The 57671-nt window shown below is 70.9% G+C and carries 51 protein-coding genes and 3 tRNA genes (2 of these 54 only partly in view); 22 read left to right on the top strand and 32 right to left on the bottom strand.

Features of this window, described 5'->3' with window-relative positions; translation table 11 throughout:
- On the top strand, window positions 1-239 hold the 3' end of the coding sequence (locus HNR20_RS20640) for an NUDIX hydrolase (protein WP_184182283.1). 640 nt of this gene lie to the left of the window's left edge; only the last 239 of its 879 coding nucleotides appear in the window; its start codon lies beyond the left edge, outside the window; the stop codon is at window positions 237-239.
- A gap of 18 nt (window positions 240-257) precedes the next feature.
- Here HNR20_RS20640 and HNR20_RS20635 read toward each other — a convergent pair whose 3' ends face one another.
- From HNR20_RS20635 to leuC, 4 genes are all read right to left on the bottom strand, one after another.
- Entirely contained in the window at window positions 258-2357 is a 2100-nt protein-coding gene (locus tag HNR20_RS20635; RefSeq protein WP_184182281.1) for an endonuclease/exonuclease/phosphatase family protein, read from the bottom strand.
- Window positions 2358-2497: 140 nt separating this feature from the next.
- On the bottom strand, window positions 2498-3184 hold the full coding sequence (locus HNR20_RS20630; protein ID WP_184182279.1) for an HU family DNA-binding protein: 687 nt from the start codon (window positions 3182-3184) through the stop codon (window positions 2498-2500).
- 172 nt (window positions 3185-3356) lie between these two features.
- Window positions 3357-3944 (bottom strand): 3-isopropylmalate dehydratase small subunit, encoded by a 588-nt coding sequence (gene leuD / locus HNR20_RS20625; RefSeq protein ID WP_184182277.1) that lies wholly within the window; start codon window positions 3942-3944, stop codon window positions 3357-3359.
- A gap of 14 nt (window positions 3945-3958) precedes the next feature.
- Window positions 3959-5404, bottom strand: coding sequence for a 3-isopropylmalate dehydratase large subunit (gene leuC / locus HNR20_RS20620; RefSeq protein WP_184182275.1), 1446 nt, complete (start codon window positions 5402-5404; stop codon window positions 3959-3961).
- Window positions 5405-5453: 49 nt separating this feature from the next.
- Between leuC and HNR20_RS20615 the strand changes: the two genes are divergently transcribed.
- Window positions 5454-6140 carry an IclR family transcriptional regulator gene (locus HNR20_RS20615; protein ID WP_110562481.1) on the top strand — a complete coding sequence of 229 codons (687 nt, stop codon included), beginning with the start codon at window positions 5454-5456 and terminating at the stop codon, window positions 6138-6140.
- Window positions 6141-6275: 135 nt separating this feature from the next.
- Here the strand turns inward: HNR20_RS20615 and HNR20_RS20610 are convergent.
- From HNR20_RS20610 to HNR20_RS20595, 4 genes are all read right to left on the bottom strand, one after another.
- Window positions 6276-6348: transfer RNA gene (locus HNR20_RS20610), tRNA-Glu, on the bottom strand.
- 150 nt (window positions 6349-6498) lie between these two features.
- Window positions 6499-6571 (bottom strand) — tRNA-Glu (locus HNR20_RS20605).
- 132 nt (window positions 6572-6703) lie between these two features.
- Window positions 6704-6775 (bottom strand) — tRNA-Gln (locus HNR20_RS20600).
- 108 nt (window positions 6776-6883) lie between these two features.
- Entirely contained in the window at window positions 6884-7687 is an 804-nt protein-coding gene (locus HNR20_RS20595; protein ID WP_184182273.1) for a fumarylacetoacetate hydrolase family protein, read from the bottom strand.
- A gap of 174 nt (window positions 7688-7861) precedes the next feature.
- Here HNR20_RS20595 and HNR20_RS20590 point away from each other — a divergent pair, with 174 nt between their 5' ends.
- On the top strand, window positions 7862-9355 hold the full coding sequence (locus tag HNR20_RS20590; RefSeq protein ID WP_184182271.1) for a hypothetical protein: 1494 nt from the start codon (window positions 7862-7864) through the stop codon (window positions 9353-9355).
- A 34-nt stretch (window positions 9356-9389) separates the two neighbouring features.
- Window positions 9390-10256, top strand: coding sequence for a 3-methyladenine DNA glycosylase (locus HNR20_RS20585; RefSeq protein ID WP_184182269.1), 867 nt, complete (start codon window positions 9390-9392; stop codon window positions 10254-10256).
- Window positions 10257-10264: 8 nt separating this feature from the next.
- Here the strand turns inward: HNR20_RS20585 and arfB are convergent, their stop codons facing one another.
- The 7 genes from arfB to HNR20_RS20550 form a co-directional block, all read right to left on the bottom strand.
- Window positions 10265-10690 carry an alternative ribosome rescue aminoacyl-tRNA hydrolase ArfB gene (arfB, locus tag HNR20_RS20580; protein ID WP_184182267.1) on the bottom strand — a complete coding sequence of 142 codons (426 nt, stop codon included), beginning with the start codon at window positions 10688-10690 and terminating at the stop codon, window positions 10265-10267.
- A 34-nt stretch (window positions 10691-10724) separates the two neighbouring features.
- Entirely contained in the window at window positions 10725-11021 is a 297-nt protein-coding gene (locus HNR20_RS20575) for a hypothetical protein (protein WP_184182265.1), read from the bottom strand.
- A gap of 109 nt (window positions 11022-11130) precedes the next feature.
- The gene (locus tag HNR20_RS20570) at window positions 11131-11985 is read right to left on the bottom strand and encodes a S1C family serine protease (RefSeq protein ID WP_184182263.1); all 855 of its coding nucleotides are present in this window, start codon (window positions 11983-11985) and stop codon (window positions 11131-11133) included.
- A gap of 38 nt (window positions 11986-12023) precedes the next feature.
- Window positions 12024-12983 (bottom strand): VWA domain-containing protein, encoded by a 960-nt coding sequence (locus HNR20_RS20565; RefSeq protein WP_184182261.1) that lies wholly within the window; start codon window positions 12981-12983, stop codon window positions 12024-12026.
- Complete coding sequence (locus HNR20_RS20560; protein WP_184188750.1) at window positions 12980-13987, bottom strand: DUF58 domain-containing protein; 1008 nt, start codon at window positions 13985-13987, stop codon at window positions 12980-12982. Before HNR20_RS20560 ends, HNR20_RS20565 begins: the two co-directional genes overlap by 4 nt.
- A 26-nt stretch (window positions 13988-14013) precedes the next feature.
- The gene (locus HNR20_RS20555; RefSeq protein ID WP_184182259.1) at window positions 14014-15063 is read right to left on the bottom strand and encodes an AAA family ATPase; all 1050 of its coding nucleotides are present in this window, start codon (window positions 15061-15063) and stop codon (window positions 14014-14016) included.
- A 265-nt stretch (window positions 15064-15328) separates the two neighbouring features.
- Window positions 15329-15838 (bottom strand): hypothetical protein, encoded by a 510-nt coding sequence (locus HNR20_RS20550; protein ID WP_184182257.1) that lies wholly within the window; start codon window positions 15836-15838, stop codon window positions 15329-15331.
- Between the two features lie 405 nt (window positions 15839-16243).
- On the opposite strand from HNR20_RS20550, the gene HNR20_RS20545 reads away from it, so the two are divergent.
- Window positions 16244-17182, top strand: a complete 939-nt coding sequence (locus HNR20_RS20545; protein ID WP_229687473.1) for an endonuclease/exonuclease/phosphatase family protein — start codon at window positions 16244-16246, stop codon at window positions 17180-17182.
- 107 nt (window positions 17183-17289) lie between these two features.
- Here HNR20_RS20545 and cimA read toward each other — a convergent pair whose 3' ends face one another.
- Window positions 17290-18885, bottom strand: coding sequence for a citramalate synthase (cimA, locus tag HNR20_RS20540; protein ID WP_184182253.1), 1596 nt, complete (start codon window positions 18883-18885; stop codon window positions 17290-17292).
- A gap of 339 nt (window positions 18886-19224) precedes the next feature.
- Here cimA and HNR20_RS20535 point away from each other — a divergent pair, with 339 nt between their 5' ends.
- From HNR20_RS20535 to HNR20_RS20520, 4 genes are all read left to right on the top strand, one after another.
- On the top strand, window positions 19225-19785 hold the full coding sequence (locus HNR20_RS20535) for a peroxiredoxin (RefSeq protein WP_110565362.1): 561 nt from the start codon (window positions 19225-19227) through the stop codon (window positions 19783-19785).
- Between the two features lie 2 nt (window positions 19786-19787).
- Window positions 19788-20318: an alkylhydroperoxidase, AhpD family gene (ahpD, locus tag HNR20_RS20530; RefSeq protein ID WP_184182251.1), complete on the top strand. Its 531-nt coding sequence runs from the start codon at window positions 19788-19790 to the stop codon at window positions 20316-20318.
- Window positions 20319-20500: 182 nt separating this feature from the next.
- Window positions 20501-20959 carry a PRC-barrel domain-containing protein gene (locus HNR20_RS20525; protein ID WP_184182249.1) on the top strand — a complete coding sequence of 153 codons (459 nt, stop codon included), beginning with the start codon at window positions 20501-20503 and terminating at the stop codon, window positions 20957-20959.
- A gap of 55 nt (window positions 20960-21014) precedes the next feature.
- The gene (locus tag HNR20_RS20520) at window positions 21015-21770 is read left to right on the top strand and encodes a tyrosine-protein phosphatase (protein ID WP_229687457.1); all 756 of its coding nucleotides are present in this window, start codon (window positions 21015-21017) and stop codon (window positions 21768-21770) included.
- 65 nt (window positions 21771-21835) lie between these two features.
- Here HNR20_RS20520 and HNR20_RS20515 read toward each other — a convergent pair whose 3' ends face one another.
- Entirely contained in the window at window positions 21836-22933 is a 1098-nt protein-coding gene (locus tag HNR20_RS20515; RefSeq protein WP_184182245.1) for a branched-chain amino acid aminotransferase, read from the bottom strand.
- Window positions 22934-23074: 141 nt separating this feature from the next.
- Window positions 23075-24106 (bottom strand): 3-isopropylmalate dehydrogenase, encoded by a 1032-nt coding sequence (locus tag HNR20_RS20510; RefSeq protein WP_184182243.1) that lies wholly within the window; start codon window positions 24104-24106, stop codon window positions 23075-23077.
- Between the two features lie 227 nt (window positions 24107-24333).
- On the opposite strand from HNR20_RS20510, the gene HNR20_RS20505 reads away from it, so the two are divergent.
- Window positions 24334-25176: an FAD:protein FMN transferase gene (locus HNR20_RS20505; RefSeq protein ID WP_184182241.1), complete on the top strand. Its 843-nt coding sequence runs from the start codon at window positions 24334-24336 to the stop codon at window positions 25174-25176.
- A gap of 382 nt (window positions 25177-25558) precedes the next feature.
- On the top strand, window positions 25559-25915 hold the full coding sequence (locus HNR20_RS20500; protein ID WP_030337238.1) for a hypothetical protein: 357 nt from the start codon (window positions 25559-25561) through the stop codon (window positions 25913-25915).
- A gap of 115 nt (window positions 25916-26030) precedes the next feature.
- On the opposite strand, the gene serA is transcribed toward HNR20_RS20500, so the two are convergent.
- Window positions 26031-27629 (bottom strand): phosphoglycerate dehydrogenase, encoded by a 1599-nt coding sequence (gene serA / locus HNR20_RS20495; protein WP_184182239.1) that lies wholly within the window; start codon window positions 27627-27629, stop codon window positions 26031-26033.
- 263 nt (window positions 27630-27892) lie between these two features.
- Between serA and HNR20_RS20490 the strand changes: the two genes are divergently transcribed.
- Entirely contained in the window at window positions 27893-28882 is a 990-nt protein-coding gene (locus HNR20_RS20490) for a hypothetical protein (protein WP_184182237.1), read from the top strand.
- Between the two features lie 56 nt (window positions 28883-28938).
- Here the strand turns inward: HNR20_RS20490 and ilvC are convergent, their stop codons facing one another.
- The 4 genes from ilvC to HNR20_RS20470 all read right to left on the bottom strand — a co-directional run bounded on the left by ilvC (window position 28939) and on the right by HNR20_RS20470 (window position 34956).
- Complete coding sequence (ilvC, locus tag HNR20_RS20485) at window positions 28939-29952, bottom strand: ketol-acid reductoisomerase (RefSeq protein WP_184182235.1); 1014 nt, start codon at window positions 29950-29952, stop codon at window positions 28939-28941.
- 62 nt (window positions 29953-30014) lie between these two features.
- Complete coding sequence (gene ilvN, locus HNR20_RS20480; RefSeq protein ID WP_124815780.1) at window positions 30015-30530, bottom strand: acetolactate synthase small subunit; 516 nt, start codon at window positions 30528-30530, stop codon at window positions 30015-30017.
- The gene (locus tag HNR20_RS20475) at window positions 30530-32413 is read right to left on the bottom strand and encodes an acetolactate synthase large subunit (protein WP_184182233.1); all 1884 of its coding nucleotides are present in this window, start codon (window positions 32411-32413) and stop codon (window positions 30530-30532) included. The genes ilvN and HNR20_RS20475 overlap by 1 nt, the downstream gene beginning before the upstream one ends.
- A gap of 188 nt (window positions 32414-32601) precedes the next feature.
- Window positions 32602-34956, bottom strand: a complete 2355-nt coding sequence (locus HNR20_RS20470; RefSeq protein ID WP_221310814.1) for a putative bifunctional diguanylate cyclase/phosphodiesterase — start codon at window positions 34954-34956, stop codon at window positions 32602-32604.
- Window positions 34957-35085: 129 nt separating this feature from the next.
- Here HNR20_RS20470 and ilvD point away from each other — a divergent pair, with 129 nt between their 5' ends.
- Both ilvD and HNR20_RS20460 read left to right on the top strand, forming a co-directional pair.
- A complete protein-coding gene (ilvD, locus tag HNR20_RS20465) occupies window positions 35086-36933 on the top strand; it encodes a dihydroxy-acid dehydratase (protein ID WP_184182229.1) in 1848 nt (615 codons plus the stop codon).
- Between the two features lie 105 nt (window positions 36934-37038).
- Window positions 37039-38637, top strand: a complete 1599-nt coding sequence (locus tag HNR20_RS20460; protein WP_184182227.1) for a hypothetical protein — start codon at window positions 37039-37041, stop codon at window positions 38635-38637.
- A 75-nt stretch (window positions 38638-38712) separates the two neighbouring features.
- Here the strand turns inward: HNR20_RS20460 and HNR20_RS20455 are convergent, their stop codons facing one another.
- From HNR20_RS20455 to HNR20_RS20430, 6 genes are all read right to left on the bottom strand, one after another.
- Window positions 38713-39543 (bottom strand): DUF3152 domain-containing protein, encoded by an 831-nt coding sequence (locus HNR20_RS20455; protein ID WP_184182225.1) that lies wholly within the window; start codon window positions 39541-39543, stop codon window positions 38713-38715.
- Window positions 39544-39681: 138 nt separating this feature from the next.
- Entirely contained in the window at window positions 39682-40173 is a 492-nt protein-coding gene (locus HNR20_RS20450; RefSeq protein ID WP_184182223.1) for a hypothetical protein, read from the bottom strand.
- A gap of 185 nt (window positions 40174-40358) precedes the next feature.
- Window positions 40359-42482: a DEAD/DEAH box helicase gene (locus HNR20_RS20445; RefSeq protein WP_229687456.1), complete on the bottom strand. Its 2124-nt coding sequence runs from the start codon at window positions 42480-42482 to the stop codon at window positions 40359-40361.
- Window positions 42479-43780: a BREX system ATP-binding protein BrxD gene (gene brxD / locus HNR20_RS20440; RefSeq protein ID WP_184182221.1), complete on the bottom strand. Its 1302-nt coding sequence runs from the start codon at window positions 43778-43780 to the stop codon at window positions 42479-42481. Before brxD ends, HNR20_RS20445 begins: the two co-directional genes overlap by 4 nt.
- Window positions 43777-46524 (bottom strand): BREX-2 system phosphatase PglZ, encoded by a 2748-nt coding sequence (pglZ, locus tag HNR20_RS20435; RefSeq protein ID WP_184182219.1) that lies wholly within the window; start codon window positions 46522-46524, stop codon window positions 43777-43779. The genes brxD and pglZ overlap by 4 nt, the downstream gene beginning before the upstream one ends.
- Window positions 46521-50300 (bottom strand): DUF6079 family protein, encoded by a 3780-nt coding sequence (locus HNR20_RS20430; protein ID WP_184182217.1) that lies wholly within the window; start codon window positions 50298-50300, stop codon window positions 46521-46523. The genes pglZ and HNR20_RS20430 overlap by 4 nt, the downstream gene beginning before the upstream one ends.
- Before the next feature lie 419 nt (window positions 50301-50719).
- Between HNR20_RS20430 and HNR20_RS20425 the strand changes: the two genes are divergently transcribed.
- Window positions 50720-51409 (top strand): hypothetical protein, encoded by a 690-nt coding sequence (locus tag HNR20_RS20425; protein WP_184182215.1) that lies wholly within the window; start codon window positions 50720-50722, stop codon window positions 51407-51409.
- Window positions 51406-52704 (top strand): 7-cyano-7-deazaguanine synthase, encoded by a 1299-nt coding sequence (locus HNR20_RS20420; protein WP_184182213.1) that lies wholly within the window; start codon window positions 51406-51408, stop codon window positions 52702-52704. The genes HNR20_RS20425 and HNR20_RS20420 overlap by 4 nt, the downstream gene beginning before the upstream one ends.
- 52 nt (window positions 52705-52756) lie before the next feature.
- Here HNR20_RS20420 and HNR20_RS20415 read toward each other — a convergent pair whose 3' ends face one another.
- From HNR20_RS20415 to HNR20_RS20405, 3 genes are read right to left on the bottom strand one after another with little or no spacing between them, the layout of a single operon-like run.
- The gene (locus HNR20_RS20415) at window positions 52757-53086 is read right to left on the bottom strand and encodes a hypothetical protein (RefSeq protein WP_184182204.1); all 330 of its coding nucleotides are present in this window, start codon (window positions 53084-53086) and stop codon (window positions 52757-52759) included.
- 37 nt (window positions 53087-53123) lie between these two features.
- Window positions 53124-54728, bottom strand: a complete 1605-nt coding sequence (locus HNR20_RS20410; protein WP_184182202.1) for a hypothetical protein — start codon at window positions 54726-54728, stop codon at window positions 53124-53126.
- 42 nt (window positions 54729-54770) lie between these two features.
- Entirely contained in the window at window positions 54771-55022 is a 252-nt protein-coding gene (locus HNR20_RS20405) for a hypothetical protein (protein WP_184182200.1), read from the bottom strand.
- Window positions 55023-55296: 274 nt separating this feature from the next.
- On the opposite strand from HNR20_RS20405, the gene HNR20_RS33005 reads away from it, so the two are divergent.
- The 6 genes from HNR20_RS33005 to HNR20_RS20380 all read left to right on the top strand — a co-directional run.
- Complete coding sequence (locus HNR20_RS33005; protein WP_308425503.1) at window positions 55297-55689, top strand: helix-turn-helix domain-containing protein; 393 nt, start codon at window positions 55297-55299, stop codon at window positions 55687-55689.
- A gap of 27 nt (window positions 55690-55716) precedes the next feature.
- Window positions 55717-56181, top strand: coding sequence for a DUF5753 domain-containing protein (locus tag HNR20_RS33000; RefSeq protein ID WP_308425502.1), 465 nt, complete (start codon window positions 55717-55719; stop codon window positions 56179-56181).
- Window positions 56174-56368 (top strand): DUF397 domain-containing protein, encoded by a 195-nt coding sequence (locus HNR20_RS20395; RefSeq protein WP_184182198.1) that lies wholly within the window; start codon window positions 56174-56176, stop codon window positions 56366-56368. The genes HNR20_RS33000 and HNR20_RS20395 overlap by 8 nt, the downstream gene beginning before the upstream one ends.
- 88 nt (window positions 56369-56456) lie before the next feature.
- Window positions 56457-56717, top strand: coding sequence for a hypothetical protein (locus tag HNR20_RS20390; protein WP_184182196.1), 261 nt, complete (start codon window positions 56457-56459; stop codon window positions 56715-56717).
- Window positions 56714-57424 carry a hypothetical protein gene (locus tag HNR20_RS20385; protein ID WP_184182194.1) on the top strand — a complete coding sequence of 237 codons (711 nt, stop codon included), beginning with the start codon at window positions 56714-56716 and terminating at the stop codon, window positions 57422-57424. Before HNR20_RS20390 ends, HNR20_RS20385 begins: the two co-directional genes overlap by 4 nt.
- Window positions 57372-57671: the 5' portion of a hypothetical protein gene (locus tag HNR20_RS20380; RefSeq protein WP_229687454.1), read on the top strand. It continues 132 nt past the right edge of the window; only the first 300 of its 432 coding nucleotides appear in the window; it begins with the start codon at window positions 57372-57374; the stop codon falls past the right edge of the window. Before HNR20_RS20385 ends, HNR20_RS20380 begins: the two co-directional genes overlap by 53 nt.

Below are 57671 nucleotides of genomic sequence, written 5' to 3'. Positions count from 1 at the left end.
ACCTGGACGAGCCACAGCCCGGCCAGCAGGGCGACGAACAGATCCTGGCCACCGCAGCCAGCCTGCTGGCGCTGGCCGGCGCCGGTGGGCAGGTGGCGGTGTGCAGCCAGGGGAAGGTGCTGCCGGGCGCCCTGGAGCGGTTGACCGGCCGCGCCGACAAGGATTTCACCACCCCCAAGGGCGGCGCCTGGTTACTCGCCTTCACCGCCGACCGGCTGCTGGCCGCCGACCGCCTGTAGGGCCGGCCCTGCGGGGCGTCAGCGGGGCGGCAGAGTCAGGGTCACCGCGACCGGCAGGTGGTCACTGGCCGTGCTGCGCACCGCAACCGGGTCGCTGGGCGTCAGGCCGGGCGAGACGAAGACGTGGTCGATCTGCTCGCGCGGGTCGTCCGCCGGGCTGGTTGCCAGTGGCCGGGCGGCCGCCAACGCGTCGGCCAGGCCCGCGTTGGTGAACTGTCCGAACGCCTCGTCGCCCGGCTCGGTGTTCAGGTCGCCGGCCACCACCAGGGGCCGGCCGGCCGCGTACCCGATGGCGAAGTCGGCGACCGCGCGGGCCTGGACCACCGGGCCCTGCCCGGGCGGAGGTTGCAGGTGGGTGCTGACCACGGCGGTACGGACGCCGTCACCGAGGTCCAGCGTGACGGCGAGCGCCTGCGCTCCGGTGGGCGCCCCGACCGCCGGCAGCGGGAGGGACCGCGGATCGGTGACCGGCCAACGGCTCAGCACAGCGTCACCCCACACCGGGTCGGCCGCCGGCCCGAAGACGTACGGCATACCGAGCCGGTCGGCCAGCAGGTCGAGGGTGTCGTGCCCACCGTTGAGCAGCCAGGCCCGGTCCACCTCGCTGAGCAACACCACGTCGGGCCGCTGCTGCTGGACGGCCTCGGTGAGCCCGGCCAGGTCGAACCGACCGTCCAGCCCGAAACCCATCCGGATGTTGTACGCCACCACGGTCAACCGCTCTGGCGGGCCGTCCCGGTTGCTGGCCACCGGCACCTCGTCGGCGAGCACCGGCGCCAGGAGGGCCAGCGCGGTGACCGCGCCCGCCGCCCGTAGCGGCGGAAACGGCCCGGAGCGCCACGCGACGACGGGACGGGCGGCGAACGCCACGACGGCGACCAGCACGGCCACCACTACGGGCACCGCCGCGTTGGGGTAGCCGAGGTCGTAGGCCGAGTAGTACCCGACCGCTCCCAGCGCGAAGACGAGCATTCCGGCGGCGACCGCGTACCCCCGACGGGCCGCCGCCCGCCCACCGCCCGTCTCGTCGCCCGTCCTGTCGCTGGCGGCGTCAGCGGTGCCGTCCGTGTCAGTGGCGGCAGCGCTGCTCGCGCTCACGGTGCCGTCGTCCGGGCGGCTGGCATTGTCGGTGAGGGCGAGGCAGCCGCCGAGACCCACAGCGGCGAGCAGGATGGCCGGGAGGAGCAGGTCACCCCGGTCGAGGGCGAACAGCACCGCGCCGGCCAGCAGCGCCACCGGTCCGTACGCTCGGCCCCACCGCGACGGCGGCCGGGTCAACGCGGCGAACAGGAACCCCGCGACCGCCACCGGCACCGGCGCCATGCCGGACAACGGCGAAGAAGCCACCCCGTCGCCGACGAACAGGTACGACATTCCGGTCCGGGCCAGCGCCGGGGAGAGCGCCACCATCCCGGTCAGCAGCAGCGCGGGCCCGGCCAGCAGCCACGCTCGGGCGCCACCGCCACCGCCACCGCCACCGCCACCGCCACCGACCCGGGTGCCGGGCTGCTGCGCCGTGTCGGCCCGGGTACCGGACTGCGCCGTGTCGGCCCGGGTACCGGGCAGTGCCGTGTCGGCCCGGGTACCGGGCAGTGCCGTGTCGGCCCGGGTACCGGGCAGTGCCGTGCCGAGCAGGAACAGCGCCACCGCAACCGAGCTGAGCAGCCAGGCCACCCAGTCGCCTCGCCAGACCAGGTCGAACGTGTCCAGCACCGCGTGCAGGGCCGCGTTGACCGCGAACCCCAGCGCCAACCCGGGGACCGGCCGGTCGGTGTCCGCGGCGATGCCGACCAGCCAGACCAGCCCGGCGAGCAGTCCGGCGGTGGCCAACCAGAGCTGCGTACGCCCTCCGGGGGCGGCGGTGAGCATGAGCCGGGCGACGGCGAGCAGTACGGCGGCGACGACCGTGACCGGGCGGGCTCCGACGCGGCGGACGACCGCGGGTGCCCCCATCGCGAGCACGAACCAGCCGAGGGCGAACGCGCCCATCAGCTCGGCCGGGGTGGACGCCGCCTGACCGAAGATGGTGATGATGCCGGGCAGCCAGACCCGCAGTACGTCGATGAGGAGGATGACGCCCAGCGCGAGCGTCCCGGTGGTGAGCTGGCGGTAGCGCACCGGCGCCCCATTTCGGTGTCGGCGGGCCGGCGGAGGAGGCCGGCACGGCGATTCTGCGCGAGCGAACCGAGCGGGTCAACGGTCCGCGTACGCGAAAAGGACGTCCACCCACGGGTGGACGCCCTTTCGCAGAGGGTTGGTCAGCGCTTGCTGGCCGCCTTCTTGGCTGGAGCCTTCTTCGCCGGCGCCTTCTTGGCCGCCGTGCTCTTGCTCGCCGCCGCGGTGGTCTTCTTCGCCGCGGTCGACCTGGTCGCCGCGGTGGTCTTCTTCGCCGCGGTAGTTGTCTTCTTGCTGGCGGCCGTCTTGGTCGCCGTGGTGCTCTTGCTCGCCTTGGCCGGGGCGGTCTTCTTACTGGCGGCCGTCTTGGTCGCCGTGGCGGTCTTGCTCGCCTTGGCCGGGGCGGTCTTCTTGCTCGCTGCCTTGGCCGGGGCGGTCTTCTTGCTGGCCGCCTTGGCCGCGGTTGCCTTGGTGCCCGCCGCCTTGGTGCCGGCCGTCTTGGCCGTGGCGGTGGCGGTGGCGGTCTTCTTGGTCGCCACCGTGGCCTTCGGCACCTTGCCGCTGGCCACCATTTCCTTGAACCCGGCGCCGGGGCGGAAGGTCGGCACGGATGTCTTCTTGACCTTCACCGCCTCGCCGGTACGCGGGTTGCGCGCTGTTCGCGCGCCACGCACACGCTTTTCGAATGCTCCGAATCCGGTGATCGCCACCTTCTCGCCCTTGGTGACCGCCGCCTGGACCTCGGTGAGGACCGCCTCGAGGGCGTTCGTCGCCGTCTTCCGGTCCCCCAGGCGAACGGCGAGCGCCTCGATGAGCTCGGCCTTGTTCACGACTTCCTCCCGATTGTGCAACTGACTCGTCGCGAGCCATTCTGCGCGCACCGTATGCCCTGTGCTGCCGCTACACAAACATTCGGTGGAAAAAAGCCCTTGTGTCGTAACGGATTCGCCCCCACCGGTCAGGCCGGTGGGGGCGAATTCTGCTGCGCGGGCGGGTCTTGGGCTATGCCACGGAGGGCAGGAACGGCAATCGTCGGGCCTCGTAGGCGTCGATCTCGGTGCCGTGCCGGAGGGTGAGTCCAATGTCGTCCAAGCCCTCAAGCAGCCGCCAGCGGCTGAAGTCGTCCAGCGGGAATGACCAGCTGGCGTCCCCGGCCCGGAGCTGGCGGGCGGTCAGGTCGACAGTCACCGGGGTGGTCGGTTCCACCTCGACCAGATCCCACAGCTCCTCGATGGCCTTCAATTCCAACTCGACCGGCAACAGGCCTTCCTTGAGGGCGTTGCCGCGGAAGATGTCACCGAAGCGCGGAGCCACCACCGCGCGGAAGCCCCAGTCCCGTAGTGCCCAGACGGCGTGCTCCCGGGAGGAGCCGGTGCCGAACTCCGGGCCGGCGATGAGGATCGACGCACCGGAATAGGTTTCATCGTTGAGCACGAATGTGGGATCTTCCCGCCAGGCGCTGAACAAGCCGTCGGCGAAACCCGTCCGGGTCACCCGCTTGAGGTACACGGCCGGGATGATCTGATCCGTGTCCACGTTGGACCGGCGCAGCGGCACGGCGGTGCCGGTGTGGGTGGTGAACTTGTCCATCTCCTCGGTCCCTTCTACAGGTCGGCGGGGGCGGCCAGCCGGCCGACCACGGCGGTGGCGGCGGCGACCGGCGGGGAGACCAGGTGGGTCCGCCCACCCCGGCCCTGACGGCCCTCGAAGTTGCGGTTCGAGGTGGATGCGGAGCGCTCACCCGGCTTCAGCGTGTCGGGGTTCATCCCCAGGCACATGGAGCAGCCGGCGAACCGCCACTCGGCCCCGGCGTCCGCGAAGACCTTGTCCAACCCCTCGGCCTCGGCGGCCTCCCGTACGGAGGCGGAACCGGGCACCACGAGCATCCGGACGCCGTCGGCGACCCGGTGGCCACGCAGCACGTCGGCGGCGGCCCGCAGATCCTCCAGGCGGCCGTTGGTGCAGGAACCCACGAAGACCACGTCGATGGGGAGCTCGCGCAGCGGGGTGCCGGGGCGCAGGTCCATGTATTCCAGAGCGCGCCGGGCGGCGGTGCGCTCCGAGTCGGTGACGAAGTCCTCCGGGTCCGGCACCGGCGCGCTCAGCGGCGCACCCTGCCCCGGGTTGGTGCCCCAGGTGACGAACGGCGTGATCCGGCTGGCGTCCAGGGTCACCTCGGCGTCGAAGCGCGCGCCCTCGTCGGTGGGCAGCGTCCGCCACCACGCCAGCGCCGCGTCCCAGTCCGCGCCCTGCGGCGCGTTCGGTCGACCCTTGAGGTACGCGAAGGTGGTCTCGTCCGGCGCGATCATGCCGGCCTTTGCGCCCCACTCGATGGACATGTTGGCGATGGTCATCCGCCCCTCCATGGAGAGGGCCTGGATCGCCTCGCCGCGGTACTCGACGATGTGCCCGCGACCCCCGCCCGTGCCGACCTGGGTGATCAGCGCGAGCACCAGGTCCTTGGCGGTGACGCCGGGGGCCAGGCGCCCGGTGACGTTCACGGCCATCGTCTTCGGCCGGCTCTGCGGCAGCGTCTGGGTGGCCAGTACGTGTTCCACCTCGCTGGTGCCGATGCCGAAGGCGAGCGCACCGAACGCGCCGTGGGTGGCGGTGTGCGAGTCGCCGCAGACGATCGTCAGGCCCGGTTGGGTGAGGCCGAGCTGCGGGCCGATCACGTGCACGATGCCCTGGTTGTCGTCGCCGAGCGGGTGCAGCCGCACCCCGAACTCGGCGCAGTTGCGGCGCAGCGTCTCGATCTGCGTACGCGACGTCGGGTCCGCGATGGTGAGCAGGTCACCGCGACGGAGGCGGAACGCCGGGTCGGCGTACCCGGTCGGGGTGTTGTGGTCCTCGGTCGCGAGGGTCAGGTCGGTACGACGCACCCGGCGCCCGGCGAGCCGCAGCCCGTCGAACGCCTGCGGGCTGGTCACCTCGTGCAGCAGGTGCAGGTCGATGAAGAGCAGGTCCGGCTCACCAGCGGCGGACCGTACGACGTGCGCGTCCCAGACCTTTTCGGCCAGGGTCCTCGGCTCAGGAGTGACTCCCACCATCTGGACATCCTAAATTCTGGGAGGTAAGTTTCGGCTTGTGGGACACAGTATGAGCGGTGTCGGCGTTCTCGACAAGGCGGTGGTCATCCTGGCCGCCTGCGTCGACGGCGCCAGCCTGGCCGAACTCGTTGATCGCACCAAGCTGCCCCGAGCCACCGCACATCGGCTGGCCCAGGCACTGGAGATTCACCGGATGCTGGTGCGGGACACACAGGGCCGGTGGCGCCCCGGCCCCCGTCTGGGCGAGCTGGCCAACGCGGCACCGGACGTTCTGCTGACCGCCGCCGAGCCGTTGCTGGCCGCGCTGCGCGACGCCACCGGTGAGAGCGCACAGCTCTACCTACGCCGTGCCGACGAGCGGATCTGCGTGGCGGCGGCGGAGCGCGCCAGCGGCCTGCGGGACACCGTTCCGGTCGGCTCGGTGCTGCCGATGACCGCCGGCTCCGCAGCCCAGATCCTGCTCGCCTGGGAGCCGCCGGAGGCGGTGATGCCGCTGCTGCCGCGCAGCAAGTTCACCGGCCGCACCCTCGCCGAGGTGCGCCGTCGTGGCTGGGCGCAGAGCGTCGCCGAGCGGGAGGCCGGTGTGGCGAGCGTCTCCGCCCCGATCCGCGACCGCACCGGCCGCGTGATCGCCTCAGTCAGCATCTCCGGCCCGATCGAGCGCCTGGGCCGCCGCCCCGGCGAACGCCACGCCATGGCAGTAGTGAGAGCAGGCCAACGCCTCTCCGGCCTCTAACCCCACCCTCCCCCCGTTGATCATGAAGTTGTTGCCATCCCGCCCGGCGTGTCGGGGCAATAACTTCATGATCAACGGGGGGAGGGTGGGAAAGCAGAAGGCTCGCCTCGCGTTTGCGAGACGAGCCTTCGGTTGTAGCCCCGACCGGATTCGAACCGGCGCTACCGCCTTGAGAGGGCGGCGTCCTGGGCCACTAGACGACGGGGCCAGAACTTTGCTGTTCACCGCCCTCGCGGGCGGTGCGGTTGTAGTCTAGCGGCACCGCCCATTGGCGTGAGCACCGGGTCGAGCCCACGGCGGCACCGGCACAGACAACGAAACAGCCCGCCTCACCAGGTGAGACGGGCTGTGCACAATGTAGCCCCGACCGGATTCGAACCGGCGCTACCGCCTTGAGAGGGCGGCGTCCTGGGCCACTAGACGACGGGGCCAGAACTACTTCTGCTCCCCCACCCCTGCGGGCGGAGGAGCTGCACTCTACCGGATCACTCTCCGCCCCCGGAGGGGCGGAGTCGAACTCCGTCAGAATCCAGCGTCCGGAATTCTCGCGAATTCCGGTAGCGCTGGGGTACCAGGACTCGAACCTAGACTAACTGAACCAGAATCAGTCGGGCTGCCAATTACCCCATACCCCATTGGCCCCTTGCGGCGCCGGGAGTGAACTTTACCCTCCCGGTGCCGACAGGCCAAATCCGATCCCCCCGAACCACCTCTGAGCTGCGGAAACAGGGGCATCGGACGGATCAGGCGACGGGAACCACCGGGTTGGTGAGCTCACCGATGCCCTCGATCCGCACGGTGACCGTATCCCCCTCGACAAGAGGGCTAACCCCTGCCGGAGTGCCGGTGAGAACGACGTCGCCGGGCAGCAGAGTCATCACGTGCGAGATGTACGACACGAGGCCCGGTACGTCGAAGACCATGTCCTTCGTCCGGCCGAGCTGACGTACCTCCATCTCCTCCGGGTTGCGACCGACCTCACACCGGATCTCCAGGTCGGAGACGTCCAGACCGGTGGTGATCCACGGGCCGATCGGGCAGAACGAGTCGAAGCCCTTGGCCCGGGTCCACTGCCCGTCCGAACGCTGGAGGTCCCGAGCGGTGACGTCGTTGGCGCAGGTGTAGCCGAAGATGGCGCGTTCGGCAGCGGCCCGGTCGGCGCGGCGCGCACCCGGCGCCCCGATCACGACCGCCAGCTCCGCCTCGTGCTCGACCTGCTTCGAGAAGATCGGCAGTCGGATGGCATCCCGGGGGCCGATCACCGAGGTGGACGGCTTGAGGAAGAGCAGTGGCTCCTTGGGCACGTCGTTGCCGTGTTCGGCGGCGTGGTCGGCGTAGTTGCGACCGACGCAGACGACCTTGCTGGGCAGGATCGGTGAGAGCAACCGGACGTCGGAGAGGGCCCAACGGGCCCCACTGAAGGAGAGTTTGCCGAACGGGTGGCCCTCGATCTCGGCGATGGTCAGGCCCTGCGGCCCGGCCTCCGGTTCGCCTTCGACGGCACCGAACGACATTCCCTTGGCATGGGCGAAACGAGCGATACGCACCCGGCCAATCTAGCCCCGCCGACACCGCCACCGGCCAGGACCGGCCGTCCGGTGTGCTCAACCCGTCACCGCGCGGCACCCTACCGGAGCTGGAGGTGACCGGGGCGGGCTTCCCGACTTCGTACCCGCACGGACGCAGCTCGCCCCTAGCGTCGGCTCCGGAGGTTCGTTCGTATGCCTGCATCGACACGACACCACAGAGCCCTCGCAGTGTTCGTGCACTGCCTCGGCATCCTCGCCGCCATCCCGGCCCTGCCGGCGGTGGCCCCGGAGGCGGCGGCCGCACCACGGCCACCCGCCGCCGCACGACCACCGGCAGTCACGCCCTCAACGGGAGCGACACCAGCACCGGCCACCACACCACGACCGGGCGTCACGGCACGGCCGAGCGCCGCGACCCCCGGGGTACCGACGGGCGTGCCGGCCTGGGCCACACAGCCACCGGTCGCGGTGGTGGCGCGGGTGAGCGCCGAGCCCACCCCGCCCTCGGCGCCACCGGCGGTGGCTCCGCCCTCGCGGAAACCGGCGTCGGCACCCCCGCAACAGGTCACGGTGGCGGTCGCCCCGGAGAGCAGCCCCGCGCCGAGGTACCGGATCCAGGTGCGCAACGTGGGCAACGCGCCGGTGGACACCACCGTGCGTCAGGAGTTGCCGCCCGGCTCGTCGCCGACCGCGATCAGCGCCGGCGGCCGATCCACCCGGGCTGGCGGGTCCACCACGGAGGTGACCTGGCGGTTGAGGCTGCCGGCGCACAGCACCACCACGCTGGGCACCGCGCTCGCCGCGACCGCGCCCGGCCAGCCGCTGACCGCGCCGACGTGCGCGTTCACCAGTGACGGCACCCGACCGTACGACTGCGCCACGGCCACCTGGAAGGCGGCGGCGGCACCGGCGGCCGAGGTCACCGAGGCGCCGCCCTGGCGCCGGTACCCGGTGTTGCTCGCCGGTCTGGCGGTCCTGCTGCTGGTCAGCGCCGCCCTGGTGTGGGTGTGGCGACGTCGGCGTGGGCGTCGGGTGACGGCCGCCGCACTGGCCACCAGCGGCGGGCCCGACAGTGGTCGCGGAACGATCTATCCGCGCCCGGCGGCTCCGAGCCCGGCAAGGCGTCGGCGTACCCCGCCGGTCTGGTTGCTGGTGGGTGCGGCCGTGGCGGTGCTGGCCGCCGTCGTCGGCACCGCCGGATGGACGGCGACCCGGCAGGTCTCGGCGATCGACACGCAGAAGCAACCCACCAACGGCGCGTGGATGGGCACCGGGGTCACCGGGCCGGTGGGCGTGCCACTTCGGGAGTCGGCGTTCGAGTTCACCGTGTACCGGATGTCCTGCGGCGCGCCCGGCACGGCCGGGAGGACCGGCGGCGGCGGTGCCGCGCCGGCCAACGGTCGACGTTGCCAGGCCACCGTGGGGGTGCGCAACGTCACGGGCGACCACCAACCCTGGCACAGCCAGCTGCAACGGGCGTACCTGCCCGGCGGGCGCTGGGTGAGCACCGACGAGTCGGCCACGCGGGCGGCGAACCTGGGTCGGGACGTCTTCGCCGACCCGATGGCCGCGGGCACCCGGATGGTGCTTCCGTTGGTGTTCACCGTCGACGGGCGGGACCAGCCCCAGCAGTTGGAGCTGCGCAGCGGGGTGTTCTCCGCCGGCGTGCGGGTGCACATGCCCTGACCGGTCAGCGGGCGGCGGTCGTACCCTGGGGTGCGTGACCGCCGCCCTCGCCCCCGCCGTGCTCGACGTGGCCCAGTGGCAGGCCCGCAGGCGGGCCCACGAGGAGCGGGTGGACGTCTGGCTGACCCCGCACCTGGCCCGGCGGCGGCGTGGTGAGCGGCATCCGGTCGCCGACTTCCTCTTCACCTACTACTCGCACCGCCCGGCCCAGCTCCGTCGCTGGCACCCGGGCGCGGGGGTCGAGCTGCACGGCGCCGATCCGGCCGAGTTCGGCCGGGACTACCACGCCACCGCCGCCGGGGTCACCCTCGACACCGAGGGGGTACGCGAGCGGCGCGGCGAGTCGATCGCCTGGATCCGCTCCCTGCTGGCGGCCACCGCGGTGCGAGCGCCACACTTCGGCTGCTTCGGGATGCACGAGTGGGCGATGGTCTACCGACAGACCCGTGACGAGCTGCGGCACAACGCCTGGCCGCTGCGGCTGACCCCGGAGCGGACCGCCGCGGTCGTCGAGGAGCGGGGCGTGCGGTGCAGCCACTTCGACGCGTTCCGGTTCTTCACACCGCCGGCCCGGCCGTTGAACCTGCTCACCCCGACCCGGGAATCGCAGCACGCCCTCGAGCAGCCGGGCTGCCTGCACGCCAACATGGATCTGTACAAGTGGGCGTACAAGCTGTCCCCGCTGGTCGACTCGGAGCTGGTGGCCGACGCGTTCGACCTGGCCAGGGAGATCCGGACGCTGGACATGCGGGCCAGCCCCTACGACCTGGCGGCACTCGGCTACCCGCCGGTGCGGGTGGAGACGCCGGAGGGCCGCGCGGAGTACGCGGCGGCGCAGCGCGCGTTCGCCGACCGGGCCGCTGTGCTGCGCGACCGGCTGCTCACCGCCGTCCCGGCCTGAGCCGAGGGCTAGTCGCCGTCGGCGCGGCGGTCCCGCTTGCGCTGGGACTGGCGTTTCTTCTCGGCCAACCGACGTTCCTTGGCCCCACGGGACGGGCGGGTCGCCCGGCGGGGCGGCGGTGGGGGTGCGGCGGCCTCCCGCAGCAGCGCGGTCATCCGTTCACGGGCCGCCTCCCGATTGGCCAACTGGGCCCGGTGCTCGCTCGCGGCGATCGTCAGCACCCCGTCGACCAGCCGGTTGGCGAGCCGGGCCAGCGCCCGCGACCGCAGCCAGTCGGGCACGGACGGCGAGTTGGCCACGTCGTAGCTCAGCTCGACCCGGGAGTCCGCGGTGTTCACGCCCTGCCCACCCGGCCCCGACGAGCGGGAGAAGCGCTCCCGCAGCTCCCCGGCAGGGACGACCCACCGGTCGGTCACCCGCAGTCCGTCGTCCACGCCCCGAGGCTAACCCGCGACGACCCAGCAGGGGTCATCGGTGCGGGGGCTCACTCTGCGTCGGGGACGGGCTGGGTGCCGGCCCGGCGGTCTCGTCGTCGTCGCCGACCGCCGCGTACGCCGCTGCGCCGAAGAGCAGCAACGCGATCACCCCGGCCTTCACGGCGACCCCGCGGATCAGCGACCAGGCGCCTCGACGGGCGCCCGGCACCGATTTCTTGACGGTCTGGTAATCGTTCCACCCACGTCGTGCCCGGGCGTACGACGACCCCACTGCACATCCGATGACCAGGCCCACCAGCAGGAGGACCGCGAGAAGAGGACGCTCCACCTCCGCCAGTATCCAGATCGACCGTAATAATTCCATGGCCCGATGCCGTCACGCCGGATATCTGACAGTGGCAGCGTTCCCACCCGCGCGGCGCGGCTGTCCGAGCAGCTCAGCCACCCTTGCCGATGATCGTGTCGGCGGTCTGCTGCACCTGGTCGATCGGGATGGCGAACCCGATGCCGATCGAGCCATTCCCGTCGATGGTGGCGATGGCGGTGTTCACCCCGACCACCTCCCCGCGGGCGTTGACCAGTGGCCCACCCGAGTTGCCGGGATTGATGGACGCGTCGGTCTGCACCGCGCTGTGCCGGTTGTCGCCCAGGCGCACCTCGCGGTCCAACGCGCTGACGATGCCCGCGGTGACGGTTCCGGCGAGTCCGAGCGGCGAGCCCACCGCGAGCACCGGCTCACCGACCCGGGTCGCGCCCGGCTTGGCCAGGGGCAACGGCGTGAGACCGGCCGATGCCGGCACCTTCAGCACCGCCAGGTCGCTGCGCGGCTCCCGTCCGACCACCTCGGCGGCGAACCGGCGACCGTCGGGCAGCTCCACGGTCACCGGCCCACCACCCCCCTTGGCCAGGATGTGATCGTTGGTGATCAGATGCTGCTGGTCGTCCACGGCGAAGCCTGAGCCGGTCGCGGACCCGCCGGTCGCACCGCCGGCCAGCACCGACACCACCCCGGGTACGGTCCGCTCAGCCGCGGTGACCAGCTCGGCCGGCACCGGGGCGGCGGACGCCGCAGCCGGGCCCGGACCCCCGTCCCGAGCGGCCACCACACCACCGGCGACGGCACCCGAGAGAGCGGAGACCGCCACCACGGCCAGCGCGGCGAGCAGCCGTCGAGGCCGACGCCCGCCCGGGTCACGCTCGGGCGCGTCCCACCACCCGCGCCCGTCCGGGTCGAGTTCCGGTGAGATGAACCAGGGACCACGCGGTTCGCCCAGTCCGGTCTGCACTGCCATGCGTACTCCTCACGGTCGACGTCGGTTGTGCGCGGTGGTCAGGGCAGCCGGGAGAACCAGCGCATCGAGCCGACGGCGGCGCCCATCGCGAACACCAGTCCGAGGCCGATGAACCGAGCCGAGACGTCCTGCCGCTCGGTGCGGTAGCCGACCGAGCTGCCGATGTCGTCGTAGACGGCCCGCAGTTCGTCGGTGGTGCTGGCCTCGTGGAACATCCCGCCGGTCTCCTCGGCGACCGCCTTGAGGGTCTGCCCGTCGACCGGCACCTGGATGGGCCGTCCACCCCGGTCCACGAACCCGGACGGGGTGCCGAAGGAGATGGCGTGCACCGGCACCTCCGCCGTCACCGCCTCCGCCGCCGCCTCCATCGGGTCCATCCCGGAGGTGTTGGCACCGTCGGAGAGCAGGATGATCCGGGCCGGTGGCGTCTCCTTCGCGGCCGCGCTGTCGAGGCTCTTGACCGCGCCGAGAGACGTGTTGATCGCCTCACCGATCGCCGTGCCCTGCACGCCGGTGATCCCCTCGGCGAGTCGGTCGATCCCCTCGTCGAGGGCTTCCCGGTCGGTGCCCGGCGGCACCAGCACGGCCGCGCTGCCGGCGAACGCGACGAGACCCACGTTGAACTCGTCGGGCAGGCCCTCGACGAAGCGCCGGGCCGCCTCCTTCGCCGCGGCCAACCGGTCCGGCTCGACGTCGGTGGCGAGCATCGACGTGGACACGTCCACCGCCACCATCACGGTGGCGCGTTCCCGAGGCACCCGGACCTCGGCGCTGGGGCGGGCGAAGCCGACCACCAGCAGCGCCAGCATGGCCAGGAAGAGCCCGGCCGGTACGTGCCGACGCCAGGCGGGCCGCTCCGGCGCCACCCGGTCCAGCAGTCGCAGGTTGGTGAAGCGGACCGCGTACCGGCTGCGTCCGCGCTGCATCACCAGGTACGCGACGACCAGGGCGAGCACGCCGAGCAGCAGCCAGAGTCGCAGCGGCGACTGCCAGATCACGCGGCACCTCCCCGTGGCCGGCCGGCCGGAGCGGCCGCCAGCCGACGCTGAGCGTGTACGTGCCGGACGATGTCCGCGCTCCAGTCCCGATCGGTGCGCAGGGCCAGATGGGCGGCCCCACTGCGGCGCAACGACTGACGGACCTGCTCGCGCTGGGCGGAGGCGGCCTCGGCGTACCGCTCGCGCAGCCGGCGGTCCGATGTGCTCACCTCGCGGCGGCGACCGGTCTCCGGGTCGACGAGCGTGATCAGACCGACGTCCGGTAGTTCCAGCTCACGCGGGTCGGTCACCTCGATCGCCAGCACCTGGTGCCGGGCAGCGAGCCGACGCAGGGTCCGCTCCCAGGGCGCCGACTGGCCGGGGTCGTCGGGCAGGCCGTCGAGGAAGTCGGAGACCACCACGACCAACCCACGTCGGTTGGCGATCCGGTGCAACGCGTCGAGCCCGTCCGTCAGATCGGGCGGCTCGGCCCACGCCCCGGCCGCGGGCCCTAACCCCGGTCCGCCGTCGGTCGCGCCGGGGCGCGGGGCGGCGAGCAGCGCGCGGAGCAGAGCAAGCAGATGGGTACGCCCACTGCGGGCCGGAAAGCGACGTACCCCGTCGGCACGCAGCACCTGGGCACCGAGACGGTTGCCGACACCCGCGGTCAGGAAGCCCACCGCCGCGACCGCGGCCACCGCCAGTTCCCGCTTGTCCAGTTCGGCGGTGCCGAACTCCATGCTGGCGCTGCCGTCGACAAGCAGCCAGGTGGTCAGCTCCCGGTCGGCGTCGACCTGACGGACGTGCGGCACGGCGGTACGGGCCGTCACCGCCCAGTCCATCCGCCGGACCTCGTCCTCGCCCGGCCGGTATTCGCGGCTGCCGGCGGGTTCACTGCCCGGGCCGGGCAGCAGGCCCCGGTACTGGCCGTGCAGCAGGCCGTTGAGCCGGCGCGTGACGGTCAGCTCCAGGCGGCGCAACCGCTGATCGGGGGCCAGCTCGGCCAGGCCGGGATCAGCCGGCACAGCGGCCGGCGCGACTGTCGCCCGTCTCATGCCGCCGCCAGATCCGGCGCCTGCTGTGGGTGCCCGGTGGCCAGCCGGGGCGGTGGCACCGCCTCGACAAGCCGCCGCACCACGCTCTCGGCCGACACCCCGTCGGCCACCGCGTCGAAGGAGAGCACCAGCCGGTGGGCGAGGACGTCGACGGCCAGCTCACGGACGTCCTCGGGCAGCACGTACTCCCGCCCACGCAGCAGAGCCTGCGCCCGGGCGGCCGCGACGAGGCCGAGGGTGGCCCGGGGGCTGGCACCGTACGCCAGCAGCGGGGCGAGCTCCGGCAGCCCGAACCGGCCCGGGTCACGGGTGGCGAGGATCAGCCGCACCACGTACTCGGCCAACGCATGGTGGACGAAGACCCTCTCGGCCTGGGCCTGGAGGTCCCGCAGCCGTTGCGCGTCGAGCACCTGGCGCGGGCTCGGCCGGTCGGTGCTCATCCGGTAGAGGATGGCCAGTTCGTCGGCGTCGCTGGGATAGTCGACCACCACCTTCATCAGGAACCGGTCGCGCTGTGCCTCCGGAAGCTGGTAGACGCCCTCGGACTCGATCGGGTTCTGGGTGGCCAGCACCAGGAACGGCTCCGGGACCGGCCAACTGCGCCCGCCGATGGAGACCTGCCGTTCGGCCATCGCCTCCAGGAGCGCCGACTGCACCTTGGCCGGGGCGCGGTTGATCTCGTCAGCCAGCACCAGGTTGGCCATGATCGGGCCCAGTTCGATGTCGAACGTCTCCTTGGAGGCCCGATAGATCCGGGTGCCGACGATGTCGCTGGGGACCAGGTCCGGGGTGAACTGGATCCGGGTGAAGGTGCCGCCGACCACGGTGGCGAGGGTCTGCGCGGCCAGGGTCTTGGCCACCCCGGGCACGCCCTCCAGGAGGCAGTGCCCGTTGGCGATCAGTGCGGTGAGCAGGCGTTGGACGAGCCGATCCTGCCCGACGATCACGCGTTTGACCTCGAAGAGGGTCTGTTCCAGCTCGACGCCGGTCGGCTCGGGTTCGACCGAGCTGGGCATGCTGGCCAGGGTGTCCGAGATGTCCGTCACGGTGCTTGCTTCCCGAGCCGAGGGCCTGGCAAACGTCGGATTGTGGGGCCCGGACAGGCCCGGAGTGGTCCGAATGGGGATGAGCCGCGCGGAAGGGTGACGATCGGCACGAGCCGGTCCAGGAAGAGCCGGACGGCTCCGGACCGGCCACGAAGAGGACGAGCAGCGCGAGCGGAGTCGATCGACGGCGACGACCGCGCTTACCGTCCGGGCGGACAGGGATCCGGCCCCCGCGCACGAGGCGCGGGGGCCGGACGTCGATCGGTCAGGAGGTGTGGACGACCAGGTGGAAGCCCAGGTCGGTCGGGCTGCCGGACGAGTTGCGGGTCTGCACGAAGACCCCGTTCGGCGTGAGGAGCCGGGGCGCGACCGAGATCTCGCCGGCCGGCGGAATGCAGCAGTTGTCGGCCCGGCCCACGGTCGCCACGATGACAGCGTTCGTGACGTTGTACCCGTACTGGACCTCGTACTGGCCGGTGCCGTACTTGATCACAGTGCCGGCGCCGCGCGCCTTGGTGCCGTTGGAGTTGACGACAGTGATGCTGACGGAGGCAGCCATCGTGCTGACCCCACCCGCCTTCAACGCGGCCTTCGACAGGCGCGCCGACTCGGCCGAGACCGGCGGCTGACTGTTCGTGCCACGGGCCGTCGGCTTGACGGCCTCCTGCGGCGCCTTCGCCGACGGCTGGGCGACGGCGATCCCCCCACCAGCCAGGGTGAGCGCCAGGACAGCGAACGTGACCGCTGCCGCCTTGCGTCGGAAGGATGTTTCCATGACAGGTCCCCCTTGTGTGACCGTGCGAATTCGGCCGACCCGCAGAGCGGGACGGATGACTGCCAGCAAATAGGAAAACGACGGCAGCAGGGCGAGGGAAAGCTCACTTAGCTACACCCGGTGAGGTTGATTCCTCAACAATTTCATCCCCTCTGAGCTGGCAATACTACTCAGAGTTGCGTCGTTTGAGCCAGATGGAACGTAGCACCGTAAAAAGCCGGACGTCAATAGTTGATCTCGGTTTATCGAGCTGTCAATCAGCCGTCAGATAATCGTGAAATGTGAACGCATTGCCATTCATGAAATGCGTTCGGCCCACCCACTAGGATCACCATCATGATCGTCGACGCTCCGCCCACGCCCACGCCCGCTCCAGGGCGGCACCGCGGTGCCCGGCTGGGCACGGTGCTCTGCTGGCTGACGGTCGTACCGACAGCCCTCTGGGCCGCCGTCCGCCTGGTCGGTCTGGACCGGGGGCCGCTGGTGCAGGCGCTCGCCTTCACGCCGTACGTCGCCGGCTTCAGCGTGCTGGCCCTGGCTCTCGCGCTCGCCCTGCGGCGCTGGTGGCCGGCGGCGGTCGCGGCCCTGGCGGCGGTGGCACTGGTCGGCGTCGTCGCCCCCCGGGCACTGGCCGCACCGCAGCCCGCGGCGGCCGGGCCGACGGTGCGGCTGCTCACCGCCAACCTGCTCGCCGGGGCCGGCGACGAGGGGACGCTGGTCGAGCTGGTCCGGCGGCACCAGGTGGACGTGCTCACCGTGCAGGAGTTCACGCCGGAGGCGCAGGCCGCTCTGGACCAGCTCGGCCTCGACCAACTACTGCCCCACCGGCAGCTCAACCCGGAGATCGGCACACCCGGCTCCGGGCTCTACTCGCGGTGGCCGGTCACCGACGTCGGCCTTCGGCGCAACCTCAACGGCTGGGGCTTCACCCAGGCGTACGGGACAGTCACCGTCCCCGGCGCGCCCCCGGTTCGCGTCGAGTCGGCCCACCCCTCGGCCCCGTACGCGCTGGACCAGGTCGGCCCATGGCGTGCCGACCTGACCGCCCAACCACCGGCCACCCCGGACGGTGGCCTGCAGATCCTCGCCGGGGACTTCAACGCCACCCTCGACCACAGCCCACTGCGGGCCCTGCTGCGCAGCGGTTACGTCGACGCCGCCGACGCCGCCGGGGAGGGCTTGACCGGCACCTGGGGTCCCTACGACGGTGATCTCATCCCACCGGTGACCATCGACCACGTGCTGGTCGACAAGCGCATCGCGGTCCGCTCGGTGCGGGTGTTCGCCCTACCCGGCAGCGACCACCGCCCCGTCCTAGCAACCCTGACCCTCCCAACCCCCTAACCCCGCCCCACCCCCGCGATCTTGCACTTGCTGTCGTGTCATAAGGCTCAAAAGCCGTATATCGACGACACAAAGTGCAAGATCGCGAGGGTGGGGGTGGGGTGGGGTCAGGGACGGGGTTGGACGGGGGCGGGGGCCAGGCCGTAGGTGAGGGCGTCGATCAGGGCGTGCCAGCTGGCCTCGACCACGTTGGGGTGCACACCTACCGTGGTCCAGTCTCGGCCGGTGCCGTCGGCCGTTTCCAGCAGCACCCGGGTCACCGCGCCGGTGCCGTGGCTGCCCTCGAGGATGCGCACCTTGTAGTCGGCCAGCTCGAACGTTCGCAGCTGTGGGTAGTGCCGGGCCAGCCCCACCCGCAGCGCCTCGTCGAGGGCGTTGACCGGGCCGTTGCCCTCGGCGGTGGCGATCACCCGCTCACCGCGTACCCGGATCTTGACGGTTGCCTCGGAGACCACCGCGCCGTCCTCACGGTGCTCGACCAACACCCGGTACGACTCCAGAGTGAACGGTCGGGCCGGGCCACCCTCCGGCAGTTCGGAGCGGACCAGCAGCTCGAAGGAGGCGTCCGCGGCCTCGAAGGACCAGCCCCCCGCCTCCAACTCCTTGACCCGCTTGGTGACCCGGGTCAGCGCCTCCGGACGGCCGGCCAGGTCCAGACCGAGCTCGCGACTCTTGAGCTCGACGCTGGCCCGGCCGGCCATCTCGGTCACCAGGATCCGCATGTCGTTGCCCACCACCGACGGGTCCACGTGGTTGTAGAGCAACGGGTCGACCTTGATCGCGCTCGCGTGCAGCCCCGCCTTGTGAGCGAAGGCGGCAGCCCCGGCGTACGCCTGGTGGGTGTCGGGGGCGATGTTGGCGATCTCGGCGATGGCGTGCGAGACCCGCACCATCTGCGCCAGGCAGCCCTCCGGTAGGACCGGCATGCCCAGCTTGAGTTGGAGGTTGGCGACGACCGCGAAGATGTCGGCGTTACCCGGACGTTCGCCGTACCCGTTGGCGGTGCCCTGGACGTGGCGGACTCCCGCCTCCACGGCGGCGATCGTGTTGGCCACCGCGCAGGAGGTGTCGTTCTGCGCGTGCATGCCGAGCAGCCCGGCGTCGATTCCCAGCCTGTCGGTCAGATCGACGATGGCAGCGGTCACCTGGGACGGCAGCATGCCGCCGTTGGTGTCGCAGAGCACCATCCGCTCGGCGCCGGCAGCCAGTGCGGTCTGCACCACGGCCGCGCCGTACGCGGGGTCGTGCCGGTAGCCGTCGAAGAAGTGTTCGCCGTCGACGAAGACCCGTCGGCCCTCACGGACGAGATGGCTGACGGTGTCGTGGATCATCGACAGGTTCTCCGCGCCGGTGGTGCGCAGCGCGCGCTCGACGTGCCGGGTGTCGGCCTTGGCGACCAGTGCCACCGCCGGGGTCTGCGCGTCCAGCAGGGCGCGCACCTGCGGGTCGTCGGCGACCGCGACACCGGCCTTGCGGGTGGCGCCGAACGCGACCAGTACGGCGTGCCGCAGGTCCAGTTCGGTGCGCGCCCGGCGGAAGAACTCGGTGTCCTTGGGCACCGCGCCTGGCCAGCCGCCCTCGATGAAGCCGACGCCGAACTCGTCGAGCAGCCGGGCCACCGCCAGTTTGTCGACCACCGAGTAGGTGAGCCCCTCGCGCTGGGCGCCGTCGCGCAACGTCGTGTCGTAGACCTGGAACGTCATCAGGATCCTTTCTCGGAGCAACAAAAAGACCTCCCGCGGATGCGGGAGGTCTGCGCGCTCGGCGGAGGGGAGGGCCGGCGCGCTAGGTCGCAATAATCAGGACGGTGCTGGTCACCTTCGCCACTCTGCCACTCCTCCCTCGAATTTGGGAAGAACAATCCACATCGCGGGACAGTAACGGAGAGTGCTCTTAGCCAGCGGTCGTCGGGCCTCGGTCAGAACCCGCCGTCGGTGATCGGCTTCACATGCACTAACGCCGCCGACCGGCGAAAACAGCGATGCGGAAGCATCTTGAACGGATCCAGTTAACGGCCACCGTGCCGCTCACAAGGAGGACCTGTGCTCACTGTCGGTGACCGCTTCCCTGAGTACGAACTCACCGCCTGCGTATCGCTGGACGCCAACAAGGCGTTCGAGACGATCAACCACAAGTCCCACGAGGGCAAGTGGCGGGTGGTCTTCTTCTGGCCGAAGGACTTCACGTTCATCTGCCCGACGGAGATCGCCGAGTTCGGTCGACTCAATGGCGAGTTCGCCGACCGGGATGCACAGGTCCTCGGGGCGTCCGTGGACAACGAGTTCGTCCACTACGCGTGGCGCAAGGATCACCCGGACCTTCGGGAGCTGCCGTTCCCGATGCTCAGCGACATCAAGCGCGAGCTCTCCGCCGCCTGCGGCGTGCTCGGCGAGGACGGCGTGGCCCAGCGGGCCACCTTCATCGTCGACCCGAACAACGAGATCCAGTTCGCCATGGTCACCGCCGGCTCGGTCGGCCGTAACGTCTCCGAGGTGCTGCGGGTGCTCGACGCCCTGCAGACCGACGAGCTGTGCCCCTGCAACTGGAACAAGGGCGGCGAGACCCTCGACGCCAACGCGCTCCTCGCCAGCGCCGGGGTCTGACCATGGGTCTGGACGCGATCAAGGCGGCCCTGCCGGAGTACGCCAAGGACATCAAGCTCAACCTGGGCTCCACGGTCGGCACCTCGACGCTGACCCCGGTGCAGACCTGGGGCACCGCGCTGGCCTGTGCGGTGGCCGCCCGCAACCCGCTGGTGCTGCGGGAGATCGCGGCCGAGGCCCTCGGGCACCTCGGGCCGGAGGGTGTCGAGGCGGCCAAGGGCGCCGCGGCGATCATGGCGATGAACAACATCTACTACCGTTCCAAGCACCTCATCGGCGACGAGCAGTACGCCTCGATGCCGGCCCGGCTGCGGATGCAGATCATCGCGCGGCCCGGTGTGGACAAGGGCGACTTCGAGCTCTGGTGCCTCGCCGTGTCGGCCATCACCGGCTGTGGGGTGTGCCTGGAGTCGCACGAGAAGACGCTGCGCGGCAGCGGCTTCACCCGCGAGCAGGTACACGAGGCCCTGCGGATCTCCGCCGTGGTGCACGCCGCGGCGGTCACCCTGGACGCCGAGGCCGCACTGGCCTGAGCACGTACGCCCCGACGGGCCGATGCCGCCACCTCGCGGCATCGGCCCGTCGCCGTATCGCGGCCTCTCGCCGCACCGCGGCTCCAGCCTCTCGCCGTTTCCGGCCCCCGACGGCCGGGTAGCTCCTGCGGGGACGCACCCACCTACGCCGAGACGATCGGCGACAGTCAGGAGTGAACGGCATGGACAGGATCGATCCGCACGCCACCCACGCCGGGCCGGACCCGCTGCGTGGCGGTGACCAGGGCGCCGTGCCCGGCGGCGCGCCGGCCGGCACGTTCGACCCCTGGCGCTACCGGGACCAGGCTGGGGTCGCCGATGCTGACCTGGTCGGCTACAAGGTCGAGGCGACCGACGGTGGAATTGGCAAGATCGACAGCGCCAGCCACGAGGTGGACGGGAGCTACCTGGTGGTGGACACCGGCACCTGGATCTTCGGCAAGAAGGTGCTGCTGCCGGCCGGCACCGTCAACCAGGTCGACCACGACCAACGCGTTGTCTCCATCGACCGCACCCGGGACCAGATCAAGGCCGCCCCGGAGTACGACGAGAGCAGCCACAGCGATCCGAGCTACCGGGATCAGTTGGGCGGCTACTACGACGAGACGTACGGCGCGCTCCCGCCGGGGACGGCACGGTAGCTGTTCGACCCGACGGCCGGTGGGGTGCGGCCCCACCGGCCGTTACGGTGTGAGCGTGGACGCCATCGACGACAACCGCCAGATCTCGCTACCCGCCACCTTCAACTTCCGCGACGTCGGTGGCTACCTCGGCCACGACGACCGACCCGTACGCCGGGGCCGGCTCTACCGTTCCGACTCGCTGCACCGCCTCACCGAACAGGACGGGGACGCGTTCGCCGCGATCGGGATCCGCACCGTCATCGACCTGCGTCGCCCCAGCGAGGTGGAGCGGGACGGCCGGGTGCCGGCGTACCAGGGGCTGACCTACCGGCACATCCACCCGGAGCACGCCGACTGGATGGGTACGCCGCACGAGGAGGGCGCCAGCCTGGCCCGCTACCTCGCGGACCGTTACGCCGACCTGGCACAGACCGGCACCGCCGGGCTGGCCGAGGCGGTCGGGCTGATCGCCGACTCCGCCAACGCCCCGGTGGTGGTGCACTGCGTCGCCGGGAAGGACCGCACCGGCATCGTCTGCGCGCTGACCCTCGCCGTGCTCGGCGTCGACGACGCGGACGTGGCCGCGGACTACGCGCTCACCACCGAGGCGTCGGCTCGGTACAGTGCCTGGCTGGCCGCCACCACCCCGAACGGCGTGGACGTGCCGGCGCCGTTCCTGGCCTCACCCGCCGAGGCGATGCAGATCTTCCTCGACGAGCTGCGCGAGGGGTACGGGTCCGTCGAGGCGTACCTGCGGCACGCCGGGGTGACCGACGAGCAGCTCGCCGCCCTCCGCGACCACCTACTCGACGAGCCCGCCGAGGCGTAGACCGTCGAGGTCCGGGCCGACTGCGCCGGCTCGTCCGTCTGGACGGGCCGGCGCAGTGGTGGAGGTCAGAGGACCCGCTGCACCCAGCCGTGCGGGTCGGCCGCCTGGCCGCGCTGGATGTCCACCAACTGCTGACGCAGTGCCATGGTGACCCGGCCGGGCTCACCGCCGCCGATCAGGAACTCGCCGTCCGGGAAGCGGACGCCACCGATCGGGGTGACCACCGCGGCGGTGCCGCACGCGAACACCTCCCGGAGGCGACCGCTGGCAGCGTCGGCCTGCCAGTCGGCGAAGCTGACCGGCCGTTCCTCGACCTGATGCCCGGCCGACTCGGCCAGCGTGAGGACGGCGTCGCGGGTGATGCCCGGCAGGATCGTGCCGGTCAGCGGCGGGGTGACCACCGTGTCGTCGTCGTAGACGAAGAAGACGTTCATGCCGCCCAACTCGTCGACGAACCGGCGCTCCACCGCGTCCAGGAAGACGACCTGGTCGCAGCCGGCCTCGATGGCCTCCGCCTGGGCCGCCAGCGACGCGGCGTAGTTACCGCCGCACTTGGCCGCGCCGGTGCCGCCGGGTGCGGCACGGGTGTAGTCCGGAGAGACCCAGACGGTGACCGGCTTGACCCCACCGGTGAAGTACGCCCCGACGGGCGAGGCGATCACCATGTAGAGGTATTCGTTGGCCGGGCGGACGCCGAGGAAGACCTCACTGGCGAACATGAACGGCCGCAGGTAGAGGCTGCCGTCCGCTCCGGTGGGGATCCACTCCTGGTCGATCTCGATGAGCTTGTGCAGTGAGTCGACGAACACCTCGGGCGGCAGCACCGGCATCGCCATCCGCTGCGCCGAGGTGACGAAGCGGGCGGCGTTGGCGTCCGGCCGGAACATCGTCACGCCGCCGTCGGCCGTGCGGTACGCCTTCAGGCCCTCGAAGATCTCCTGCGCGTAGTGCAGCACCGCGCTGGCCGGGTCCATCGGGATCGGCCCGCGTGCCTCCACCCGGGCGTCGTACCAACCCTTGCCCTCGGCGTAGCGGACCGTGACCATGTGGTCGGTGAAGACTCGGCCGAATCCGGGGTTGGCCAGCAGGGCGGCCCGATCGGCGGCGGATACCGGCGCGGAATTCGGACGGATCTCGAAGTCGAGCTTGTCACCACCGCTCATCGCGCTGACCTCCCTGCGGGACAACGGCATGCGGGACCGCACACCGATTTGGCTGTGCCAGAAACTTACCCCGAACGGTCGTTCAGCGGGTAGCGCCGGTCGGGCGAGACGGTTCGCCCGGCCAGGTCTACGCCGGGGCGATCACGCTACGGCGTGGGCAGCGAGCCGGTCCCCGACCTCTTCGGTACGCAGCGTCACGCCCGGAACCCGGCTGGCCAGCTCGGCGGCGACCGCCGCGTTGACCCGGGCCGCGGCCTCCGGGTGCCCGAGCTGCTCCAGCAGCAGAGCGGCGGAGAGCACCGCGGCGACCGGGTCGGCGATGCCCTGCCCGGCGATGTCGGGCGCCGAGCCGTGCACCGGCTCGAACATCGAGGGGTACGCCCCCTCGGGGTTGATGCAGCCACTGGCGGCCAGCCCGATCCCACCGGTGACGGCGGCGGCGATGTCGGTAAGGATGTCGCCGAAGAGGTTGTCGGTGACCACCACGTCGTAGCGCTGCGGCTGGGTGACCAGGAACATGGCGGCCGCGTCGACGTGCTGGTATTCCGTGGCGATGTCCGGATGCTCGGCGGCGACCGCGTCGAAGGTGCGCGCCCAGAGCGACCCGGCGTGGGTGAGCACGTTGGTCTTGTGCACCAGGGTGACCTTGCGCCGTTCCCGGCGGTCGGCGCGGGCGAACGCGTCGCGGATCACGCGTTCCACGCCGTGCCGGGTGTTCAGGCTCTCCTCCGTGGCGACCTCGGCGGGAGTGTCCCGGTGCAGCGAACCACCGGCCCCGGCGTAGAGGCCCTCGGTGCCCTCGCGGACCACCACGAGGTCGACCTCCCCGGGCTTCACGTTGCCCAACGGGCCGACGACCCCGGGCCAGAGCCGGGACGGGCGCAGGTTGACGTACTGGTCGAAGGCGAACCGGAGCTTGAGCAGCAACCCCCGCTCGAGCACACCCGGCGGAACCGTGGGGTCACCGACCGCGCCGAGCAGGATCGCGTCGTGCCCGGCCAGCTCGGCCAGCACCGAGTCGGGCAGAACCTCTCCGGTACGGTGCCAGCGGGCCGCACCGAGGTCATACTCGGTGGCCTGCACGTCGGGTAGCACCGCGTCGAGGACCTTGCGGGCCTGCGCGACCACCTCGGGCCCGATGCCGTCCCCGGCCAACACCGCGATCCGCGCCACGACCGCACTCCTCTGCTCAACGTTTTCGGTCCGGGCAACGGTACGTCGCCGTCCCGCCTCCCGGTACGTGGCGTCCACGATTTGGGACGCCCGGATGCACAGCACCCTCTCAGCTGAGACTCATGAGGCGGTCATCTCCGCTGCCTACCGTGGTAGTCGGCGGGTCACGGCGGCCTGCTGACGACCGGTCGCGACGACGCGGCGCCAAGTGCGAGGGGGCAGATGCCATGCGCATCGACGAGCAGCCGCGGACCCGCTGGCCGGACCCGTCGGCGTTCCGCAACCGCCGGCCGGACCTTCGACTCGGCAGCCGCCGGAACCGCATCGACCCGACCGGCGCCACCGAAGGCCGGATCGCGGTGCAGCACACCGTACGCACCGCGACCGCCGAGTACACACTTCTCCTCAACGCCCCCGAGTGGCTCGGCCGCCGGGGCGTGGGCGAGGCTCTGCGGGACAGCGTCGCGGAACTGCGCGCCATCGACCTCACCTACGGCCCCAATCGGCCGGAGAGCCTGGTCTCCCGGCTGCGTCGAGGCGAGATCGGCCCTGACTCGTACCCTCCGCTCGCCGACCTGGTGGACCGCTGCACGGCGATGCGCGCGGCCACCGACGGGTGGTTCGACGCCTGGGCGGTACCCGGCGGTTTCGACCCGGGCGGCCTGCTCGGCGGCTGGGCGGTGGAACGCGTCGCCGAGAGGCTTCGTGCCGCCGGCATCCACGACTACGCCGTACTCACCGGCGCTGACCTCGTTGTCCGCGGCCGCGCGCCGCACGGTGGCCCCTGGCGGGTCGCGGTGCACCACCCGACCGCGCCCGAGCGCGCGCCGCTGGTGCTGGAGATGACCGCTGGCGCGGTCGGCACCTCCGGGGTGAGCGGGCGGCAGGGGCACGTGGTGGACCCGCACACCGGCGAGCCGGCCGACCAACTCGTCGCCGCGACCGTCGTGGGCCCCGACCTGGCGATCGCCGACGCCTACGCCACCGCGCTCTACGCCGCCGGCCCCACCGGCCTGGCGTGGTTCAAGGGAAACTCGGACTATCGCGCGCTCTTCGCACACCGGCGCTGAGCGGGACGTCGCCGCTTCGAGGCCGCCGCACCGCTGTGTTCCGGACGGCTTCGCCCTCGGCAGCCCCTCGGTCAGCTGATCGGCATGCGATCGGCCCCCACGCTCTCGGCAACGACCGTGGGGGCCGGTCAGCGACGAGTGCGCGTGGCTCGCACAATCGAGGGGTGCGGACCGGTCGGGCCGGACGTCGACCGCGCCACCCGAAGACGGGCCGGCGCCTCGAACTCGGCCAGTGACCGCAGTGCGTACGCTAGCGAATCGACGCAACTCTACGCAAGAGTCTCTACAGCGGACCGTCGCGAGCGGAGGCCGCGGAAATCGACGGTTGACCGGCGGCGAGGCAGTTTCGACATGGTGAACGGCGGATGGCACGCTATCCGCCGTGAGTTTCGATCTGAGCGTGTGGGCCCTGGAGGACGGGGCGACGCCCGAGGACGTACGGACAGCGGTCGACGGTTGCCGGCAGGGGCGACACGTGGACCGTTACCCGGACCCGCGGGTGGTCAGCTTCTACCGGGCGATCACCGCCTCCTATCCGGACCGTCACCCCGGGCCGGACAGCCCGTGGGCGGTGGCACCACTGCACGCCGCCCACGACCATGTCGAGCTGAACCTGCACCCGACCTGCGCGGACCAGGTGCTACTCGACATCGAGCGGCTGGCCGGCGAGCACGGGCTGATGCTGTTCGACCCCCAGGACGGCTCGGTCTACCCGCCCCCAGCTCGACTGCCCGGCTGACCCAGCCCAGCGGCCCCGGCCCGGCTGACCCGGCCCGGCGCGGGTTCGACCCCACCCCCGGGGGTACGACAAGGGGCCCAGCGGATCGCCGGGCCCCCATGATGCTTGCCGTTGACTACTCGTCGCGCAGGTCGGCGGCGCTGGCCGCCGTGGCGCCGATCGAATCGGCGGCCGAGGTGAGCAGGTCGGCGCCGAGCGCCTGGTCGACGGTGAGCGTCATCAGCGTCTCGCCGCCCGCCTCACGCCGGGCCACCTGCATCGCGGCGATGTTGATGCCCGACTCGCCGAGCAGCGTGCCGACCGTGCCGACGACACCGGGCCGGTCGGCGTAGCGCAGGAAGAGCAGGATGCCCTCCGCGCCGATCTCCACGTCGAAGCCGTCCACCTCGGTGAGCTTGAGGACGTCCTTCGCACCGGAGTGGGTGACCGTGCCGGAGACGCTGACCGTCCGGCCGTCCGGCAGCGCGCCACGCACCGTGACCAGGCTGGGCTGCTCGGCCGTCTCGGCCAGCGACGCCAGGGTGACCTCGACGCCACGCTCGGCGGCCAGGTGCGGGGCGTTGACGTAGGTGACCTGCTCCTCGACCACGGAGCTGAACAGCCCCTTGGTGGCGGCGAGCTTGAGCACCGACACGTCATGGCTGACGATCTCGCCGCGTACCTCGACCGAGACGCTGGCGGCGATCCCACCGGCGACCGCGGTGAATGCCCGGCCGAGCTTCTCCGCCAGGGGCAGCAGCGGCCGGACGTCCTCGGCGACCACGCCGCCGGCCTGCACGTTGACCGCATCCGGAACGAACTCGCCCTGCAACGCGAGCTTGACGCTCTTGGCCACGGCGAGACCGGCCTTGTCCTGCGCCTCGTGGGTGGAGGCGCCGAGGTGCGGGGTGGCCACCACGTTGTCGAAGGCGAACAGCGGCGAGGAGGTGCACGGCTCCTTGCTGTACACGTCGACACCGGCGCCGGCGACCCGACCCTCGGCGATCGCGTTCGCGAGCGCCTGCTCGTCGACAAGACCACCACGGGCGGCGTTGACGATGCGAACGCCAGGCTTGACGATCGCCAGCTCCTTCTCACCGATCAGGCCGACCGTCTCCGGCGTCTTGGGCAGGTGGATGGAGATGAAGTCGCTCTCCCGCAGCAACTCCTCAAGCCCCACCAGGCGTACGCCGAGCTGCGCCGCACGAGCCGGCTGGATGTACGGGTCGTACGCGATCAGCCGGGTGCCGAACGCGGCGATGCGCTGCGCGAAGAGCACCCCGATGCGACCGAGCCCGACCACGCCGACGGTCTTGCCCTGCACCTCTACGCCGGTGTACTTCGACCGCTTCCACTCCCCCGCCTTCAGCGCGGAACTGGCGCTGGCGGTGTTACGGGCGACGGCGAGCAACAGCGCGACGGCCTGCTCGGCGGCGGAGACGATGTTGGAGGTGGGGGCGTTGACGACCATCACGCCCCGGGCGGTGGCGGCCGGCACCTCGACGTTGTCCAGCCCGACGCCCGCCCGGGCGACCACCTTGAGTCGCGGCGCGGCGGCGATGGCCTCGGCGTCGATCTGGGTCGCGCTGCGCACGATGACTGCGTCGGCCTCGGAGAGCGCCGAGAGCAGGGCCGGACGGTCGGTGCCGTCGACGTGACGGACGTCGAAGTCGTGGGCGAGCACCTCGATGGCGGCGGGGGCGAGTTCTTCGGCGATCAGTACGACAGGATTCATCGGTCCTCGTAGAGGTCGTGTTTGCGATCGGCTCGGGCGGCGGGGCGCCGCACTGCGCCCTGCGCTGATCCGTGCCGTGGCCGTCAGGTGCCGGCTGCACACCTACCCGCGATCGTAGGGGCCTCGCTGCCCGGCATGTTCCGGTCTTCGGGGTGAGGGCCCTCACACGCGGGTCGAGCGACGGACATCAGCCGTTCACCGGGCCGACATGGTTGCCCTGGCCGGCTACAAACGGAGGCACAGCCCCCGCAGGAGGAGCCATCGTGCCGCTCGCCGTGCGCATCACGCTGCTTCGACAGCTGACCCGCGTCGATCTCGCGCGGTTCGGTCCGATGCTGGCCGAGGCGTTGATCACCCGGTCCCACCAGGTGAAAATCCGGCGCAGCTTCGTGCTCCGGCGCACCGCCGCCGCGGACGAGGCGGCCACGCTCTACCGCCGGCTCGTCCGGGACCGCCCGGGCCGGCACGAGGTGGGGCTCGCGCGGGCGCTCGTCGCGCAGGGTTCGGTCCCCGACGACCGCACCATGACCTCGGCGCTCGAACAGGGCTGGGAGGCGGTCGGGTACGTCGAGGACACGACCGACCGGGAGGGTCTCGTCGTCCTGGCCGCAGCGCACCTGATGATGGCCAACCTGCTCGCACCGACCGCCGCGCAGGACGCGCTGCCGCTCGCTGAGCGGGCACGGGCGACCTGGCTGCGCTGCGCGCCGTTCGGCCTCCGAGAGCGTACGGGGTTGGCCCGGTCGCTCACCGTGCTCGGCGACTGCCGGGCGGAGCTGGACGCGCCGGCCGAGGCACTGGCCGCTCGTGAGGAGGCGGTGGAGATCTTCCGGCGGCTACCCGGCTGGGCGCGGTTGCGGTACATGCCCGCCCGACTCCTCGCGGTGACCGGGCTGGTCGAGTCCCTCAGCGCCGACAGACGGTGGGCGCAGGCGCTGACTCTGGCAGCGACCGCCCGCGAGGATCTGACCCTCTGGGCCCGGTGGGAGCCGCTACGGGCCCGGCCGACGCTCGGCCGACTGCTGCTCGTGATCGCCGTGTGCCACGCGGAGCTCGGCGAACCGGAGGCGGCCGTGACGACGGCCGAGGAGGCGGTGGCGCAGGCCCGTTGGCTGGCAGAGCACGATCCCGTCCGGTACCGCGACTGGTTGGTCGCCGCGCTGCGCACGTTGGCCGGCGTTCTCCACACCGCCGGCCGGTACGAGGAGGCTGTCTGGACGGCCGATGAGGCCAGGGCGGTCCAGGGCGACTGACGAGGCGCGGGGACCGCCCGGCCGTTTCTGGACGGCCGGGCGGTCGCGCCGCGATGTCAGGCGGTTTCGGTGATCGGGCGGTCGACCCAGCTCATCATGCCGCGCAGCTTCTTGCCGGTCTCCTCGATCGGGTGCGCCGCACCCTCGGCCTGCCACTTGGTGAAGTTGGGCCGGCCGGCCTCGTCCTCGGCGACCCACTCGCGGGCGAACTCGCCGGACTGGATCTCGCCCAGGATCTTGCGCATCTCGTCCTTGACCCGGGAGTCGATGATGCGGTGGCCGCGGGAGAGGTCGCCGTACTCGGCGGTGTCGGAGATGCTGTAGCGCATCTTCGCGATGCCGCCCTCGTACATGAGGTCGACGATCAGCTTCAGCTCGTGCAGGCACTCGAAGTAGGCGATCTCCGGGGCGTAGCCCGCCTCGGTGAGCACCTCGAAACCGGTCTGCACCAGCGCCGAGGCTCCGCCGCAGAGCACCGCCTGCTCGCCGAAGAGGTCGGTCTCGGTCTCCTCGGTGAAGGTGGTCCTGATCGCGCCGGCGCGGGTGCCGCCGATGCCCTTGGCGTACGCGAGGGCGAGCGCGAGCGCGTTGCCGCTGGCGTCCTGCTCGACGGCGACGAGACAGGGCACGCCCTTGCCGTCCGCGTACTGGCGGCGGACCAGGTGGCCGGGGCCCTTCGGCGCGACCATCGCCACGTCCACCTCGGCCGGCGGCTTGATCAGGCCGTAGCGGATGTTGAAGCCGTGACCGAAGAAAATCGCCTTGCCGGGGGCGAGGTGCGGCGCGATCGACTCGGTGTAGAGGGACCGCTGGGCGGTGTCCGGTGCGAGCACCATGATCACGTCGGCCTCGGCGGCGGCCTGCGCCGGCGTGACCACCCGAAGGCCCTGCTCCTCGGCCTTGGGACGGCTCTTCGAGCCCTCCGGCAGACCGATCACCACGTCGACGCCGGAGTCACGCAGCGACAGCGCGTGGGCGTGGCCCTGGCTGCCGTAGCCGATCACCGCGACCTTCTTGGCCTGGATCAGGCCGAGGTCGGCATCGTCGTCGTAGTACACCTCAACGCTCATGAGAACTTCCCTTTCGGTACGACGGCCCGTTGGCCCGTCGTGGTTGGTGCGGATGGGTCGGTTCAGGCGGCCCGGAGAGCGGGACCGGCGGTGATCGAACGCGAGCCGCGCCCGATCGCCACCAACCCGGACTGGACCATTTCCTTGATGCCGAAGGACTCGAGGTCGCGTAGCAGCGCGTCGAGCTTGTCAGGGGTGCCGGTGGCCTCGATGGTCAGCGTGTCGGGTGCGACGTCGACCACCCGGGCGCGGAACAGGTTGACGGTCTCCAGCACCTGGGACCGCGCGGACCGGTCGGCGCGGACCTTCACCAGCAGCAGCTCCCGGGCAACCGAAACCTGCGGGTCCAGCTCAACGATCTTGAGCACGTTGACCAGCTTGTTCAGCTGCTTGGTGACCTGCTCCAGCGGGGACGACTCCGCGTTGACCACGATGGTGATCCGGGAGACGTCCGGGTTCTCGGTCTCGCCCACGGCGAGGCTGTCGATGTTGAACCCGCGCCGGGAGAACAGGCCGGAGACCCGGGCCAGGACACCCGGCTTATTCTCCACGAGCACGGACAGGGTGTGCATCGTCATCAGATGTCATCCTCGTCGAAGGCCGGGCGGACGCCGCGGGCGAACATGATCTCGTCGTTGCTGGTGCCGGCAGCGACCATCGGCCAGACCATCGCGTCCTTGCCGACCACGAAGTCGATCACCACCGGGGCGTCGTTGATCTCCATGGCGGCGGCGATGGTCTTGTCCACGTCGGCCGCGTTCTCGCAGCGCAACCCGATGCAGCCCAGCGCCTCGGCAAGCTTGACGAAGTCAGGAATGCGGTGCTTGTGGGTGCCGAGCTCGGTGTTGGAGTAGCGCTCGTTGTAGAACAGGGTCTGCCACTGCCGGACCATGCCGAGATTGCCGTTGTTGATGACGGCGATCTTGACCGGGATGCCCTCCAACGCGCAGGTGGCCAGCTCCTGGTTGGTCATCTGGAAGCAGCCGTCACCGTCCACGGCCCAGACCACCGTGTCCGGCTTGCCGACCTTGGCGCCCATCGCCGCCGGCACCGCGTAGCCCATCGTGCCGAGGCCGCCGGAGTTCAACCAGGTGTACGGCTTCTCGTAGGAGATGAACTGGGACGCCCACATCTGGTGCTGGCCCACCCCGGCAACGAAGATCGCGTCGGGGCCGACGATCTCGCCCAGGCGCTTGATCACGTACTGCGGGGAGAGCGTGCCGTCGGCCGGCTCGTCGTAGCCCAGCGGGTAGCGGTTGCGCAGGTCGTCCAGCTGAGTCCACCAGTCGCCCAGGTCGGTGGTGTGCCCCGCCGACCGTTCGACCGTCACCGCGGCGATCAGCTCGTCGATGACGTGCTTGGCGTCCCCGACGATCGGCACGTCCACGTGCCGGTTCTTGCCGATCTCCGCCGGGTCGATGTCCGCGTGCACCACTGTCGCGTCCGGGGCGAACGAGTCCAGCTTGCCGGTGACCCGGTCGTCGAACCGTGCGCCCAGAGCGACGATCAGATCGGCCTTCTGCAGGCCGTAGACCGCAGCGACCGTGCCGTGCATGCCGGGCATGCCCAGGTGCTGCTGATGCGAGTCGGGGAACGCGCCGAGCGCCATCAGCGTGGTGACGACCGGGATGCCGGTCAGCTCGGCCAGCCGGCGCAGCCCGTCGGTCGCGCCGGCCTTGAGCACCCCGCCGCCCACGTACAGCACCGGCCGGCGGGCGGCGGCCATCAGCCGCGCCGCCTCCCGGATCTGCTTGCCGTGCGGGTGCAGGGTGGGCCGGTAGCCGGGCAGGTCCAGGGTGGGCGGCCAGGCGAAGGTGGTCGGCGCCTGCAGCACGTCCTTGGGGATGTCGACCAGCACCGGGCCGGGTCGCCCACTGCTGGCCAGGTGGAACGCCTCGGCCAACACCCGCGGGATCTCCTCGGCGCTCTGGACGAGGAAGTTGTGCTTGGTGATCGGCAGGGTGATGCCCTGGATGTCCGCCTCCTGGAAGGCGTCGGTGCCGATCGACGGGCGAGCCACCTGCCCGGTGATCGCCACCATCGCCACCGAGTCCATGTACGCGTCGGCGATCGGGGTGACCAGGTTCGTCGCCCCCGGGCCGGAGGTGGCCATGCAGACACCGACCTTGCCGGTGGCCTGCGCGTACCCGGTCGCCGCGTGCCCCGCGCCCTGCTCGTGCCGCACCAGGATGTGCCGGACGGTGGAGTCGTAGAGCGGGTCGTAGGCCGGCAGGATCGCGCCGCCCGGGATGCCGAAGACGACGTCGACGCCGAGCGCCTCAAGGGACCGCACAAGCGAGCCGGCCCCGGAGACCTGGGCCGGAGCGGAGGGCCGTACCGCCGGGACGGTCGGGGTGGCCGCGCTTCGCGCGGCGGCCGGGTCGACGTCGACGCTCGGGTCGGCGGCCGCGCGGGCCCGGCGGGCGGTGTGGGCGAGGGTCTCGGGCGTGGGTCTCGTCATGGCGGTTCTGGCCTTCGGCTGGAGTGGCTGGTGGCTAGTCAAGCGTTGCGACACGGGCGGGGCCCGCCTCGCCAGGTTCCGATGGCAATAAAAACGGCCCTCGTGCAGATGCACGGGGCCAGCGCACTCTCGATGAGGGAGAGTGCGCTCAGGTAAGTACTCGCAGCGACCGGTACGACGACATGCGGCTAAGCCTGACGCATCTCACGCGATGAGTCAACTGATCCCATATGTTGGTCAACGGCGGTCGGCGCGTCGGCCGGCGACGCGCCAGCGGCGGTTGGGGTGACCTGCCCGGACCCGTGCGCAACACGACGTGGCGCGGGCATTGGCGCGGGCCGCGCGCCCGGCGAGGTGGCCGCCTCCAGCATCGCCTCCAGGTGCTCGGCCGGCACCCCCCAGCCGAAGAGCGCGCCCTGGCCGAACCGGCAGCCGGCGGCCACCACCGCGGCCAGCTCGGTCGGTGTGGTCACCCCCTCGGCGATCACCTCCAGCCCCAACTGGTGGCCCAGTCGCATGACGATGTCGACCATCGGCGCGAACGCCGGACCGTCCTGACCGATCGGGCGGACCGGCTCGTGCTCGGCCACCAGGCTGTGGTCGATCTTCAGAATGTCGATCGGCAGCCGGCGCAACTGCCCCAGCGAGGAGTAGCCGGCCCCGAAGTCGTCCAGCGCGATCCGGACACCGGTCAGCCGTAGCGCGGTCAGCCGCCGGATCAGCTCGTCCAGGTCGGTGGCGACCGCGTGCTCGGTGACTTCCAGCACCAGCCGCTGCGGCGGCACGTGGTGGGCGCGCAGCGCCTCGGCGACCTGGACCACGTACTCCGGGGCGTGCAGCTCGCGCGGGGAGACGTTGACCGACACCCAGACGTCGTGCCCGTCCGCCAGCCACCGGGAGAGCTGGTAGCAGGCCTGGTGCAGCACCCAGGCGCCCAGCGGGGCGATCATCCCGCACTCCTCGGCGAGCGGGATGAACTCGTCCGGACCGACGTTGCCCAGCTCCGGGTGGTGCCAGCGCAGCAGCGCCTCGGCGCCGACCGGCCGCACCGACGGCAGCGACGCCACCGGCTGGAAGGCCAACCGCAGCTCGTCGCGGTCGATGGCGCCGCGCAGTTCGTGCTCCACCGTCGTTCGTCGGCGCAGCAGCTGGTCGTACGCGGCGTCGTAGCGCTCGATCCGGTTCTTGCCACGCTGCTTGGCGTAGCGCAGGGCCAGGTCGGCGTGGCGCAGCAGCAGCTCCACATCCGGCTCGTCGGCCCACCCGGCCACCCCGATGCTCACCGACAGGAAGACCGGCCCCTCCGGCTCGTCGTACGGCCGGTTGAGCACCCCGAGCAACCGCTCGGCGACGCGGTCCGCCTCGGCTTGCCGGCCCTGCATGAGTACGGCGAACTCGTCGCCGCCCAGCCGGGCGGCCACGTCGCCGGGGCGCAGGTTGCCGCGCAGCCGCCGGCCCACCTCGGCCAGCACCGCGTCGCCCACGTCGTGGCCACGCATGTCGTTGACGTTCTTGAAGCCGTCCAGGTCGAGACCGAGCAGCACGCACGGGGTGCCCGCCGCGGCGCTGTTGTGCAGTGCGCGGAGCAGCCCACGACGGTTGGCCAACGACGTCAGCGGGTCGGTGTGCGCCAGCTCGCGGAAGTGCGCCTCCCGCTCGGCCAGGCGGTCCGCGTACCCCCGGACGTCGCGGAGGGTGAGGTACTGCCGTGCCACCAGGGCGAAGCCCTCGACGCTGCCGGCCACGATGCCCGCCGCGGTGAACCGGCCGTCCTGGCCGAGGTGGTACATCGCCGAGGCGGCCATCGCGAGCATCGGGGCGATCGCGTATTCGCCGTCGCGACCGACGAGGTCCAACTCGACCTGCCCTGGCCGGTCGGCCCGGTGCACGGCGAGCGCGACGGTCAGCAGGCCGGTGGCGAGCACCGCCGCGCCGGTCAGCGCCATGGTCGGCCCGCCCTGGCAGAGCCCGGCGCTGAGACCCAGCCCACCGCAGCTCACCGCGCTGATGCCGAAGCCGAGCGCGGCGAGCCGTCCGCGGGGGGCAGCGGCCCGGAAGATGACGATCACGGCGAGCCCGGCGCCGAGCGCGGCGCTCACCGTGGCCAGCAGGATCGCCGGGCAGGCCGTCGGGGTGGCGGCGCCGAGCAACCGGGTGGGCTCGGAGAAGAGCACCCAGCCGACGAACCACAGCGCGGCTGCCATGACCAAGCCGTCCAGGGCGAGCCGCGAGGTTCCCGCCGCGGTGGCGGCCACCCCGGGCAGCCGGAGCAGACCGGCCGCGAAGGCCAGCCCGCTCACCGCCGCGCCGATCGCCACCGCGGTCGCCCAGCCCGTCCGCTGCCCCTGCTCGTGGGCCCAGTGGTCGTTTGCGCTGAGCGCGGCGACAACCCCGACCAGCAGGCTGAGCAGGGCACCCCCGGCGGCCGCCGCGAGCAGCACGTGTGCCGGCCGACGCGCCCCCGTACGCCGCCGGGCGACCACGGTCAGCAGCACGGCAGCCGCAGCGGCGACGAGCCCGCTGAGCGCCGCGACAGCGACCATGCCCGGGGGGAGTTGCACGCTCCCAAGAGTGCCGGATGGGCGCACGCCGTGGGGGGCTGGGTGTGCATCTGTTGGGACACGGCGCATACGGGGGAGGGTCGGTGCGGCAGCGGTGTCATGCTGGTACGCATGCCTGAGCTGCGGTCGAGGACCTCCACACACGGTCGGACGATGGCCGGCGCCCGGGCCCTCTGGCGGGCCACCGGGATGACCGACGACGATTTCGGCAAGCCGATCGTCGCCATCGCCAACAGTTTCACCCAGTTCGTGCCTGGTCACGTACATCTCAAGGACATGGGTGGCCTGGTCGCCGACGCGGTCGCCGAGGCCGGCGGGGTGGGCCGGGAGTTCAACACCATCGCGGTAGACGACGGCATCGCGATGGGCCACGGCGGCATGCTCTACTCGCTGCCCAGCCGCGAGTTGATCGCCGACGCGGTGGAATACATGGTCAACGCGCACTGCGCGGACGCCCTGGTCTGCATCTCCAACTGCGACAAGATCACGCCCGGGATGCTGCTGGCCGCGCTGCGCCTCAACATCCCGACCGTCTTCGTCTCCGGTGGTCCCATGGAGGCCGGCAAGACGATGGCCATCGAGGGCGTCGTGCACAGCAAGATCGACCTGATCGACGCGATGATCGCCTCCTCGAACGAGGCGGTCACCGACGAGCAGCTCGGCGAGATCGAACGGTCCGCCTGCCCGACCTGCGGGTCGTGCTCCGGCATGTTCACCGCCAACTCGATGAACTGCCTCACCGAGGCGATCGGGCTGGCGCTGCCCGGCAACGGTTCGACGCTGGCCACCCACGCCGCGCGCCGGTCCCTCTTCGTCGAGGCGGGCCGCACCATCGTGGAGATCTCCAAGCGGTGGTACGACGGCGACGACGACTCGGTGCTGCCCCGCACGGTCGCCTCCAAGGCCGCCTTCGAGAACGCGGTCGCCCTGGACGTGGCGATGGGCGGCTCCACCAACACGGTGCTGCACCTGCTCGCCGCCGCCCGCGAGGCGGAGATGGACTTCGGCGTCACCGACATCGACGCCATCTCCCGGCGGGTGCCGTGCCTGGCCAAGGTCGCACCGAACTCGCCGAACTACCACATGGAGGACGTGCACCGGGCCGGCGGCATCCCGGCGATCCTCGGCGAACTGGACCGGGCCGGGCAGCTCAACCGGGACGTGCACGCCGTGCACTCCCCCTCGCTGGCCCAGTGGCTGACCGACTGGGACGTGCGCGGCGGTTCCCCGACGCCGACGGCGGTCGAGCTGTTCCACGCCGCCCCGGGCGGGGTGCGGACCACCGAGCCGTTCTCCACCACCAACCGGTGGTCCACGTTGGACACCGACGCGGCCGGCGGCTGCATCCGGGATCGCGAGCACGCCTACTCCGCCGACGGTGGGCTGGCCATCCTGCACGGCAACCTGGCCCCGGAAGGCTCCGTCGTGAAGACCGCCGGCGTGCCGGACGACTGCCTGACCTTCCGCGGCCCCGCGAAGGTCTACGAGTCGCAGGACGACGCGGTGACCGCGATCCTCGCCAAGCAGGTCGTCGCCGGGGACGTCGTGGTGATCCGGTACGAGGGCCCGAAGGGCGGCCCCGGCATGCAGGAGATGCTCTACCCCACCTCGTTCCTCAAGGGACGAGGGCTGGGTCGCTCCTGTGCGCTGCTGACCGACGGCCGATTCTCCGGCGGAACCTCCGGGCTCTCCATCGGGCACGTCTCCCCCGAGGCCGCCTCCGGTGGGCTGATCGCCCTGGTCCGCGACGGCGACGAGATCGTCATCGACATCCCCGGTCGGTCCATCGAGCTGAACGTGCCGGCCGACGAGCTGGAGGCGCGTCGGGTGGCCGAGGAGAAGCGCGACAAGCCGTACACCCCGACCGACCGGCAGCGCCCGGTGTCGGCGGCGTTGCGCGCGTACGCCTCGATGGCCACCTCGGCCAGCGACGGCGCCTACCGGCGCGTCCCGGAGTAGGCCGGGGACGCCTCATATTCGTATCCCCGGGCTGGCGTCTGTCCAATATGCTGCGGCGCAGGCCGGGCCATTGCGGTCCGGCCGATCGTCCAACGGGGAGGACACATGGCTGCAGCGCGCCTTCGCACCATCTCACGCATCCTGACCACCGCCACCGTGACCACGGCGCTGCTCACGGCGGTGGCCGCGCCGGCCGTCGCGGCCGCCAAGCCGAAGATCGGTTTTTCGGGCATCGCCTTCGAAACCGATCAGGTCGACACCACCACCGGCGGCACGACCGTCAATCTCAACTGGACGGTGACCGACACGTCGACCACCGCCAGTGACCTCAGCGGCAGCATCTACGTGCAGCGGTACACCGGCACCACCGCGATCGGGCCGGTCGAGCAGATCCGGTTCGGCCTCCGTGCCGGCTACCCCGTCACCGGGCCGTATCAGGGCGGGATCGCCAGTTCGTCCTACCGGTACGAATTCCTCGTCACCGAGTACGGCCCGGCCGCGCCGGTGACGTACCGCGTCACGAAGATCACCGCGACCGACGACCAGGGCACCACGCGGACCCTCTCCGGTCAGAAGATCAGCCCTGCCGCCGTGCTGGCCGCCACCCAGACGCCCGACACCACGCCGCCGACGACCGAGTACGTCTGGCTCGTCCCGCCGACCAGGAGTCCGGTGTACGACGACGGCTCCGGCGTGACCCTGCACTACGGCCTGTACGCCTTCGACGAGCCGGGCGCCGGCTTCTGGAAGGGTCGCCTCGTGCTGGACGGTCCCGGCACCGCCGAGATCACCGCGCCGATCACTCTGACCAACAGCGACCAGGGCGGCCTGCTCTGCGGCGACGCACAGAACTGGGATCCCTGGCACGTCGAGTGCAGCGTGCCGGTGACCCTGCCCGCGGGCAGCCCCACCGGCGAGTGGAAGGTGAAGGCGGTCAGCCTCACCGACCGAGCCGGCAACACCAAGCGCTACACCGGCCTCGAGGCGGCGACGGTACGGGTCACCCGCAACGAGGCGATCGGCGCGTCCGGGTTCGCACTGAACCCGACGCAGGTGAACAACTGGCGTGGGCCGGCGACGACGAATCTGACGTTCACCGCAAGTGGCGTACAGGGCGAGCTGACCGCCACGGTCGAGACCCGGGGCTGCTCGACCTGGAACCAGGTCCTGACCGAGGGACCGGCCGGCACGTACTCGCTCCCGGTGGTGCTGAACGAGCTGAACAGCACCTGCACCATCGAAGGCATCCTGCTCACCGACTCGGCCGGTTCTGTCTCGGTGTACGGCGCCCACTACGGCCGGCCCGCGCTCGACCTGCAGGCCACCCGGGTGCCCGACACGTCCCGGCCGGTGGCCACCGCAGCGGCGTTGAGCCGTACCGAAGGCGCTCCGGGCGACGTGTCCAACGGCATCGCAGTCAACGTCACCATCGACGACGTCACGCTCGCTCCGGTGGTCGGATTCTCGACCACCATCTACAACTCCCTCGGCCACTCCGTGGGTGGCGCGAACGGCGGCATCCAGGTCGAGCCCGACGGGCACGTCTCGCTGTCGGTGTACTTCCGGGACCTGCCGCCGGGGACGTACACGGTGGGCTTCACGCTCACCACCGCGGCGGGCAACAGCGCGTCGTGGGGCTACCCCAACGGCGGTACGCCAGGTCCGTCCGGTCCGCTGGTCTTCACCAGCCTGCCAGCGGCCTGACCTGGCACGTAGCGCAGGAGGTGCGGCCCTCTCCCCGTCCGGGGCGGGGGCCGCACCTCTTGGGATCGGGCCGGGTCAGGACGGCGCCCACGGTCCGCTGATGAACTGGCCGTTCCTGGCGAACGGACTGACGTTGGGCACGCACCCGTGCAGGCCCATTGTCTGGGTCATCATGACCGGGCCGGGTCTGCCGCGACCGCCACACCTCATGTGGGCGAAGCCGAGGAAGTGGCCGAACTCGTGATTGATCACACCGGCGTGGTAGTCCTCCATGCTTACCGGGTAGCCGGGTGCGCCCTGGAGCCAACGCCGAAGATTGATCATGATCGTCTTGCCGTACTTGCAGGAGTAGACCCCCTGGGTGTCGACCCCACTCGCACCGCAGAGTCTGTCCACCGTTCTCGGCGTCGCGAGCCGGACGTCGACGTCGATCTTCGAGCTGTCGACCCGCTGGAACGACCATGACGCCCGGGTCAGGTTCACCGCGGCGTTGGTGACCGGGTGCTGCGCGGAACTGGCCCACCCGTTCGGCGCCGCCAACACCTGCTCGATGCTCTCGGCGAACTCGTTCGGCTCCCAGGCGGGGATGTCACCCCAGACGATCCCCCTCTCCACCGAGACCCGGTAGCGCACCCGCTTCTTGCCGGTGCCGATGACACGACCACGGCCCGTGGCGGTGGCGAAGGTGCCGGCGGCCCTGGTAGGGATCTCCGCGTCGGTCGGGACCTCCGGACTCGGGGTGTCGTCGGGGGCCGAACCAGCGGCCGAGGCGTTGCTCCCGGCATCCGGCGTCATCGTCACCACGACACCGGCCTGACCGGAAACCGGCGCGGCCGTCCCGCATGCGGTCGACGCCATGACCAACGCCAACGAGATCGGCACGAGCAGCCGTCCGTTGATCGGCACGTGGAGACCTCCAAATCGAACGCGGGTTCGGGTACGGAGGAAACGTAGGTGCCTGCGCGTAGGGGACCCATAAAGAGATCAACTGGCGTGCGTGGTGCGTTACGTCCTCTGCTCGGTGATTCTTTGCGCGGCCAGCCCTTACCCGGTGACGAGGTTGATGGCCACGCCGATCGGGATGGACGCCGCCAGCCCCGCGACCAGCCACCACAGTTGCTCGCGTCGGGACTGTCGCTGCGCCGAATCGGCCAGTCTCTCGATCCGCGAAATGCTGTGCCCCATGCCGGCCCGGCGAATCCGGCTGGTGCTCGACACCATCAGCCGATGCCTGGGGACCGATCGCGAGGCGAACACCAGCGCGTCAGGGTCGTCGTAGTCGGCAAGGGCACCGGGGCCGCCGCCGTCGCCCTTGGCAGCCGCGCCACCGGGTTCGCAGCTGCGGTGCAGATGGTGCCAACGCCGGTCACGGCGGACGGCCAGCCACCACAGCCCACCGGCGCCAGCCAGGAGGACGAGGTTGGCCGCGATCGAGGCGACTGCCCACGGCTCGGCGACGAAGATGCCGACGCCACCGATGGGGATCGCCGCCAGGATGAGTGCCTTCGCCGCGGCCTTGCCACCGAATCTCCGCATGCCTGCCGTTGAACGGTCATTTCGCAACCGCGCAGCCCCAGCTATCCGAAAGGCGACAGCAACGAGCCCGCCGACCGGCAGAGAAGGCCCGCCGCACACTGACCGAGCGGCCTGCCCACCGCCCACGGGGCCGGCTTGGACTCCCACATAGGCGTCCTGTGGGCGTAGTGGAGTCGGCCGACTGATCAGGGGGAGAGGACAACGAACCGGACGGGCTCGTCCAGTAGGGCCGCAGCTCCGGGGAGGTCCGCGAGACGTGCGGCGAGGGTGGCCCGCGCCAATCGCTCCGGCAGGGCGGTGCTGAACTTCAAACCAGCGACGGCTCGGTCGTTCACCTCCGGCAGGCAGATCCGGTGGCCGGCGTCGGCAACCAGGGACCGCCAATCCTCCGATGTCAGGTTGTCGCGGAGCCGGATGGCGTAGTCATCGAACCGCTGCGCCGGGTCGACGACCTCGCTGAGAGTCGCCGCCAACGTCGCGTTCGCTCGCAGCCCGGCCCAGGTCCACCACAGCAGGTCCCCCTTGGCGGTACGAACGGCCATACTGCCGCCCGGGTGTACCAGCGCCGAGCGCTCGTCGCGCTCAACTGACAGCCGAGTCTTCGCCCGTGCGGTCAGCTGAACCGGTGGATCCGCGCCAAGGAGGACATCTCGCATCGCGCGAGTCAATGCGTGTCCCGTCCCGACCCAGCCCGACGCGGTCCAGCGGGCACGCCCGCCCCCGTCCGCTGGCTCGACGAAGCACCGGCGACGACGCCAGTCGACGTACGTCACCCGCCAGGCCCGTCCGCCGAGCAGGAGCCTGCGTTCACCGGGAACCTTTTCGGTGAGCAGGCTCGGGTCCACCCGCCCCAACTCGGTCCGGCCGTGCAGCACGGTGAATTCGGGTGGTCCGGTGAAGACCGCCGTCATTTCCATGAAGTGGCGACGACCGAAGCGCCGTTCCGCCTCCGGCCCAATGAAGAGCAGCCCGCCGTCACCGTCGAGATATCCCTGATCTACGAGGTGACGGACGATCGGCTCGGCACCGGGTCCGAATGGTCCCAGCCCGTTCCATTCGGCAGACCAGAGTCGGTCGCCGATGCGGTGTTCCTGCAGGCAGAGCGCCATCACCTGCTGGGCGACGATGTGCCGGGGCTCGGGCGGCGCGACGACCGGCTCCACCCACCCACGTCCCCACAGCAGCAGCAATGCGGCCGCCTTGGTCAGCTCCGCTCCGCTGCGGCAGAGGAGGAGGCAGTTCCGGGTGCCGCCCGGTCGACGCCCCGTCCGGCCCAGTCGTTGCAGGAACGACGCCACCGTCGCCGGGGAGTCGATCTGGATGAACCGATCGAGGTCACCCACGTCGATGCCGAGTTCGAGGGTGCTGGTGGAGACGATGACGCAGTCTCTGGCCTCGGCGAATGCCTGCTCGGACCGGCGTCGCTCGTCGGCGGAGAGGGAGGCGTGCGACAGGAAGGTGGTGATTCCACGCTCGCGCAGCAACTGCCCGAGTTCCTCAACGGTCTGCCGGGACTCGCAGAAGACCAACCGCTTCTCTCCGGCGTGCAGGGCGGAGATGACTTTCGCGGCGTTGGTGAGCGACCCGACGTAGTCGAGTTCGATCTGCCCGGGTGGCGGAGCGGTGGAATCTGCGGCCGGCTTGTCCCTCAGTTCCGGGGCGATCACGCGACCCGGTCGGGACCCTGCGCCGGATCCCTGCAGCCAGGTCAGCAGTTGGTCGGGGTTACCGACCGTTGCGGACAGTCCCACCCGCTGCAGTGGCCGATCGGTCACCCGCGTCAATCGTTCGAGGACAGCGAGCAGGTGCCATCCCCGGTCGTCCCCGGCAAACGCGTGCACCTCGTCCACCACCACCGCCCGGAGGCCGGCGAAGAACAGCCGGTGGTCGACGTTGACGCTGACCAGCATCGCCTCCAGGGACTCGGGTGTGCTGAGCAGGATGTCCGGACGCTGCCAGAGCACGGCACGGCGGGCGGACGTGGCGACGTCGCCGTGCCACAGCGCCACGGCGCGCCCCAGCCACCCGGCGTACCGCTCGAGTCGAGGCAGCAGGTTGTTGAGCAGCGCCTTCAGCGGGCAGAGGTACAGCAGCGAGGTACCGGTCCAGCTCTGCTCGGCCATGCGGGAGAGCAAGGGAAAGAGCGCTGCTTCGGTCTTCCCTCCGGCGGTCGGTGCGAGAAGCAGCGCGTCGTCGCCCTGCACCAAAGGCCCGATCGACGCGCGTTGCAGGGGCCGTAGGTCGGGCCAGCCGAGACTGTTGACGACGTGGTGCAGGACGACCGGGTCGAGCAGGCGTTCCTCGTTCACATCGACAGGTTGATGTCGTCGGCTGAGGCAGCGTTGCGCTCGATCTCGGTCAGCTCGTCGGAACGCAGCGTCAACTCGTAGTTGCGGCGCGGATCCCAGTCGTCGAACTGGTCGACACGGTCGAACACGTCGGCGACAAGTTTCTTGAGGTAGACCCGGGGTGCCACACCAACTCGGCCACCGAGCCGACCCGCCACCGCGCGCGCCAGTTCGCTCAGGTAGTTGTCGTCAACGAGGTCAGAGACCCGGCTGCTGCCGTAGATCGCCCGAACCCGTACGCCGAGTTGCACCAACGCGTCCTCGGTGAAGCCGGGCAGCCGCAGTTGGGTGGCTCGCGGGTTGTCCCAACGGGGTTCAGCTCCGAAATCGGTGGCGAGTCGCTGCGCCAGCGGAGGGAGCCGCTGCACGCCTTGTTGACCATCGAAGAACGCCGGAGTCCCGGTGATCAGGAGGAAGAGGCCGGGGAACCGGCCGGCGTAGATGTCGTCGACGAGTTGTCGCAGCGCGTTCAGCGCCTTGTCCCGGGCATCCGAGCGGACCCGTTGCAGGGTTTCCACCTCGTCGAGGACCACAAGGAGACCAGCATGCCCGCTGTCCTGCAGCACCGCGAGCAGGCCCTGCAGGAAGCTCAACGCGCCGAAGTGGTCGAGGTCACCCTTGACCCCGGCCGCCCGCCGGGCGGACGCCGCCACGTGTGGTTGCCCACCGAGCCATGCGGCGAGCCCGTCGGCGGTGGCCTGATCACCGACGGCGACGGCGGTGCGATAGCCGCGCAGGGCCGCCGCGAAGCCAGGGGTACGCCGGGAGATACCCGCCAGACGACGTTCGAGAAGCTCGCCAACCTCCCGGTCGAGACTCTCGGCGTCCGCCTCGAAAACCTGGCCCCCGGCCAGGACGTCCTCTTCGAGCGCGAAGATCCAGCCGTCCAGCACGGGTCGGAGCGCGCTCGGGGCGAACTGTTCCGTCGTCAACTGCTCGACGAGCCGTCGGTAGACGGTTTCCATCCGATGCAGCGGCGTCTCCAACTCGGAGATCTGCACCTCGGCGACCGCGAATCCGCGTCGCTTCGCCTGCTCCCCCAGCCAACGCGTGAAGAACGTCTTTCCGGCGCCGTAGTCGCCGCGCACTGCTTTGAAGACGCTACCGCCTCCGGATGCCCGGTCGAGGTCCTCTGCGAGCGCGGCCGTGAAACGGTCCAGTCCGACCGCGAGGGCGTCCAGACCATTGGAGGGCACGGCCCCCCGTCGAAGCGCGTCGATGATGTCCCGACGACGACGGGCGCTCACCCCGACCGTCACGTCGGCTCCAGCCCGAACTGTTCAATCATCAGCGGGATGTCCAGTTTCGCGGTCCGTCCGTCCGGGTCGAGGCTGAGAACCGGATACCCCTCGACCTGCAGCAGTCGTCGCAGGGCGGCGAACGTGCCGGGCATCCGGTGGACCGGGACACCGGCCCGGGTGGCCAGGGTCTCCAGGGCCGCTCGGCCGTGGCCGACGACCAGCGTGGTGAGCATGGCGGCCACCCGCTCGTCAGGGATCGGCGCTCGGGCGTCCCGGCGGTCCGCGTACACGGGGCTGGCCAGCAGCGCATCGACGAGTACCAGCGCGGGCTCCGCCGGGACCGGTGTCGCCGTAGGCGGTGGCGGAGCGGCGGGTGCGGGCGACGGCAGGTCGAACAGGCCCTCGTCCTGAACTGGTTTCTTGGGACCGCTGGCCGACCGGCTGGTCGGTCTGGTGCCCGGTCGGGGAGCCACGACGGCGGTGCCGTTCGACGCTGGCTGCCGGATCGGTTCCCGCCACCATTCAGGGCTGGAAACCGGGGCGCCAGCCCACCCCGGCACCGCGTGTTCGTCCTGAGCGGCGAAAACCAGGAGGGGGATGACGACCTCGGCGGGTGCGGCGCCACCGTGGTAACCAGCCTTCCTGGGGCCGTATCGCAGCTCCTCCCGCCAGGGCAGGATCACCCGACCGTCGCCGAGCGCCACCCGACTACCGGCGAAGAGCAGCTCTCCGTCGCGGGGGGCGACGGTCGCCGGGCGCCACCGGTTCTCGCTGGAGTCCGACGACAGCAGCACGGCCTCCGAGCCACGGTCGACTACGTGACCGTGGTCGGAGACCAGCACCACCACCCGGTCCTGGGCAACCGCCAGCAGGTCGCGCAGGCCGTTGACGGTGTCCGTGCTCCACTCGATGGTGCCCGGATCGCTACGGTCCAGGGCGTCGTCGATCGTGTTGATCACGGCCGCCACCATAGGGACGGCCGAGTCAGCGATCGCGGCAGCGACCTCGGGGTCGACCGCCAGCCCAGCCGGAGTGCGCAGATCAGCCTTGTGCAGCAGGACGCTGTCCGGGAACTGGGCGGAGAAAGCCCGTTGTTCGGCGGCGCGGTCACCGACAGTGATGCGTCCGGTGAACAGGCTGCACCGGTTGACGACAGTGACGGTCGGAAGGGCGGCGAGCACCCCGGTTCGCGGGCCTCCGTCGGGGGTCAGCTCGGTCCAGGCCCCGCTGCGCCCCAGCGAGTCCGCGATCTCGATGCCGGCCGCCGCGCTCATGCCGTCGAGAAGCAGCAGTAGGACCCGGCGGCCGTTGTCGAGGATCGGCCGGACCACCCGGTTCAGGACGTCCTCCACCTGAATCAGAGTCCCCGGCTCACGCTCGGCGCCGATCATGTCCTGCAGTTGCTCGGCGAACTCCCGGTTGTGCCGGGCACGCCGCACGTCGACGGCTGCGTGCAAGGCGCGGTACGCCTGTGCGACCTGCTGGTCGACGTCGCCGGCGAACACGTCGAGTCGGGCCCGGTCCACCCAGCCGTCGTCGCGGATCTGCCGCTGCAGGGCGGCGAGCATGGTGGCCGGCGCGCGTCCCTCGCTGATCGCCAACCAGCGCAGGAGCCGCACGGCCATCCGCGCCGTCTCCACCCGGGAGCGGTCCGCGGAGCGGTGGGCTTCGACCTCGGCGAGCCGGTCCTGCGCCTTCTCGACCAGGTCGCGGGCGGGTGCGAGGGCGCTGGACCGGGGCAGGGCCAGCCGGACCGCAGCGCCGAAGGCCCGCATCCGCTGGGTGAAGCCGGCCGGCAGCAGGGTGGAAGCGACCAGCCGCTCGGTCACGTCAATCTCGGCGGCGAGTTCCTCGGCCCGGCGTAGCAGACGGTGCGCGTCGTGCCGTACCGCATCGTCACCGTCGAGTGCGCGGTAGATCCACGCCTCGGCGGCTTCGGCGAACAGGGTCGCCTGGCCGTCGGTGAGCCTGGTGCCGCCGAAGCGCGGCTCCAGCCGGGTACGAGCGACCGCGATCTCCACGTCCGGTGCCCTCCCCGGGCTGCGCGGCCAGAGCACGCCGGCCAGGAGACCGAGCGGGATCGCGTCGGTTCCGTGGCCGGCACGCACGGCGGCCAGCACCGGGACGGCGATCGGCCCCGCCGCCTCGACCAGGAAGGCCTCGATGCCATCGGCCCAGACAGCCGGCAGCTCGACGAACCGCATCTGGGTGGGCGCGTCCGTGCTCCACTGCAACAGCCCGGCACCGTCCAGCTCGTCCGGATCGAGCGCGAGTACCGCTCCGGCAAGGTGCCGCAGCGCATGGTCGCGGGTGAGGATGGTGCCGGCGGGCGGCGGCCAACCGGCGACCGGAGCCAGTTCGGTGAGCGCGTCGGCGACCCACCGACCGGTACGGACCAGGGTCGATTCCGGCCGCACCTGGCCACCGAACGCCTGGCCGACGAGGTCCCAGGGGTCGACGCTGCGGCCGGTCTGGAGACTGACGTGGGCGAGCAATCCGTCGCCCAGCTCGGTGTCGGTCAGATCAGTGAGCAGGACGAGTTTCTCGTGGTCCGCCCGGTCGGCCAGCGCGGCCCGGGCCGCGATCGGCGTCGGACAGGGCACGACGCGCACCCGGGTGTCGTCGATGGTGAGGACGGGATCGTCGGTCCACTCCGGGCGGGCGAGCAGCACGATCGCCTCGGCGTCGTCCCGCTCGGCGAGCCACGCCTCAACCTTGCGACGGACGGCAGCCGGGCGGACGGCTACCCGACTGATGCTCACTGCCGCAGATCCTGCCGCTGCACCTGCCAGGCCACCTCGACCCGCCGGCCGGCCCTGACCTCGGCCCGGATCTGCTCGGTCAGCCGGACCAGCTCGTCGTCGTTGGAGACCACCAGCTTCTGAGCCGAGGTCCCCGCAGTGACCTGGTCAACGGGGGGACGCGGACCGGGAATCAGCGTCGGGGGGCCGACCTGCGGCGGTGTGGAGTTTGAACCCGGCCCGGTCGACGGCGTTTCACCGCCGACCCCTGGAACCTTGGTCGGCTGAGGGCTGACGGTCGGCTTGTTCTCCGCCAACAGGGCGGCGGCGGAACCCACGGCCTGCTGGAGCGCCTTGATCAGATCTGATCCGTGGTGCTCGTCGCCAGCCGTGGCGCGTAGTTGCTCGACGATGACCCGGGCGCGGTCGTCAGTGCCGGCACGCGTGACGAGCGCCGCGATCAGGGGCCACTGGGTGGCGGCGAGGGCGGTGATCAGCCTCTGTGCCTGCTTGTAGACGCCGCTCGCGGCCTGTCCGTCCAGCCCTCCGAGGTGCTGGTCGCCGTCGGCGACCACGGCGACGAGCACCACGTCGTCCTGCTCGTGCGCGACCTGGGTGAGCAGGTGGGCGACCCGTCGGGCGGTGGCGAGCCGGCCCGTGGTGGCCGTCTTGTCCAGGCCCAGGAGATCGGCGTGTCGCTCGAGTTCGGTGACGAGCTGGCCGCCGAGACTGGCGTGGTCCCTGGCCACCTTTCGCATGGTGCTGGCGAGAGTGCCGAGGTTCGCCGGATTGCGGAAAAGGGGCAGCACCTCGCCGAAGAACGGCTGACCGAACCGGACGGCAGCCTTCCAGACGTTCTCGTCAGGCATCACGGGGTGGCGCAGCTCGAAACGATCCTCCACCCCGTGGACGGCGGCAACGGCGGTCTTCCCGCCGCTGTCGTACCAGCTGAGCTGCTGCTCCAGGGCGAAGACCGCAATGATGAGGTTCTGCAGGTCACGGTCGAAGCCGCGGGCCTTTGGCAGGTCGAGCAGCTCGCGCAGCATGTGCACCGGGAAGTGGTCGCGGTAGTCCTGCTTGGCTGCTTCCTGCAGCAGGTGCCGACTCCAGAAGCAGGTGCTGATGTCGAGCACGTACCGGTGGTCCACCAGTTCGCCGAGTTGCAGCGGGTTGCAGATCCGGCGGAGGGTCTTCTGGTCCACCGGGGAAGCGACGGAGATGCCGTGGGTCGGGTCGGCGGCGGCCTTCCGGGCGTACTCGAGCACCTTGGCCAGGTCTGCCCTGGTGAGCGGCTTCTCGTCGACGGGCAGGGCCGGGCTGCCCGGGTACGACCACTCCAGCAACTCCCCGGTGAGGTTGCGGAAGGCGTCGGTGAGCGTGCCTCCGCGCGGGTCGCCGATGCGCAGCCCTTCGGCCAGGGTGTGCAGGACTCCGACGGTGTCATCGTGCACGTCGGAGGGCTGTGGGTTGGCTGCCCCGTACGCCTGCTTGAGGGCGGTGATCAGGCCGTCGCGGAGCTGGGTCTGCCGTTGCAGCAGGTAGACACGGCCCTGCTGCCTGTCGGCCTTGGGCCAGTCGGCGGCGAGGGTGTTCAGCCGCTCCCCGGCACCACCGACCCCGAGCAGGTAGTTGATCTTCGCGAGCTGGGCGACCCGACCCATCATGTCGTCAGTCAGGTAGAGCGGCAGCCAGAAGACGGTGTTGGAGCCGCGGGGCAGGCTCTCGATCCGGGCCCGGTCGGCGCTGCGCGGATAGTCCTGCGGGTCGAACGGGTAGTCGACGACGATTCGCCAGGACTCACCGGGGGCGATCAGCGCGGCGATCGGCATGGCGTCCTGGTCGCGGACGTTGCCGAACTTGACCTGGACGACGTGCCGCCGGCCCCGCCAGTCGCGTGGCTGCTGAAGCTCGCCGTGACTGCCCTCGCTGCCGGCGAGCCCCATTTCGGCACTGATCAGTTCGCGGAGCAGTTGCTGCCGTACGCCGGCGGAGGTCTCGCCGAGCGGGACGAGTTCGAGCAGTTTGTCGAAGTCGACGGTGTGCAGTTTCAGCGAGACGACCGGGTCGTGGTCGTCGGTCAGGTGCAGCTCGCCGGCGTCCTGCTCGATCTTGCGTAGCCGGTTGAGCACCATGGTGTTCTCGTAGCCGGGGATCGGCGCGGCGATCGAGCCGAAGTTCAGGGCGTGCAGCTTCGCCGCGGTCAGGCCGTGCAGGGCCGGCACCTCGGGCACCAGCGCGCCGAGCAGCACCGTCTTGACCAACTTGTCGTCAAGCTGGAACTGGGTGTGCGAGGTGGCCTTCTCCTCATCGATGCCGTTGAGGGAGAGCAGGATCGGGCGCAGCTTGCGAAGGTAGAGAGATCGGGCCGCCTCGAACTGCTGCCGGAGCTTCGGCCGGTCGGGCAGCTCGCCGTGCAGCACCAGCGGGTCGAAGAGGGCGGCGACACCGATCAGGTCGTTGACCCGCAGGCTGTCGCGCCGGTCGACCAGCAGCTCGGTCATCACCTTCAACGCGGTGCGTTCCCGTTGCAGCGCCTGGGACAGCGCGACCAGGGTCGCCACGAGAGCCGGCGAGAAGGGGTAGAGCTGGCGGAACGCGGTGGCGTCGGAGCCGATGCCGGCGTCGCCATGCTGGGCGCCGAGCAGCAGGATGTCCCACACCTCGCGGTTGTGTCGGACGGCGGCGAAGGCGTTGTCGATGACGGCCCGGGCGGCGGCGTCGTTCGGCTTGAGTAGCCGGTTCTCGGTGATCTCGGGCAGGTTCGTGTCGGCGAGGACGATCTCACCCAGCCGTCCCTGCACGCTGCGCATGACGTGCGCGAGCGCCTCCCGCTCGGTGCCGCCGACCTGCGGGCCGAGGAACTCCTCCAGGTTGCGCTGCCGGGCGACGAAGGAGATCAGCGGCAGCGGACGCGCGGAGTCCGCCGACTCGACCAGCTTGTTGAGCTTGGCGCCCTCGGTGTTGACGAAGGTGTGGTCGGCGATCCGCCCAGAGAGCCAGAGGATCATCTCATCGAGGAAGAGCACGATGGCGTCGTACCCGAGGGCCTTGGCGTGCCGGGTGATGACGGCGAGGCCGGTGTCCAGGTCAAGGTATTCGGCGCTGCGCACCGCGCCACTGAAAAAGGTCTCGGTGAGCGCGCTGACCAGGGCGTCGCGGTCCTTCGTGCCGGGCGGCTGAGCGGCGGCCTCGGCGTACCGGTCGGGGGTCCAACCCTCGGCGCGGGCCCGCAGCGCGGCGAGCCCGCCGCCGGCCCCAGGCCCGGAGCTGCCGCCGCGCAGCGCGGCGAAAAACGTGTCATCACCCATCGTGGCGCGCAGGCCGGCCGCGTCGGTGAGCAGCGCGTCCGATCGGTGTACGGCGGGAGTGGGCGCGTCCGGGTGCAGGTCGGTGACCTGGCGCAGGTAACCCTCCAGGATCGCCTGCTCCACGGAACGCGCGTCGAGCATGTGCAGGGTCAGGGTGAGGAATGTCCGCTGCGGCAGCCACGCGTCGGCGGCGACAACAGGCCCTTCCAGCCCGCGGATCTGCCGGGCCCGCGAGTTGTGCGCCAGGATCTCCCGCAGCACAGCCATGAAGTGCGACTTGCCGGAACCGAACGAGCCGTGCAGGAACATCGCCTGCGAGCGGCCGGTGGTGACGGCATGCCCGATCTTCTGCAGCGCGCTGCTGAAGTTTTCCCGAAGTTGGTCGGTGACGACGTACCGGTCCAGGTCGGCGCCTTCGGCCGCCTTGACCACGAAGTCGCCCTCACCAACCGACGTCGGGATGTCGATCAGGTCGCGCAGCAGCGTCACCGGTGTTCCTCCAGCCTCCCCCAGGGTGCCCGACACGCTACCCATCGGCCCCGATGTCCGGATACCGGCTTGGATGACCGCCGTGCGGGCTGAATGAGCCCTCGACCCAACCTCCTTCACTGACCACAGTGGCCGGAAAGTCGAGGCGACCCAGGTCAGGAGGCTTTACCAGAGGCTCAGGTGGCCGGCCGGACCGGACGCCCGGCAGCCGAGAGTCGGCTTCCTGACAGATGAACAGACACTCGTCCCCAGTTCACGCGCGATCACCGGCTACTGATGTAACCGATAGGACATGGACGGATACCGTGCGTACCCATAAGCTTTGATCGTTGCCGCCTACGCCCTGCGAGGTGACGATGGGCACGTCCACGAAGTTGCCTGGGCCCCGCGGTGGGCCCTGGAGCCCCGCCCACACCCGGTTGGGGCAGTGGGCGGCTGACAGCCCCTCCGCAGCGAATCGCGACTGGGCGGAACAGGTTGCCCGGCAGTACCGCCGGGCGCTGGCCGAGTCAATCGATGACGACCCTGACATGTCAGGTCTCCGCCCCGCGGCGTTCCGCGCGGGCAACCATCTGGTGGACGTTCTCGGGGATCTGCTGCACGGCAGGTCCAGGCTGGTCGACGTCCCGGGTGCGACCACCGCGGAACGTCAGGACCAATTCGTAGCCCGGTTCGTCGCCAGTGTGGGTGGAGACGGCGGGCTGGTCGGGGACGCCGTCGCGCGTCGCGCAGCCCGACGAACAGCCGAGAAACTGTTGGACGCCGACTCACCAGTGGACACTGCGCTGCGTGCAGGCGACGGCTCTGTACGCCTCCCCGGCGACCTCTTTTGCAGCATCTACCGGTTCTTCTTCGGCGAACTCGTGGGCGGCTACGTCGGCACCGTCATAGCCGAGGGCCTTCCGCTGGCGATGGCGCTCGCGGTTCCGTTCGATCCGACCGGGCTGGTCGCCAGCAGGGTCACCGCCCAGGTTCTCGGTGCTCTGCCCGACCCCTGCACCGACGCTGCCAGTCGGACCCCCAGCCAGGGTCTGCTCGTCGAGACCGCCCGCGAACTGCTGACGCAAACGGTGGATACAGCACTCGGCATACGGGAGGTACAGCCGTGAACGAGGGCCAGTACGCCTACCACTACACCACCGACGGCAGGGTCACATTTCCCCCTTCTCACCAACCTCTCGGCGATCGGCTTTTCCGGGCCAAAGGCAGTGCCATCGAACGCACCCTGTCTCCCGCACCACCACCACCGGACTGGGCGCAGGATTTTCTCCGTGTCGCAAAGGCCGTGTATCTGGCCGACAAGCTCTCCGGGCGTGAGCGCGCAGCGGACCGCTGGACCCGGACCATCGAGTTGTCCGTTCAGGTGATCGACCCGGATCGGTGGCAACATGGCGAGCCGATGTTCACCACGCTGCTGGAACTACTCACGGCCGATCGGTGGAGTATCCGGTTTCACGCCGGCGCAAGCAGGCACCCCGGCGTGCAGGGACGACTGCTGGACGACGCACAGGTCGAAGAGGTTGCGCTCTTCTCCGGAGGTCTCGACTCCACTGCCTACGCAGCCGAACGGGTCCAACAGACCGCGGGCCCGCTGCTGTTGGTGTCCTACTACGACCCCACGCTCAAACGCCGCCAGGAGCAGATCCTCGCCCATGTGAGCCGCCTGAGTGCACGTCCCGTCGAGCACCGGGCGGTGCTGCTGCAGTCGCGGGCCAACGGCGTACGCCTGGATCGAAGTTCACGGTCGCGCGGGTTGCTCTTCCTGGCCACTGCGGTCTTCGCGGCCGCCGCTCATCAGGCCCGCCACGTCGCTGTGCCTGAAAACGGGCAACTGGCGGTGAATCCGCCGCTGACCGGCGCACGGGTGGCCGCCTGCTCCACGCGATCCGTCCATCCACGCACGCTGCACCTGGTCAATCAACTCATCGGCGCCGCCGGCGGAGGTGTTCAGGTGGTGAACCCGCTGCTGCCAGCCACCAAGGGTGAGGTCTGCCGCCGGGCGACGGAAGCCGGGTTGCCACTCACCGCCCTCATGAAGACCGTGAGCTGCGGCCAGTCGCCCTGCAAGTTCGGTGGCGCGAGCAGGTCGCACCACTGCGGGCACTGCTTCCCGTGCCTGATCCGCCAGTCCGGTCTGCTGGCCGGCTTGGGGCACGACGACACACCGTACGAGACAGATGTCTGGGCCCTGCCGGCGACCGACAGGAAGACGCAGCACCTCCGCGCCCTCCGCGCCTGGCTGACGGGAGAGTTCGGCATTCGGGATCTGGCCACGGATCTACCCCTCCCGCCTAACACGAACACCGCCAACCTGCTGCAGACCCTCCTGCGAGGGCGGGACGAATTGCGGGATCTTTTCGCCGGTCGCGGTGGACGGTCTCCCGGAGTGTCGCCGTCAGTCTGAGGCGACCCATAGCACCACCCGCGCTGTCCCACACGCATCTCGGCAGCCTCAGCTACCGGACGCCGCGCAGGTCGGGGCCTTCGGCGAGGAGGCGCACGCCGTCGTCGTCGTGTCGGTGCACCGCGCAGCCGGCGCGGGTGAACCGCACGGTGACCGCCTGTCCGGCGTGCCGGGGCAGCGAGCCGCAGCAGATCCGGCGCGGGATCGGCGACGACGTCCCGAGGCCCCGACCAGGGCACCGGGATGGGCGCGCTGCCGGGTCGGTTGGAGCGGCCCCGGCGATGGCGTCGGTCAGGCACTCCCGACACCAGGCGCGGGCGGCGGCCAGGCTCGGCCGGTAGGGCAGGTCGTCGGGGAGGACGGGTGCGTCACGCGGTTTCACCTCGACAGACCAGCGCAGTCCGTCGGCCAGCAACGGGTCACCGGCGTGATGCCGCCGGTCGCACACGGCCACCACGAGGGCCAGGTCGAGGCCGAGGGCGAGCCGCAGCAGCTCGGGCAGCGGCGGCGCGGCGGGGGGCCGCCACCACGATCAGGCGGCCGGCTGCCGTGCCCCGCTCGGCACTGCGCACGTACTCCCCGACCGGGTCAGCCCCGGCCCAGGGCAGCGTGAGGTACCCGTCGCGCAGGTCCTTGCCGATTTCGTGCCTGCCGTCCGCGTCGGCGAGGTCCTCGGGCTGCGCGCCGAGGATGGCCGCCCAGGAGCCGAGCCGGTAGCGGTCGGGCAGTTGCACGACGGGCCCGCCGTTGGGTTGGGTGGCGACCAGCGGGGCGACCTCGGGCGTGCCGGCCTGCCAGGCCAGGTGCACCACCCGGTGCCGCAGATCGGTGACGGTGACCAGCACGGTCCGATGCAGGCGGTGGTTGTCACCGCAGGTGAAGCAGTGCAGCGCGGACGGGCACAGCCCAGCGCCGGAGCTTTGCGGACAATCGGAGTCGGCAGGGCGACCGCCGAGCCGGCAGTCGCAGGCGCGCAACCGGCAGTGCGGCCGGCAGTCCGGGCAGGGCCGCCACTCGACGTGTTCACCCAGCCAGGACGCGTCGGGCGGTTCGTAGCCGCGACCCAGTGGCACCTGCACGCGGCGGACCACCTGGCCGGTGGGCTGCTCGGCGAGGATCTCCACCGGCTCGCCGACACGCAGGGTGGTGTGCCACCAGCGGCCGTCCCGCCAGACCGCCTGCGCTCCGGGCAGCTCGTCGCCGTCGACAGCGTCGACGCAGTCGGCGAGGACACGCCGTTCGAGCTGGTCGACGTCCTCGGCCGGGGCGACGGGTGGGCGCGGCGAGTCGGGGCGCAGCAGCCGGGCAGGGGCGGCGAGGCCGCGCTCGGCGAGGCCGGCGAGCGCGCTGTCGACGTCGGTGTGGATCAGCGCCTCCGGCAGGTCCGGACACCCGCCGGGCGGCCCAGAGGGCACCGGGGAGCCGGGCACCTCGTACCGGATGGCCCAGCCGAACCCCGCGCCCTGCCGGCGTGCCTCGACGACCAGGTCAAGCAGCAGCAGGTCGGCCAGCGCGCAGAGCCGGGCGGCCGGGTCGACAATCGGCGTGGCCGTGGATCGGCCCAGCAGCAGCCGCCAGGGGGCGTGATCGGCCCGCAGGATGGCATGGGCCTCCAACTCGTACCGCTGCGCGGCGGGCAGGTCGGGTCGCCACTGCTGTGACAGCCACAGTGACGGCGCGTCGGTGTCGGCTACGACCGCGCCGACGCAGGCGGCGAGTTCGCGTACCCGGGAGGCAAGGTCGACCACCCAGTGGCCCGCCGGGTCGCGGTGGGGGTCGAGGCCGCCGGGCACGACCTGGTGGGACGCGACCGCGCCGGTGTCCAGGTTGGCGACGCTGGCCACGAGCTGCGCCCGCCGCCGGCCGCGCCGTCCACAGCGATAGCAGGGGTACGCGACGCTGCCCGCGCCCCGACACTGCTCGCAGCCCCGGTACGCTTCCCGGCTCGGGCCGGGGAGGTCGGCGTCGGCGAGGAACCGGTCGCCGTAGGCGGTGCACCGGCACGGGTCCAGCGTGAAGGTCATCCCGTCGCAGTCGGGACAGGTGACGACAGCGGGTGTGGGGGGTCACCGACACCGCCGGACAGTGCACTCACCGTCGTGCTCGACGCGGCGCACGCACCGCCAACCGCCGTCGAGGGGCAGGTCGCAGAAGACCCGATGGCGTACGCCCTGGGCGTCCTCGGCGGACACGGTGGTCTCGCCCGCGTCCACCTCGGGCAAGAAAGTCAGGGATCGGGCCAGGGTGCCGGCGAACTGCCGAGCGGCCGGCAGATCGACGGCGGTGAACGGCAGGTGCGCCACCCAACGGGCGCTCACCGGCGGGCTCCTCGCCAGGACTCCGGCCGGGAAGGCTCGGCTCGGGGAAACGCGCGCACGGCAGCACCACCTTTTCTTCGGTGACGGATTCGGTCGACAATTGACAGGCGACGGGAATTGCACGGTCGTCGCCTTTGTCGGACCTATCTTGTAAGGTCAGAGGCACTATCGCAATGAATGTCGACTCACGCTGTTCCGTTATTTGTGGGCAACATTCCCCTGTTGCAAAACCGCCGTCGGGATGTTGCAAAATTCAACAGGAAGGAGAGCCCGCGTGGCCGACGACATGGGCTCGACGGTGCCCCGACGACAGCTCGGCAGAGCGCTGCGTGACCTGCGCACCGAGGCGGGGATAACCCTCGACGCCGCCGCCGAGGCGCTGGAGTGCAGCCGGCAGAAGGTGTGGCGGATCGAGAGCGGGCTCGGGTCGATGCGCGGCGTCGACGTCCGCGCCATGTGCGAGCTGTACGGGGCGACGGGCGAGCTGGCCCGAGCGCTGACCTCCCTGGCTGGCGAGACCAGAGCGAAAGGCTGGTGGCACGCGTACGGCGATGCCGTCCCCGAATGGTTCGAGCTGTACGTCGGCCTCGAATCCGCAGCGTCGAGACTCCGCTTCTACAAGAACAGCCTCGTGCCGGGCATTCTGCAGAGCCGCGACTACGCCTGAGGCATCTACCGCATCGACCAGCCCGACATGAGCGAGGACGACCGGGAACGCGCTGTCGAGCTTCGCCTGCAGCGACAGTCCCTGCTGACCCGCCGCCTGCCAAAGGCGCCGCAGGTGCAGGTGGTGCTCTGCGAGTCCGTGCTCCTTCGGCCGGTAGGCGTTGCCGGGACCATGGCGGGGCAACTGGCCCATCTGCTGACGATGTCCAACCTCCCGAACGTATCGATTCAGATCTTACCTCTCGCCGCTGGTCCGCATCATGGTGCTGTCGGAGGTGAGTTTGTTTTGCTTGGCTTCCCGCCCGGCAACAGGAGCACCCCGGAGCCGGATGTGGTCTACAGCGAGTCGTGGACAGGGTCGCTGTACCTCGACAGGCCCACCGAGGTGGCCGCCTACGAAAGGGTCTGGTCGGGACTGCTCTCGCTCGCCCTTGATGAGGAACAATCAAAGCAACTGATCCACAAGATCATCGGGGAGGTCCACCATGACTGATCTGACCGGCGCTCGTTGGCGCAAGAGCACCCGCAGCGGCGGGAACGGCGGTGAGTGTGTCGAGGTTGCCGACAACCTGCCCGGCATCATCGCTGTACGCGACAGCAAGGACCCGCACGGGCCCGCCCTCGCCTTCACCCCCACCGCCTGGATCACCTTCGTGCGAACGGCCCGCACCTTCCGCTGACGGATCGGTGGGTGTCTCAGGGCCGCCTGGGAAACCCCGCCCATCGCCGGGGCTGCGCTCGGCGGCCGGGTTCGACTAACGTGCGGCCGTGACCATCGGCGATGTCAAGGTGACGATCCGAAAGGGCAGCCAAGCCCTCGACGACGCCCGGATGAGCATCGAGAAGGCCAACGCCAAACTCGCCGAGGCGTCGGCGCTGGCAATCGCCACCCTGCACGACAGCAAGGGCGACGACGCTCAGCAGTCGCGCAAGGCACTCCGTAAGGCTGCGGACGAGGTTGAGTTGGTGCTTCGCCGGTTAGAGGCGGCCAAGGACCACGCTGCCTCCTACCTCGCCATCATTCGATGAGCGGAAGCCTCGGGCAAGTCGTCGCCCAACTCCGGAGCGCCATCGACACTCTCCACAACGCTGCGGTTGTCGCGCGACGCGCTCAGGCTGACGCGGAAGAGGCCCACGCGCATTACAGCCAGGCAGCGCAGGGCAGCAGTCATCCCCATCTCAGCGGCGCTGTGACAGAGAGCAAGACCGCTGGCGAGAAGGCCGGCAAGCTCGCCCGCCTGATCAGCGAGGCGGCTGACCGAATCGGCAACTACTTGAACGCAGTCGCTCCCGGCTCCGCCCCGACCCGACAACCGACCGATTCGGCCGCACCGTCGGGCGAGGATCTGCTCACCGAGACCGTCGAGCGCGAATCCGCACGAAAAAATGTCGCTTCCTTCCTGAGTACGATGACCAGGAAGGTCGAGGACGTCCAGGACAACACCCAGAAGTCGGTGGCGGCGGCCAGGGAAGCGTTCACGATCATCCGCGGCCCAAAAGGTCCATCCGGGGCTCAGCAAGCCGGCACCGCAGCCCCGACGGCCGGCCCTTCGCTCGGACAACGTCTTCTCAACGAAGCACCGGACGCGGCGGGGCACCTCGTCGTGGTGGGGCTGGTGGCAAGCATCGCCGTCCAGCGCTCTGTTCAGTCGATTCGCAAGGGAATAGCGAGGTTACGAGATCGTGAGCGTACGGACCGAGTTCAGCGACCTGATCCGCGCGATGGCACGGCGTGACTGGGGCACCGTGGACCGACTCCTGGACGGGTTGGAGGCTTCCGGGTGGCACGGCGGTAACCAGGTGATCGGTGCGGCGTTCGCCATCGCGATCAACGATCGCTTCGCCGCCGCCCACTCCCCCACCGACGTCGCCCGCTTCGTCACCGAGACGCGCTCGCAGTTCCCCGGCGCCGAGTCGCTGCCCACCCTGGAGATGGAAGGGCTCGTCCGCGCGGCCCTCGGTGAGGTCGGGCTGATCGACAAT

The organism is Micromonospora parathelypteridis, from assembly GCF_014201145.1.
GTDB classification, from domain to species: Bacteria; Actinomycetota; Actinomycetes; order Mycobacteriales; family Micromonosporaceae; genus Micromonospora; species Micromonospora parathelypteridis.
This window is presented reverse-complemented; position numbering and strand designations above follow the sequence as displayed.

Coding starts and splice junctions, on each gene's coding strand:
- leuD (WP_184182277.1), bottom strand. CDS start 3,944: ATGGACAAGTTCACCACCCACACCGGCACCGCCGTGCCGCTGCGCCGG.
- leuC (WP_184182275.1), bottom strand. CDS start 5,404: ATGGTGGGAGTCACTCCTGAGCCGAGGACCCTGGCCGAAAAGGTCTGG.
- HNR20_RS20615 (WP_110562481.1), top strand. CDS start 5,454: ATGAGCGGTGTCGGCGTTCTCGACAAGGCGGTGGTCATCCTGGCCGCC.
- HNR20_RS20590 (WP_184182271.1), top strand. CDS start 7,862: ATGCCTGCATCGACACGACACCACAGAGCCCTCGCAGTGTTCGTGCAC.
- HNR20_RS20570 (WP_184182263.1), bottom strand. CDS start 11,985: ATGGCAGTGCAGACCGGACTGGGCGAACCGCGTGGTCCCTGGTTCATC.
- HNR20_RS20550 (WP_184182257.1), bottom strand. CDS start 15,838: ATGGAAACATCCTTCCGACGCAAGGCGGCAGCGGTCACGTTCGCTGTC.
- cimA (WP_184182253.1), bottom strand. CDS start 18,885: ATGACGTTCCAGGTCTACGACACGACGTTGCGCGACGGCGCCCAGCGC.
- ahpD (WP_184182251.1), top strand. CDS start 19,788: ATGGGTCTGGACGCGATCAAGGCGGCCCTGCCGGAGTACGCCAAGGAC.
- HNR20_RS20525 (WP_184182249.1), top strand. CDS start 20,501: ATGGACAGGATCGATCCGCACGCCACCCACGCCGGGCCGGACCCGCTG.
- HNR20_RS20515 (WP_184182245.1), bottom strand. CDS start 22,933: ATGAGCGGTGGTGACAAGCTCGACTTCGAGATCCGTCCGAATTCCGCG.
- HNR20_RS20505 (WP_184182241.1), top strand. CDS start 24,334: ATGCGCATCGACGAGCAGCCGCGGACCCGCTGGCCGGACCCGTCGGCG.
- serA (WP_184182239.1), bottom strand. CDS start 27,629: ATGAATCCTGTCGTACTGATCGCCGAAGAACTCGCCCCCGCCGCCATC.
- ilvC (WP_184182235.1), bottom strand. CDS start 29,952: ATGAGCGTTGAGGTGTACTACGACGACGATGCCGACCTCGGCCTGATC.
- ilvN (WP_124815780.1), bottom strand. CDS start 30,530: ATGACGATGCACACCCTGTCCGTGCTCGTGGAGAATAAGCCGGGTGTC.
- HNR20_RS20475 (WP_184182233.1), bottom strand. CDS start 32,413: ATGACGAGACCCACGCCCGAGACCCTCGCCCACACCGCCCGCCGGGCC.
- HNR20_RS20470 (WP_221310814.1), bottom strand. CDS start 34,956: ATGGTCGCTGTCGCGGCGCTCAGCGGGCTCGTCGCCGCTGCGGCTGCC.
- ilvD (WP_184182229.1), top strand. CDS start 35,086: ATGCCTGAGCTGCGGTCGAGGACCTCCACACACGGTCGGACGATGGCC.
- HNR20_RS20460 (WP_184182227.1), top strand. CDS start 37,039: ATGGCTGCAGCGCGCCTTCGCACCATCTCACGCATCCTGACCACCGCC.
- HNR20_RS20450 (WP_184182223.1), bottom strand. CDS start 40,173: ATGCGGAGATTCGGTGGCAAGGCCGCGGCGAAGGCACTCATCCTGGCG.
- HNR20_RS20410 (WP_184182202.1), bottom strand. CDS start 54,728: ATGACCTTCACGCTGGACCCGTGCCGGTGCACCGCCTACGGCGACCGG.
- HNR20_RS33000 (WP_308425502.1), top strand. CDS start 55,717: ATGAGCGAGGACGACCGGGAACGCGCTGTCGAGCTTCGCCTGCAGCGA.
- HNR20_RS20395 (WP_184182198.1), top strand. CDS start 56,174: ATGACTGATCTGACCGGCGCTCGTTGGCGCAAGAGCACCCGCAGCGGC.
- HNR20_RS20385 (WP_184182194.1), top strand. CDS start 56,714: ATGAGCGGAAGCCTCGGGCAAGTCGTCGCCCAACTCCGGAGCGCCATC.